This window comes from Aeromonas sp. R10-2 (genome assembly GCF_040908445.1).
Classification (GTDB): Bacteria; Pseudomonadota; Gammaproteobacteria; order Enterobacterales; family Aeromonadaceae; genus Aeromonas; species Aeromonas veronii.
The window spans coordinates 1-57671 of sequence record NZ_JBFODS010000062.1 but is presented as its reverse complement, the minus strand read 5'-3'; the positions used below and the strand labels follow the sequence as shown (position 1 = coordinate 57671).

General features: G+C 59.7%; 42 protein-coding genes and 1 pseudogene. 26 read left to right on the top strand and 17 right to left on the bottom strand.

The features are described from left to right. Window positions 1-1072 precede the first annotated feature (1072 nt). From pfkA to elyC, 3 genes are all read right to left on the bottom strand, one after another. On the bottom strand, window positions 1073-2044 hold the full coding sequence (gene pfkA, locus AB5Y97_RS12805; protein ID WP_005336840.1) for a 6-phosphofructokinase: 972 nt from the start codon (window positions 2042-2044) through the stop codon (window positions 1073-1075). A gap of 149 nt (window positions 2045-2193) precedes the next feature. Further along, a complete protein-coding gene (gene tpiA / locus AB5Y97_RS12800) occupies window positions 2194-2949 on the bottom strand; it encodes a triose-phosphate isomerase (protein ID WP_047440675.1) in 756 nt (251 codons plus the stop codon). A gap of 135 nt (window positions 2950-3084) precedes the next feature. Beyond that, window positions 3085-3855, bottom strand: coding sequence for an envelope biogenesis factor ElyC (gene elyC, locus AB5Y97_RS12795; protein ID WP_201946409.1), 771 nt, complete (start codon window positions 3853-3855; stop codon window positions 3085-3087). 101 nt (window positions 3856-3956) lie between these two features. Here elyC and cmoM point away from each other — a divergent pair, with 101 nt between their 5' ends. The 6 genes from cmoM to AB5Y97_RS12765 all read left to right on the top strand — a co-directional run bounded on the left by cmoM (window position 3957) and on the right by AB5Y97_RS12765 (window position 12627). After that, the gene (gene cmoM / locus AB5Y97_RS12790; RefSeq protein ID WP_031227571.1) at window positions 3957-4733 is read left to right on the top strand and encodes a tRNA uridine 5-oxyacetic acid(34) methyltransferase CmoM; all 777 of its coding nucleotides are present in this window, start codon (window positions 3957-3959) and stop codon (window positions 4731-4733) included. A 100-nt stretch (window positions 4734-4833) separates the two neighbouring features. Further along, the gene (mukF, locus tag AB5Y97_RS12785; RefSeq protein WP_042080843.1) at window positions 4834-6168 is read left to right on the top strand and encodes a chromosome partition protein MukF; all 1335 of its coding nucleotides are present in this window, start codon (window positions 4834-4836) and stop codon (window positions 6166-6168) included. Further along, window positions 6149-6868 (top strand): chromosome partition protein MukE, encoded by a 720-nt coding sequence (gene mukE, locus AB5Y97_RS12780; RefSeq protein WP_005345759.1) that lies wholly within the window; start codon window positions 6149-6151, stop codon window positions 6866-6868. The genes mukF and mukE overlap by 20 nt, the downstream gene beginning before the upstream one ends. Window positions 6869-6871: 3 nt before the next feature. Beyond that, window positions 6872-11299 (top strand): chromosome partition protein MukB, encoded by a 4428-nt coding sequence (gene mukB, locus AB5Y97_RS12775; protein WP_157160721.1) that lies wholly within the window; start codon window positions 6872-6874, stop codon window positions 11297-11299. Window positions 11300-11554: 255 nt separating this feature from the next. Continuing rightward, on the top strand, window positions 11555-11941 hold the full coding sequence (locus AB5Y97_RS12770) for a septal ring lytic transglycosylase RlpA family protein (RefSeq protein WP_201946412.1): 387 nt from the start codon (window positions 11555-11557) through the stop codon (window positions 11939-11941). 158 nt (window positions 11942-12099) lie between these two features. Then, on the top strand, window positions 12100-12627 hold the full coding sequence (locus tag AB5Y97_RS12765) for a hypothetical protein (RefSeq protein ID WP_230599627.1): 528 nt from the start codon (window positions 12100-12102) through the stop codon (window positions 12625-12627). Between the two features lie 36 nt (window positions 12628-12663). Here the strand turns inward: AB5Y97_RS12765 and AB5Y97_RS12760 are convergent, their stop codons facing one another. From AB5Y97_RS12760 to AB5Y97_RS12750, 3 genes are all read right to left on the bottom strand, one after another. Continuing rightward, window positions 12664-13290, bottom strand: a complete 627-nt coding sequence (locus tag AB5Y97_RS12760; RefSeq protein WP_368158103.1) for a heme-binding beta-barrel domain-containing protein — start codon at window positions 13288-13290, stop codon at window positions 12664-12666. Window positions 13291-13588: 298 nt separating this feature from the next. Further along, the gene (locus tag AB5Y97_RS12755) at window positions 13589-13792 is read right to left on the bottom strand and encodes a hypothetical protein (protein WP_167556490.1); all 204 of its coding nucleotides are present in this window, start codon (window positions 13790-13792) and stop codon (window positions 13589-13591) included. A gap of 479 nt (window positions 13793-14271) precedes the next feature. Further along, complete coding sequence (locus AB5Y97_RS12750; RefSeq protein WP_201946414.1) at window positions 14272-15513, bottom strand: triacylglycerol lipase; 1242 nt, start codon at window positions 15511-15513, stop codon at window positions 14272-14274. Window positions 15514-15725: 212 nt separating this feature from the next. Here AB5Y97_RS12750 and AB5Y97_RS12745 point away from each other — a divergent pair, with 212 nt between their 5' ends. Then, window positions 15726-16730 carry a Wadjet anti-phage system protein JetD domain-containing protein gene (locus AB5Y97_RS12745; protein WP_201946415.1) on the top strand — a complete coding sequence of 335 codons (1005 nt, stop codon included), beginning with the start codon at window positions 15726-15728 and terminating at the stop codon, window positions 16728-16730. 41 nt (window positions 16731-16771) lie between these two features. On the opposite strand, the gene AB5Y97_RS12740 is transcribed toward AB5Y97_RS12745, so the two are convergent. Continuing rightward, the gene (locus AB5Y97_RS12740; protein WP_201946417.1) at window positions 16772-17365 is read right to left on the bottom strand and encodes a hypothetical protein; all 594 of its coding nucleotides are present in this window, start codon (window positions 17363-17365) and stop codon (window positions 16772-16774) included. A gap of 607 nt (window positions 17366-17972) precedes the next feature. Between AB5Y97_RS12740 and ygeW the strand changes: the two genes are divergently transcribed. From ygeW to arcC, 5 genes are all read left to right on the top strand, one after another. Further along, entirely contained in the window at window positions 17973-19160 is a 1188-nt protein-coding gene (gene ygeW / locus AB5Y97_RS12735; protein WP_201946419.1) for a knotted carbamoyltransferase YgeW, read from the top strand. Between the two features lie 137 nt (window positions 19161-19297). Beyond that, window positions 19298-20497 (top strand): diaminopropionate ammonia-lyase, encoded by a 1200-nt coding sequence (gene dpaL, locus AB5Y97_RS12730; RefSeq protein WP_139494859.1) that lies wholly within the window; start codon window positions 19298-19300, stop codon window positions 20495-20497. Between the two features lie 125 nt (window positions 20498-20622). Further along, a complete protein-coding gene (locus AB5Y97_RS12725; RefSeq protein WP_101530615.1) occupies window positions 20623-21840 on the top strand; it encodes a YgeY family selenium metabolism-linked hydrolase in 1218 nt (405 codons plus the stop codon). A 114-nt stretch (window positions 21841-21954) separates the two neighbouring features. Further along, the gene (hydA, locus tag AB5Y97_RS12720) at window positions 21955-23379 is read left to right on the top strand and encodes a dihydropyrimidinase (protein ID WP_201946421.1); all 1425 of its coding nucleotides are present in this window, start codon (window positions 21955-21957) and stop codon (window positions 23377-23379) included. 95 nt (window positions 23380-23474) lie between these two features. Continuing rightward, window positions 23475-24407: a carbamate kinase gene (gene arcC / locus AB5Y97_RS12715; protein ID WP_236294558.1), complete on the top strand. Its 933-nt coding sequence runs from the start codon at window positions 23475-23477 to the stop codon at window positions 24405-24407. 152 nt (window positions 24408-24559) lie between these two features. On the opposite strand, the gene AB5Y97_RS12710 is transcribed toward arcC, so the two are convergent. The 4 genes from AB5Y97_RS12710 to AB5Y97_RS12695 form a co-directional block, all read right to left on the bottom strand. Next, window positions 24560-25783: an MFS transporter gene (locus tag AB5Y97_RS12710; protein WP_201946424.1), complete on the bottom strand. Its 1224-nt coding sequence runs from the start codon at window positions 25781-25783 to the stop codon at window positions 24560-24562. Between the two features lie 55 nt (window positions 25784-25838). Next, window positions 25839-26609, bottom strand: coding sequence for an ABC transporter ATP-binding protein (locus AB5Y97_RS12705; protein ID WP_201946426.1), 771 nt, complete (start codon window positions 26607-26609; stop codon window positions 25839-25841). Further along, window positions 26602-27654 carry an iron ABC transporter permease gene (locus AB5Y97_RS12700; RefSeq protein WP_201946427.1) on the bottom strand — a complete coding sequence of 351 codons (1053 nt, stop codon included), beginning with the start codon at window positions 27652-27654 and terminating at the stop codon, window positions 26602-26604. The genes AB5Y97_RS12705 and AB5Y97_RS12700 overlap by 8 nt, the downstream gene beginning before the upstream one ends. A gap of 100 nt (window positions 27655-27754) precedes the next feature. Continuing rightward, the gene (locus tag AB5Y97_RS12695) at window positions 27755-28876 is read right to left on the bottom strand and encodes an ABC transporter substrate-binding protein (protein ID WP_201946429.1); all 1122 of its coding nucleotides are present in this window, start codon (window positions 28874-28876) and stop codon (window positions 27755-27757) included. A gap of 263 nt (window positions 28877-29139) precedes the next feature. Here AB5Y97_RS12695 and AB5Y97_RS12690 point away from each other — a divergent pair, with 263 nt between their 5' ends. Next, the gene (locus AB5Y97_RS12690; RefSeq protein ID WP_201946431.1) at window positions 29140-30063 is read left to right on the top strand and encodes a DMT family transporter; all 924 of its coding nucleotides are present in this window, start codon (window positions 29140-29142) and stop codon (window positions 30061-30063) included. A 70-nt stretch (window positions 30064-30133) separates the two neighbouring features. Here AB5Y97_RS12690 and yqeB read toward each other — a convergent pair whose 3' ends face one another. Further along, window positions 30134-31726 (bottom strand): selenium-dependent molybdenum cofactor biosynthesis protein YqeB, encoded by a 1593-nt coding sequence (gene yqeB / locus AB5Y97_RS12685; RefSeq protein WP_368158097.1) that lies wholly within the window; start codon window positions 31724-31726, stop codon window positions 30134-30136. 27 nt (window positions 31727-31753) lie between these two features. Continuing rightward, window positions 31754-32602, bottom strand: a complete 849-nt coding sequence (gene yqeC, locus AB5Y97_RS12680) for a selenium cofactor biosynthesis protein YqeC (protein ID WP_368158095.1) — start codon at window positions 32600-32602, stop codon at window positions 31754-31756. A 1-nt stretch (window position 32603) separates the two neighbouring features. On the opposite strand from yqeC, the gene mocA reads away from it, so the two are divergent. The 11 genes from mocA (at window position 32604) to xdhC (ending at window position 50528) form a co-directional block, all read left to right on the top strand. Beyond that, window positions 32604-33251 carry a molybdenum cofactor cytidylyltransferase gene (mocA, locus tag AB5Y97_RS12675; RefSeq protein WP_265177249.1) on the top strand — a complete coding sequence of 216 codons (648 nt, stop codon included), beginning with the start codon at window positions 32604-32606 and terminating at the stop codon, window positions 33249-33251. 320 nt (window positions 33252-33571) lie between these two features. Next, on the top strand, window positions 33572-36682 hold the full coding sequence (gene ygfK / locus AB5Y97_RS12670) for a putative selenate reductase subunit YgfK (RefSeq protein ID WP_368158093.1): 3111 nt from the start codon (window positions 33572-33574) through the stop codon (window positions 36680-36682). Window positions 36683-36712: 30 nt separating this feature from the next. Further along, entirely contained in the window at window positions 36713-38041 is a 1329-nt protein-coding gene (gene ssnA / locus AB5Y97_RS12665) for a putative aminohydrolase SsnA (protein WP_201946441.1), read from the top strand. An 81-nt stretch (window positions 38042-38122) separates the two neighbouring features. Further along, entirely contained in the window at window positions 38123-38899 is a 777-nt protein-coding gene (ygfM, locus tag AB5Y97_RS12660) for a molybdopterin-dependent oxidoreductase FAD-binding subunit (RefSeq protein ID WP_201946443.1), read from the top strand. Continuing rightward, entirely contained in the window at window positions 38896-41793 is a 2898-nt protein-coding gene (locus AB5Y97_RS12655; RefSeq protein ID WP_201946445.1) for a molybdopterin-dependent oxidoreductase Mo/Fe-S-binding subunit, read from the top strand. Before ygfM ends, AB5Y97_RS12655 begins: the two co-directional genes overlap by 4 nt. Before the next feature lie 95 nt (window positions 41794-41888). Next, window positions 41889-43412 carry a nucleobase:cation symporter-2 family protein gene (locus AB5Y97_RS12650; RefSeq protein WP_193859223.1) on the top strand — a complete coding sequence of 508 codons (1524 nt, stop codon included), beginning with the start codon at window positions 41889-41891 and terminating at the stop codon, window positions 43410-43412. Between the two features lie 51 nt (window positions 43413-43463). Further along, window positions 43464-44780, top strand: a complete 1317-nt coding sequence (gene guaD, locus AB5Y97_RS12645; protein ID WP_201946446.1) for a guanine deaminase — start codon at window positions 43464-43466, stop codon at window positions 44778-44780. Between the two features lie 396 nt (window positions 44781-45176). Then, a complete protein-coding gene (locus AB5Y97_RS12640; RefSeq protein WP_234920545.1) occupies window positions 45177-46478 on the top strand; it encodes an NCS2 family permease in 1302 nt (433 codons plus the stop codon). 378 nt (window positions 46479-46856) lie between these two features. Further along, a complete protein-coding gene (xdhA, locus tag AB5Y97_RS12635) occupies window positions 46857-49175 on the top strand; it encodes a xanthine dehydrogenase molybdenum-binding subunit XdhA (RefSeq protein ID WP_201946448.1) in 2319 nt (772 codons plus the stop codon). Continuing rightward, the gene (gene xdhB / locus AB5Y97_RS12630) at window positions 49168-50046 is read left to right on the top strand and encodes a xanthine dehydrogenase FAD-binding subunit XdhB (protein WP_201946450.1); all 879 of its coding nucleotides are present in this window, start codon (window positions 49168-49170) and stop codon (window positions 50044-50046) included. The genes xdhA and xdhB overlap by 8 nt, the downstream gene beginning before the upstream one ends. Continuing rightward, window positions 50043-50528: a xanthine dehydrogenase iron sulfur-binding subunit XdhC gene (gene xdhC / locus AB5Y97_RS12625; RefSeq protein WP_021230037.1), complete on the top strand. Its 486-nt coding sequence runs from the start codon at window positions 50043-50045 to the stop codon at window positions 50526-50528. The genes xdhB and xdhC overlap by 4 nt, the downstream gene beginning before the upstream one ends. 115 nt (window positions 50529-50643) lie before the next feature. Here xdhC and AB5Y97_RS12620 read toward each other — a convergent pair whose 3' ends face one another. Then, the gene (locus tag AB5Y97_RS12620; protein WP_026035120.1) at window positions 50644-51183 is read right to left on the bottom strand and encodes a glycine zipper 2TM domain-containing protein; all 540 of its coding nucleotides are present in this window, start codon (window positions 51181-51183) and stop codon (window positions 50644-50646) included. 501 nt (window positions 51184-51684) lie between these two features. On the opposite strand from AB5Y97_RS12620, the gene AB5Y97_RS12615 reads away from it, so the two are divergent. Then, on the top strand, window positions 51685-51873 hold the full coding sequence (locus tag AB5Y97_RS12615; RefSeq protein WP_005352208.1) for a hypothetical protein: 189 nt from the start codon (window positions 51685-51687) through the stop codon (window positions 51871-51873). Window positions 51874-51935: 62 nt separating this feature from the next. On the opposite strand, the gene AB5Y97_RS12610 is transcribed toward AB5Y97_RS12615, so the two are convergent. Beyond that, complete coding sequence (locus tag AB5Y97_RS12610; protein WP_201946452.1) at window positions 51936-53462, bottom strand: YfcC family protein; 1527 nt, start codon at window positions 53460-53462, stop codon at window positions 51936-51938. A gap of 666 nt (window positions 53463-54128) precedes the next feature. Here AB5Y97_RS12610 and AB5Y97_RS12605 point away from each other — a divergent pair. Further along, complete coding sequence (locus AB5Y97_RS12605; protein WP_201946453.1) at window positions 54129-55751, top strand: acyl-CoA synthetase; 1623 nt, start codon at window positions 54129-54131, stop codon at window positions 55749-55751. A gap of 86 nt (window positions 55752-55837) precedes the next feature. On the opposite strand, the gene AB5Y97_RS12600 is transcribed toward AB5Y97_RS12605, so the two are convergent. Together AB5Y97_RS12600 and AB5Y97_RS12595 are read right to left on the bottom strand one after the other, a co-directional pair. Beyond that, window positions 55838-57127 (bottom strand): sensor domain-containing diguanylate cyclase, encoded by a 1290-nt coding sequence (locus tag AB5Y97_RS12600; protein WP_201946455.1) that lies wholly within the window; start codon window positions 57125-57127, stop codon window positions 55838-55840. Between the two features lie 109 nt (window positions 57128-57236). After that, window positions 57237-57671, bottom strand: a pseudogene (locus tag AB5Y97_RS12595) (IS30-like element ISAs2 family transposase); the annotation flags it as partial.

Genomic DNA, 57671 nt, shown 5'->3' with positions numbered 1-57671 from the left:
AACTCTTTCATTTTTCTCTCCCTAAGTTGTTGGTTGATGTAGTCAAGATACCATAACAAGGGGGTAAAACAAGGTGTAAATTGATAAAACAACTGCTTTGTTTGTTCTGTTGGTTGAGATGGCTATTTTTGTCATATTGAGCTGATTTTATCACCTGTCATGACATGTCAGGCATTCAAGATTCTGTTTTTATGGTTATTTTATTTAAATTCAATTAGTTGGTGAGCTGTTGGTTGGTTTGGTGAAAGGTTTTGTATGGAACTCAAATGGCATTTTATAAGTTTTCACCCTCGTAATAGTGTCATTGAAGCCATAAAAAGTGCGCAAGGCAATGATTTGACGATTCCTGACGTAGATAGCCCATCCAAAAGAAGTCTATGGAGAGAGTCTGGTTGCCAGCCCTTGTCACACCATCACTTTATCAGTCCAGAGTCTCTGCATTTTTACAGCAATACACTGGGTTCATAGGGAGGAGAGCGGTGCATCGGGGGGATACAGAGTAGCAGCTGGCTGTTTTATCAGCGCCAATTTCCCCGTTGGCCTCGGAATAGACATGATCGCAGCAAGAGTGAGGTGCGCAATAGGCCAGAGGCGTATTCTCTGGCTGGGCTGGGCTGGGCTGGGCTGGGCTGGGCTGGGCTGGGCTGGGCGCGAGTAGCGATTTGCGTAGCCGGTGCATCTGCGTGAGTCATGTGAGTGCAATACGAGAACTGCGCCGGAGCATGATTGGGGAAGATATCTGAATCCCTTCTGCAAGATTGAGATATAAAAAGCGGCGTATGACGAGGAGGCTGAACAAGCTCGTTTCAGGGTCGACAGAGCACAGGTCAACGCAATCCGGTTCGCAGTGATAAAACATCCACGACAATACCGGAACTCTGTTCGTAGGCTGAAGCAGGTTGCTGTGAGGAGAGGAAGGCTGGTGATCAGTCAGATGGCGCAAGGGTTGGTAATCAGGCAACCCGTATGGTGAGGGCCACACAGCGTGCCGATGCCCCCGTTTTTGTAAGATATTAAAAAACCCTCCGATGGAGGGTTTTTGTCATCAACAACCGGTTAAAAGCCGCGTGGCTTAGAACAGGGTGGTGGAGAGGTTGTACAGCTCCTGATCGAACGGACGCTTCATGTTTTCGATGCAGTCGATAATGTCGTGGTGTACCAGCTCGTTGCGCTGGATACCGACGCAGCGACCACCGTGACCAGCCAGCAGTTGTTCAACGGCGTAAGCACCCATACGGCTGGACATGATGCGGTCACGGGCAGTCGGGGCACCGCCACGCTGGATGTGGCCGAGGATGGTGGCGCGAGTTTCACGACCGGTCAGGGCTTCGATGTCTTTAGCCAGTGCGTTCACGTCGGTTACGTGCTCGCAGATGGTGATGATGGCGTGCTTCTTGCCCTTGGCTTCGCCTTCCTTAATCTGCTTGAGCAGCTTCTCTTTGTCGAAAGCCACTTCCGGTACGATCACATATTCGGCACCACCGGCAACGGCGGCGGACATGGCCAGATCGCCACAGTGGCGACCCATGATCTCGACCACGGAGATACGGTGGTGGGAGCTGCAGGTGTCGCGCAGACGGTCGATTGCGTCAACCACCACGTTCAGGGCGGTATCAAAGCCGATGGTGAAGTCGGTACCGGCGATATCGTTGTCGATGGTGCCCGGCAGGCCGATGCAGGGGAAACCCTCTTCAGTCAGCTTCTTGGCACCCATGTAGGAGCCGTCACCACCGATGACGACCAGCGCATCGATACCGTGTTTTTTCAGGTTTTCGATCGCTTCGGCGCGCACTGCGGGGTCTTTGAAAGCAGGGAAACGGGCGGAGCCGAGGAAAGTACCACCACGGTTCACCACGTCGGAAACGCTGTGACGCTCCAGCTTGACGATGCGATCCTGGTGCAGACCGAGGTAGCCATCATAAATACCGTAAACTTCCAGGCCATGATGCAAACCGGCGCGAACCACGGCGCGAATGGCTGCGTTCATACCCGGTGCGTCGCCACCACTGGTCAAAACACCAATACGTTTGATTTGTTTGGTCATGAGTGCCTCTGGATCTGAGTTGTCAAATACGAATGTTTAAATAGACAAGCCACTTTTACTATATCGGCTTTCATATGGGATGCGGGGGCCACCATAGGAAAAGCGATACAAGAGAGGGGACGAGCCCCTCTCTTTGCCGTAATCAGCGATTACTTGGCAGCGCCAGCGATGATCTGGGAGAAGTCGTCCACTTTCAGGGACGCACCACCGACCAGGCCACCGTCGATGTCCGGCTGACCGAACAGGTCGGCTGCAGTGGCGCCAGTGACGGAACCGCCGTACAGGATCTGTACTTTGGCAGCAACGGCGGCATCAAAACCGGCCAGGTACTGACGGATGTGAGCGTGAACGGACTGAGCGATCTCCGGAGTGGCAGTCTTGCCAGTACCGATGGCCCATACCGGCTCGTAAGCGATAACGGCGTTGTTGAAGGAGGCGATGCCGCAACGGTCGATAACGGCTTTCAGCTGGGTTTCAACCACGTTCTTGGTCACGCCGGCTTCGAACTGCTCCAGAGTTTCACCGATGCACAGAACCGGGATCAGGCCGCCTTTCTGGATCGCTTCGTACTTGGCAGCAACCACGTCGTCAGTCTCTGCGTGCAGGGTACGACGCTCGCTGTGGCCGACCAGAGAGTAGGTGCAACCGAAGGCTTTCAGCATGGAGGGGGCGTTTTCGCCGGTGAAGGCACCAGACTCGTGTACGTCGGCGTTCTGGGCACCGTACGCAATCTTGCTGCCAGCGGTCAGTTGCTCAACCAGACCCAAAAAGATAACCGGCGGGCAGACGGCGACTTGTACAGAAGGATGAGCGGCAGCAGCCGGGGTCAGTCCTTTGATCAGAGCTTCTACAGAAGCCTTGGTGCCGTTCAGTTTCCAGTTACCCATTACCAGGTGCTGTCTCATCTTGTATATCTCCTAGGCATTTGATTGCGCGACATTATATGAATTGAACCGAGCCCAAGATAGCTGACCCGGCGGCAAATGACGTAATTTTTTTTCGCTTTCCTGATCCAAATCAGGAATGAAACGCTTGATCGCTCATTCGTTAACCTGCCCCCGCAAACGAGCCCACCATACCCCAATCCATTCGTGGATGGCAGCTTCGGAATACATCAAATAACGCCCTTTGGGCAAATAACTGTAGAGCGGCTGGGGTACCTGGCTCTGCTTGGCGGTGTAATCGGTGGGGGCCGGCACGGCGTTGAGCCCCTGACCCTGATAGAGGGCCATGGCGCGCGGCAGGTGGGTGGCAGAACTGACCAGCGCCACCTCTTTTCCTTTCAGATGGCGGCTGATACTGACCGCCTCATCATGAGTGTCTTTGTTGTTTTCAAACAACGCCATTCGCGAACGGGGTATGCCGAGGCTCTCGGCCATCCGGGCGTTGACCTCGGCATTGGAGAGGGCATCCCCCGATACATAGCCGGAGAAAACCAGCTCGGCGTCGGGATAGGCCTCGGCAAGGCGAACCCCTTCGAGGGTGCGGGCCAGGGCGATATTGTTCTGCCAACTGCGCATCGGCACCGCCGGGTCGCTGACATGGCCATTGCCAAGCACCACGATGGCGTCGATGTTGGGATGCTTGCTCACCTCGAACGGCGGGAAGGTCTGCTCCAGGCCGCGGGCCAGTTCATAGCTCATTGGCCGCATCCCCATCAGCGCCACAATGAGCAGCGAGAGAGTGGCCAGCAGCTTGCCGGTTTTCTGAAAACGGGTGAACCAGAGCAGCAGCAGGGCGATCAGCAGCAGGGAGAGGGAGAAGGGGAGCGGCATCAACAGTTGACCAAGCCACTTTTTGAGCACAAACACGGCAGACACTTCCTTGAGTTTTCAGCAAATTCGGGATGTGACAGAATACCTCTCTTTTTTGGGATGGCCACAACCCTGTGGCGCTAATGTTGAGTTTCTCCTTGAAGCACGATCAGAGTTTTGACGGGCGCGCCGACAAGTTCGCCCGCAACATTTACGACTCCACCAAGGGGCGCATCCGCACCACCATTGTCTGGAGCGACATCGAAGCCTGCCTGGCCCGCCTTGGCAACCGACCGCTGCGCATCCTCGATGCAGGGGGCGGTTTTGGCTATTTCGCCCAGAAGCTGGCGGCCATGGGCCATCAGGTGGAGCTGTGCGATCTGTCAGCAGAAATGCTGGAACTGGCCCGCAGCCAGATCGCCGAGAAGGGGCTGGAAGACAAAATTCGTCTCATCCATTGCCCCATTCAGGATCTGAAGCAACACGTGACCGGTACCTTTGATCTGGTGCTCTGCCATGCGGTGCTGGAGTGGCTCGCCGAGCCGCGCCAGACCTTGCTGGGTCTGTTCCCTTTCGTCAATGCCGGGGGCATACTGTCGCTGCTTTTTTACAACCGTCATGGCTTGCTGTTCCAGAGCCTGGTGGTGGGCAATTTTGACTATGTGCGCCTTGGCCTTCGCAAGAAGCGCCAGACCGCGCTTACGCCCACCAATCCCCAGTTGCCGGAACAGGTCTATGACTGGATTGGTCGCGGGGGGCTGCGCATCATCGGCAAGACCGGGGTGCGGGTGATCCACGACTATATGCGTCACAAGCAGGATCAGGTGGAGAAGTTCGACGATCTGCTGGCCATGGAGCAGCAATATTGCCGTCAGGAGCCTTTTGTCGCCCTCGGTCGCTATATCCATGTGATGGCCCAGAAGCCGGCCAGCTGATTGCTCGCTGTTCACGTCGATGTGAACCATGTTTTCGATGCTACCGGATGTAGCCGCGCGCACGATTTTGCGCCCAATACAACAACGAGATGACAACATCATGATGAGTACATCCCGTACCCTGCCAGAGCGTTCTTTGCCGGAGCTAGTAGGGTGGGTCAGGCAGGAGGGGTTGGCGTTGAGCCTGCCGACCGATCGGCTGGCCTTTCTGATTGCAATCAAGACGCTATCCGAAGATGAGTCGGACCTGTCGGAAGCGGCGCTGCACGATGCCTTTGGCTATGTCAGCAGCGCCTTCGGCCAGATGGACGAGACCCTCACCGGTCGCGCCAACAACGCCATCAACGATCTCATTCGCCAGCAGCTGCTGTCGCGCTTCAACACCGACATGGTGGCGGGGGAGAGCCTCTACCGCCTGTCGCGCCTGGGGGTGAGCATCGTCGACTTCTTTATGGATCAGCGTCAGGTTGACTCCATCAAGCTCTCCATTCTGCTCGAACACCTGGCTGCCGAGCTCGACACCGCCCGCAAGGCGGCGCTCGAGACCAACACCCGCGAGCAGTGGGATGCCGAGGTGCTGCCGCGCCTCACCTTCTCGCTGGAAGAGACCCTGGGGCGAATTGATCTCACCCAGCGTGCCATGGATGAGCAGCAGAATCAGGTCAAGAGCGAGATCGCGGCCCTGCTGACCCAGAACTGGGTCGATGCCATTCACAGCTGCGAAAAACTGCTGCACGAGACCGGCCAGACCCTGCGCGAGCTGCAGGATACCCTGGACGCTGCCGGCCACCGCCTGCAGGCAGGGCTACTCAACATTCAGGAAGCGGCGCAGGGGCGCGATGATCTGTTCCACGTCGAGGAGCTGACTCACGCCTTGCAGGGGCGTCTTGACGTCATCACCAGCTGGGGTCAGCAGTGCATCGAGCTCTGGTCCCGCTACGACAGACACGTCCACAAATTTATCCGCAACGCCATCGACATGGACAAGAACCGTGCCTTCAGCCAGCGGCTGCGCGAGTCCATCCGCAATTTCGAGCAGCACAACTGGCAGCTGCGGGTGGCCGAAGAGCCCCGTCTGCTGGAGCTGCGCGACGAAACCATCGCCATCCACGACGAGGAGGTGACCGGTGAGGTGCCCCTCGAGATGGAGTACGTCGAGATGGTGGATATCAACCAGGAGCTGGCCGAGCGAATAGAGCGCTATCTGGCCCGCTACCCCGAGCAGGGGCAGCATCTGGATCTGGCCGATGTGCTGCGGGAATACCTGCTGGATTACCCGGCTCATGCCCACTTCGATGTGGCGCGTCTTCTGATCGACCAGGCCGTGCGCCTGGGCCATGCTAGCGGCGAGCGCGAACTGCATCGCCAACCCGCATGGAAACCCATTAACCAAGCTGGATCCAAGGTTCAGGCCTATGTCATTGATCAATACTGAGTTTCCCTTGCCGCTGCGGCTCGCAGAGGCGATTGCCAACCCCTTGTTTCCGCGCATCGACACCGCCTTGCGCTCCGGTCGCCACATCAGTGCCGACGAGTTCGAGCAGCATTCGGCGCTGGTCGAATATCACAGCGAGCTGGAGATCTTCTACGGCCGCTATCAGGTGGAGCTGATCAAGGCGCCGGAAGGCTTCTTCTACCTGCGTCCGCGCCCGAGCTCCGACATCGGCACCACTGTGCTCTCCGAGCTCGATATGCTGGTGGGCAAGGTGCTCTGCTACCTCTATCTGAGCCCGGATCGTCTGGCTTCTGAAGGGGTATTCGCCATGGCCGAGCTGCAAGAAGAGGTGCTGAGTCTCGCCGACGAGAAGCAGCTGCTGCGGATGGTCAACAGCCGCTCCGGCGGTACCGATCTCGACAAAAAGAAGCTGCTCGAAAAGATCCGCACCTCCATGCGTCGCCTGCGCCGTCTTGGCATGATCACCGCCCTTGGCAATGGGGATAAATTCCGTGTCAACGAATCGGTGTTCCGTTTCGCCGCTGACGTGCGTTCCGATGAAGATCCGCGTGCCGTTCAACTGCGGATGATCCAGGAGGGTGAAGCTATCTTCCACGACGACGAAATGCCGAGCAGCGACTCGCTCTTTGATGACATCGAGGCGGATCTCGATGAAGAACAACTGGATCTGGAGGTATAACCGGTGCGAGGCAAGTTCAAATCCCTGACCATGGTCAACTGGAACGGCTTCTTTGCCCGGACCTTCGATCTCGACCAGCTGGTCACCACCCTTTCCGGCGGCAACGGTGCGGGCAAGTCCACCACCATGGCGGCCTTTATCGCAGCGCTCATCCCCGATCAGTCACTGCTTCACTTCCGCAATACCACGGAAGCGGGATCGAGCAGCGCCTCCCGTGACAAGGGGCTCTACGGCAAACTGCAGCGCGGCCACTGCTATTCACTTTTGGAAGTGATGAACAGCCGCGAGCAGCGGATCTGGGTTGGCGTGCACCTCGAGCAGGTGGCCAACCGCGACAACAAGGTCAACATCACCCCGTTTGCGCTGGTGGATGTGCCGGAAAATCTGGCTCCGACCGATCTGCTGCTGGAGAAGCTTGATGGCGGCAAGGGGCGGGTACGCGCCTTTACCGATCTGAAAGGGGCGGCCGCCGAGCTGGGGGCGCTGAAAGTCGCCAAATTCAATACGGTGACCGACTATCACAACTTCATGTTCGAGTTCGGCATCACCCCGAAGAAGCTGCGTGACCAGAAGGATCGCGGCAAGTTTTATCGCCTGATCGAGGCATCCCTCTACGGCGGCATCTCCTCGTCCATCAGCCGTTCCCTGCGCGAATACCTGCTGCCGGAGAACTCCGGGGTGCGCAAGGCGTTTGCAGACATGGAGGCGGCCATCTATGAAAACCGCCGCACGCTGGAGGCCATCAAGGAGACCCAGGGTCAGCGGGATCTGTTCAAGAACCTGATCACCGAAACCACCCACTATGTGGCAGCGGACTATGTGCGCAACGCCGCCGAGAAGAGCCGCCTCTCCGAGCTGGCCCTCAAGGCTCGCCAGGAGCTGGCCGACAAGCGCCGCATTCTGGCCGAAGAGAAGCAGCGCGCCATCTATCTGGTGGATGAGGTGGAGCAGCTCACCAACCGCGAAAAACTGCTGACCGACGAGCTGGAGTCTGCCTCCGAGCATCTGGCCAAGGTGATGGCGGCGGTTTCTCTGCAGAAGAAGATCGAGATGTATCGCGCCGATCTGGCGGATCTCTCTGACAAACTCGAGCAGCAGCAAGCGGTGGTGGAGGAGATCCACGGCCAGTTGCTGGAGGTGGAAGAGCGCAAGGAGCTGGCGCAGGCAGAAGTCGACAGCCTCAAGACCCAGCTGGCCGACTACCAGCAGGCGCTCGATATCCAGCAGACCCGCGCCATCCAGTACCGTCAGGCGGTGCAGGCCCTCGATGCTGCCCGCGAGCAGTGCGAGTTGCCGGGGCTGACCGCCGAACAGGCGAGCGACACCCTGCACCAGTTCCGCGCCGCCGAGCAGAGCCTCACCAGCCGGGTGCTGGGGGCTGAACAGCAATTGGCGCTGGCCAAGGCGGCGGTGGCCGAGCACGAAGCGGCGCTGGCGCTGCTGCTCAGCATCGCTCCGGAGACAGTACGCGAGGCCGCCTGGCCTACCGCGCAGGCGCTGCTCAAGCGTCACATCGAAGACAAGGCTCGCATTGCCCAGGGGCAGGGGCTGCGCGCCGCGCTGGCTCGCCTCGAGAAAGAGAGCGAAAGCCAGAAGAGTCTCTTCAAGCTGCGCGATGAGCTGCAGCAGGCCTCTGGCCAGTTGATTGCCAGCAGCGATGAGCTGGAGATCTTCCTCGAAGCCCAGCGTACCCGTCAGGAGGAGCTCTCCGAGCAGCAAGCCGAGGTGAATCAGCGCCGTGCCAGCCTCGAACATCAGGGCACCCAGTTGGGTCGCGATATTGCGGAGCTCACCAAGCTGGCTCCGCGCTGGCTGAAATCGTTCGAGAAGCTCGAGCAACTGCGTGAGCAGAGCGGTTTGCCGCTCGCCACCGCCGAAGAGCTTTCGGCCGGTATGCAAACCGTGCTCGACAAGGAGCGCGAGTTCGAGCAGGAGAGCAACCGCATCGCGGCGCATAAACAGGCGCTGGAGCTGCAAATTCGCAACCTGCAGTTGGGGGCTGGCGAGGCGGATCCCCGTCTTGCCCGCATCGCCGAGCAGGTGGGGGGCGTGCTGCTCTCCGACGTCTATGACGACATCTCCATCGACGATGCCCCTTACTACTCCGCGCTCTACGGCCCGGCTCGCAGCGCTCTGGTAGTGCTCGACCTTGAAGGCGCCATCGAGCGGCTGAAAAAGCTGGAGGATTGCCCGGAAGATATCTACCTGATTCAGGGCAACCCCGACTCCTTTGACGAGGATCTGGTGGAGGCGGACGAGCTGGGAGACGCCGTGCTGGTGCGCACCAGCAAGCGTCAGGTGCGCTTCTCCCGCTACCCCGAGCTGCCGCTGTTTGGTCGCGCCGCGCGGGAAAAACGGATCGAGCAGCTCGACCTTGAGCGTGAAGGGCTGATCGAGGGTTATGCCAAGGCCGCTTTCGAGCAGCAGAAGTACCACCGTCTCTACGGTCACTTCCGCGACTTTATCGGTCAGCATCTGGATATCGCCTTCCGCCCCGACCCGGAAGCCGAAGTGCAGGCCAAACAGGCCGAGCTGCGCGCGCTGCAAGGTGCCATCGGTGAGTGCGACAAGCAGCTGAGTGATGCCAAAGCGGCCGCCGCCCAGCTGACCCGCCATATCCAGCTGGTGCAGGGGATGCTGCCCTTTGCCCACCTGTTTGCCGAAACTGAACTGGCGGCCCGCCTCGAGGCGGCTCATGCCGATGTGGAAGCGCTGAAACAGGCCGAAGCCTTTATCGCCAAACACGGCAAGTCGCTGGAAAAGCTGGAAACCATGGTGCAAGTGCTGCGTCAGGATCCGCAGGATCTTGCGGCGCTGCAGGCAGCTTACGATGAGGTGAGCGACCTGCTGGCCGAGCAGAAGCGCCGTTGCTACGCCCTCGATCAGTTGGTGGCCCGTCTGCCGCACTTTGCCTATCAGGATGCGCAAGATCTGCTGGGCAAGGCCTCCGAGATGAGCGAGCGACTCAAAGAGAAGCTGAAAGCGGCTGAGCTGGCGGCCCGCACCGCTGGTGAGCAGCACAAGCAGATTGCCCAGCGCCACACCGAGGCGTTGCAACTGCGTACCGCGCTTAACTCCAGCGTCGAAGCCAAGCGCCAGACCCTGACCGAGTTTGAGCAGGAGCTGGCGGCCATGGGCCTGACCCTCTCTGACGATATGGAGGAAAAGGCGCGCGCCCACAAGAAAGAGATTGAAGAGCTGCTGATCCGCACCCGTTCCCGTCGCACCAGCGCCGAGGCCCAGTTGCAGGTGACCAAGCGCGAGATCGAATCCCTCGGTGGCCGTCTCAAGCTGGAAGGGAAGGATTACTACAGCGCCCGTAAATCCCTGGTGGGTCACAAGGCGAGCTGGTCGCGGGTGGTGCGGCTGGCGCGGGAGACCGATGTCGAGAAGCGCCTCAACAAGCGTGAGCTGGCGTACCTTGACAGCGACGAGTTGCGTTCAATGTCGGACAAGGCCCTCGGCGCCCTGCGGGTGGCGGTGGCCCACGACGAGGCCCTGCGCGATGCGCTGCGTCTCTCCGAGGGCAACCGCAGCACCGAGCAGAAGGTCGCCTTCTACGTGCAGGTCTACCGTTACCTCAAGGATCGTATCCGCAACGACATCATCCGCTCCGATGATCCGGTTGAGGCGATCGAGGAGATGGAGATCGAGCTGGCCCGTCTGGCTGACGAGCTCAAGCAGCGGGAAACCCACCTGTCGCTCTCCTCCCACGAAGTGGCGGCCAAGATCACCAACATCATCCGCCGCGAGCAGAACCGCATCCGGGTGCTCAACCAGGGCTTGCAGAACATCGCCTTCGGTCTGGTGCGCGGGGTGCGCCTCAACGTCAATATCCGCGAGGCCCACACCCGTCTGCTGACGGCGCTGGCCGATCAAACCGCCATGCACAACGATCTGTTCGCCGACAAGGAGCTCAGCTTCTCCGAGGCGATGGCCAAGCTGTTCCAGCGCCTCAATCCGCAGATCGAGCAGGGGGATCGCAGCTATCAGGTAATGGGCGACGTGTTGCTCGACTATCGCAACTATCTGGAGCTGGAGATCGAGGTGCAGCGCGGGGCCGATGGCTGGCTGCGTGCCGAGAGCGGTGCGCTCTCCACCGGCGAGGCGATCGGTACCGGTCAGGCCATCCTGCTGATGGTGCTGATCAGCTGGGAGGAGGAGTCCCGCCGTCTGCGCGGCAAGGATATCGCCCCCTGCCGTCTGTTGTTCCTCGACGAAGCGGCCCGTCTGGATGGCAAATCCATCGCCACCCTGTTCGAGCTGTGCGAGCGGCAGGATATGCAGCTGCTTATCGCGGCGCCCGAGAACATCAGCCCCGAGAAGGGCACCACCTACAAGCTCATCCGCAAGGTACAGGGCAAGCACGAGCATGTGCATGTGGTAGGCCTGCGCGGCTTCGGCTTTGCCGATGACAAGCTGATTGCCTGAGAAGTCTCTGGCCCATCCCGTCACGGGATGACCGGTAACTAGTTGAAAGGGAGGCATTTGCCTCCCTTTTTACATGGAAGATATGGCAAAGTAGCCGCACCGTCGCTGCTGCCTGACAACAAGGCGAGTAACATGGCGAGTGCCTTGGAGCTATGGCAAGGTGAGAGGTTGCTTGCAAACATGCCGCGAGCATCACGGACTGCATCGAAGAGTAAAAATAACGCAGAGCGAAAAGAAGAGAGGAGAGGGGGAAAGGTGCAACATATCCAGAAAGGGCTGCTGTTATCTCTTTGCCTGCTGCTGGCGGCCTGTAGCAGCCGTTATGACGAGAGTCACGGCGGTAGCTGGCGCGGCTATAGCGAGACCGGTTACGCCAGCTATTATGCCGACCGTTATCATGGCAAAAAGACCGCCAGCGGCGAGATCTATCGCAACAACCTCAATAGCGCCGCCCATATGGAATTGCCCTTTGGCTCCATGGTGCGGGTCACCAACCTCGCCAACGGCAAGAGCGTAGTGGTCAAGGTCAATGACCGTGGCGCCTTTAAAAGCGGGCGTATTATCGATCTCTCCAAATCTGCCTTTAGCGCCATCGGCAATATTCGCGACGGGATTATCAAAGTAAAAATAGAGGTGCTCTAGGCTGGGTGAACCCGTTTATACACGAAAATGGATGTTGATGAATGATATTGGAAGGCTGACATCGACCAGTCAGCCTTTCGGTAGATAAAGATATAACATTGACATGGATCAATATTTAATTCAGCTAAAAATGGATTTGTTATCAATGGAAAAAATCGATGATCGTGATTGATATTTATTTTAGCTTATCTCGCCTGTTCGGCCTTACTATGGGGCAAACGGAGGGATTAGTGATGATTATCTATGGTAAATATGGTGGTGCAGCGCTGAGAGCTGTTCATCTGATGGTGCAGAATAATTATGGGCATGCCACCGCCTGGGATATGGCTATTGCTGAAGCATTTGGTGGTGATATCAGTACAGGAAAATTCAAAAATAATCCAAAGGTAACTTTTTTGACTCTTTGCAGTCTTGGTTGTATCAGTTGCATCATGCCAGTTCATTATGTAGCTGCGACCAAAACCAGAGCATATGTGTTGGCTGCCATTGATTTATTGTCACACAAGGATATTACCAAACCGATTAATCCCGAGCAGTTATGGCTGGAGGTGATCTCGGCCTGTAAGAGCGGCAAGGTTGTGAAGCATAACAATCAGATGGATGTCATTCTGACACTCTGGTATGCCGGTGTGCTCAATCCCGAGTGGGATAGGGATGCCATCAGGATAGACTATCGACGAATATAAAAAAGCCAAGGTAATGAATACCTTGGCTATGAAACATCAATTGGTGCTGGTCAGGGATGCACTATCGGAGTGTGCGAATGGCTTGCCATACACCATCAGGTTGGTGGTTTGACTGTATTTGAGGAGATCTTTCTCTGAGAAGTCCAGAGTCATCGAGAAATCCGTGGTGGAATCATTAATGGTCATATAATTGCTTTCCGCAATACCACGCTTGCCCGTCTTGAACTCGATTTTGTTACCCGCTTTGCCTTCAGTGACCACACAGACTGCACGGGGTATACAATATGAGTTGTAAACAAGCTGATTAGTCTTGTCATAAATCAGATAGCCGCGTTGGTCATGAAATTTCCCATTATCGCTTTTTCTGAATACTTCCTGTTTGTAATACATGGCTACCAGATATTGTTCGCTAGCATTTTTTGCATCGGCTGCCGGTTCAAAGGTAATGACTTCGTAAAAGGGTTCAACTGCTGGCCCCCCTTTGCCAACTTTGCTGCCCTCCTGGCCGGGTGCTACATCTACACCACCAGCATCGGTGCTTTTCCATGTGCCAGCCAACTGAGCTAATGGACCAAAATCCAGACCATTGATAATAGTGCTGGACTCTGCGTGAGCGAGCGTGGCACAGGTAATTAATGCTATGGGTAAGATAACTTTATTCATTGTGATAACTCCATCACTAATAATGACTTGCGAATAAATATGTTCAGCAAAGTAATTGTTATAACGGACCAAGGATGTGGTCAATGATATTGAGTGATGGTGGTTAGTTTTTGTGAGTTATGATTTGTTTTTTCGGGGCTAAATAAATTGAATTTGATATAAGACAATATTGTATTTTTTCATCGCGCTTCCTCAGATATATCGTGGTAGCGAGAAAGGAACATTGACATGATGCGATGATTATTATGTCAACGGCGTGAATATTTCACTCAGCCCCATCAATTGAAGGCGATAGTCACTAACTCTGCGGCACCCTGACCCCTTTATCGAGATAGAGGCTGCTGTAGTGGGCGCGGTGGGTGACAAACATCACCTGATGGCGGCTGCCGTCGGAGAGGATAATAAAATCCCCCGCCTGAGCGGGGCTTTGCAAGGTGATCTCCTGCTCGGGGGCGGTCAGGCGGTCGACATCATCTTTGAAGGTGAGGGTGTAAGAGAACATATGGCGCTCCACTGCTGGCTCATATCAAACACTCCGTTGAAGGTAGTTGCTGGCAAGGGGGCGCGCGGCGCCCGATTGGCGCTGTTAGACCAAATATCAGCGATGAGAACGTGCGTGGCTTCAGTCGGGTTGTTCTGCTGAGGTGCGCTTGAGGCGTTTACATCAAGTCCATCGGTATCAAAAGCGATGGGAGAGGGGCAAAAAGGGATGAAAAAACCGCCAGCTGGCGGTTTTTCTTATGCGATGGGCCCTACTTCAGGGCCTTCTTCAGCTTCTTGATCTTGCCTTCATGCTTGGCAATTTTCTCAAGACGAGCGGCGATCTTCTTCTTGATCTCTTTCTTGCTTGCTTTGGCCATCGGTGGCGCTCCTTTGCAGTGGGGACACATGAGGTGTCAGTGTGGGTCTTCCCTTTGACGTCCCAGAGTGCCAAAGGGCTCCTTTGTGAACCAGCACTCTGTTGCTTTAATAGCCAGCTCGCTATAACTGCAAGGGGTCGAGCCAGCGCAGCAGTTGCTGGCCCACTTGCGGGCTGGCGAGCAGGGCCATATGGCTGGTGCGATAGACAATCAGGGTATGGGCAGGAAGAAAAGCCAGCAGATGGCGCGCTTCGTTGTGCTGGCCGAGGGCGCTGCGTAGCGGCACCAGTCCATCGCCAATCAGCCGGTCTGCCAGCAGGCTGCGCTTGGCGGCAGTGGTCGCGGCAATGGCATAGCAGTTGACGCCGCCGGGCAAGGGGAGTGGGACGCGGGGATCGCGCAAGGGCGCGGCGGGGTCGGGTTGGGCCACTTCATCGTTCACCTTGCCGTGGCGCAGATCCTTGATGCCAGCACTGCGCAGCCGAGCCAGTCTGACGAAGGGCTCGCTGTAGGCGGTGGCGGGCAGCAACTGCTCCAGCCAGTGACCTGCATGTTCGAGCGGCGCGCCGTGGTGTGGTGTGCCGAGAAAGATAAGGTTGGCAAGGTGCGCAAGCCAGGTAAGCCCGGCCTGGTTGGCATGGTGGCAGGCGCTGCGTGCAACCAGTCCCCCCATGCTGTAGCCCATTATCGTTATCTCTTTGAGCTCTCCCGGCCAGTGGGCGAGCAACTGCTCCAACAACATGGCCAGTTGCTGCCCGTTTTGTGCGATGGGCAGGCCCGAGTTGTAGCGCAGGTAAAGAGGCTGATAGCCAAGCGCGTTGGCAAGTTGCTCCCCGTGATTGACCGGTTTGCCTTGATGCTCGGTCTGCCACTGCAGATCGTTCATGCAGAGGCCATGGATCATCAGCAGCACCCGTCCCTCGCGGGGTAGATCCTCCGGCATCGCTTGCCAATCGAGGGGCTTGCCCTGATAGCGCAGGGTCATGGGGGTGGCGAGGGCATTGTGGTGCTCGACCAGCTTGTCCCCCAACACGCCGTTGAGCGTGGCGATCAGGGCCGCGCGTTTCGGGGTTTCGGGGATCTGGTGGGGCGGCGGTGGGGCTGGCAGGCGGCTGAGCAGATGGTTGATGCCGCTGCTTAGGTTGTTGGCGGTGCCATGTACCCCCTTGTAGACCAGCCCGGTGATCCCGGCTGTTTTTCCCTCATCCCGTCCCTTGAGCCCCATACCGCTCAGTACCGCCTGATGTACCGCTTCGGTGATCTCTACCGCGGCGGGCAGCGCCAGAGTCAGCAGTTGCGCCAGCTCGCGGATATCCGAAAGATGCCAGGAAGAGGATGGCGAGGGGTCTGTGGCGTCGGTCATGGCAAGCCCTTGTGAAAGCGGGTATCGCGTTGTCGTGCCGCGAAGAGCGCAGCGTATCTCTATATCAAACCAGCTTGCGCCCTTTGTGGCGGGTTTACCAGTAACGGGCCATGCATGGCGGGGCTGATAAGAACCGCTTGCGAAGCCGGTCACGGTAATGACAGGGAAAATCACCTCTACTTTGTCATATGAAGCCACATGGAGAGGTGAGGATGTCGCTGTTTGATGAGGTGCGGGTACAGGATTTGTGTGCACGGTTGCTCGATAGCCAGAACGAGAAGGGCTGCTCCCTTGATAGTCGGTATGGCCGCGAGTTGAAGGATCTGTTGCAGGCAGTGGCCGGGATCAAGCCGGTTGGCCGAGGTGCTCATTATGCGTTGACCGACGCGGGGCGGACTTATCTGACCGGACAACTGGCACGGGCAGAGCACCCCGAACCGAACAAGGGTGAGCTGCTGCAACGAATGGGAGTGAGTTTGCCTGCACGGTTCAATCAGGCCTGCTTTTATGCCCTCTGGCATGGGGATAGCAAGCATCCGCGATCAGCACCCCTTGCAGCGCCACAGCTTGCGAACTTGTCGCTAACTCAAGATGAGGTGATCCGCATACGCACCCTCGAACCGCTCTCACTGGTCGATCAGCAGGGTCAGCAGCACGATATGACGGCAATGATGGCGCTGCTGGGGGAATTGGCGTTGCCGGAGCGGACTCTGGGCACGCTGGCTGCCATCGGCTGGCAAGGGGATCGGGTCATTACGGTGGAGAACAAGGGGGCCTTTGTCGACTACTCGCTGCAACCTGGGCGACTGCTGCTCTTTGCCCCCGGTCGCAATACCACCCTGGCCAAGCAGCTTATCCCGCTGCTGCCTGCGGGCGTGCAGTGGGCCCATTTTGGCGATCTCGATCAACGGGGTATCGATATTGCCATCGAGCTGGCGCGTGAGCTAAATCGACCGGCCATGCTCTGGCTTCCCTGTGAGCTGCAACCTTATCTGGAGCACTATGCCCGTCCAGTACGCACCTTTGCGACGGACAGTGGCAAGGTGCCCTGGCGTGTGACGACGCAGGCTGATCAGGTTGATGGTCATGGCGCGTCGGCAGGCGTTCTCTGGCTTGAGAAACTGATCACAGAGGGGACTTGGCTGGAGCAGGAGGTATTGATTCTGGCCCCTCACTGGCGGAGCTGGTCATTGGACGCGATGGGCAATCAGGTGTGAAACGGGGAGCCCGCGCTCCCCGTCATTTCGTGGTCAGCTGTTTACTTGGCGTTGATGGGCCCCTTGGTGCCGGCATCATTATCGACCCAGCCATCTTCACCCTTGATGCGGCGATCCCCCTGAATGGTGTAGATGACCATGCCATCCTTGAACACCAGCGCGCCATCGGATTTCTTGGCATTGACCTTCTTGTCGTTGACCCACACCTGATCCTTGCCATCGATGCGGATGTTGGCCACGGTGGCGCCAGTTTGGGGGAAGGTGGCGATCCAGTTGCCCGCATAGGGGCTGCCGCTGGTTGCCGCAGCCGGAGCATTGCCAACACCGGCAGCCGCGTTCTCAGCCTTGGTTTTGTTGATATCGCAGCCATTAAGCTCGCTCACCTGAGTGCAGCCCGAGCGCTCCAGCTTCTGCTCATAGCTCAGATTCAGACCGCCCTCCGCGGCCGGGGCGGCCGCGCCAAATCCCGCCTTAGCATTTTCCGCTTTGGTTTTGTGAATGTCACAACCCTGCGCCTCGGTGACCTGGGTACAACCAGATCGCTCCAGCTGCTCGGCATATTTGGTACTGATGGCGTGGGCAGGGGTGATACCGAGCAGGGTCAGGGTGATGAGCAGAGCAGCATTCCTGGACATAGATAATCCCTCAAAGATGTAAGTCATGCAGGTTCCTCCGCGCAGTTGTGGCAGTGAACGTCGGCCTCTTCTGTGCATCCGAGACAGATGCGCAGCTGGCGTATTCACGTTAGCACCTTGGGCCAACCGCGCCCAGCGATGTGGCCGGAAGATAAGGCGAGAGGTGATACGGGAGTGCAGGGGAGGCGAGATGGCCGAGACATTTCTGCAGAAGAGGTCGTAACAAAAGAGCAAGTCGCTGCACGGCATTATCATAATGATAACGACAGCCCCGCTGATATCATTTCAGCCCTTGAAACTGACCTTTGATGATAATTCTCACCGATGCCGAGATATCGCCTCTGATTATTATCACCTTGCTATTTTATGGCCTGGCTGATCTGCTCACATTTTTATGGATTAAATCGATGAAATAGCCACTGATTTTGTGGGTGGCATCACACACTTTCGCCATTTATTAATATCTACCGGCATTTTATTGGTTTGGCATGGTTATTGATTGCCTCATATCGACGCTAACCGACGCGCTCACCCACAACCGGGATGCTGGTGACATCGTGAGTGAAAGGGGAGCTATCCATATCTCATCCAATGATTGGGGCGAACGATGAAAGCAGTTAACGAATTAATCAAAGAGATCAGGGCACTCAAATCCAACCTGCATGAAAAAGATTTTCTGCTGACCTGGGAGCAAACCCCTCAGGAGCTGGAGCTGGTATTGAAACTGGCCGAATCCCTCAAGACCCTGCGCGCCGAAAATATCTGCACCAAACTGTTTAACAGCGGGCTCGGTATCTCGGTTTTCCGCGATAACTCCACCCGAACCCGCTTCTCTTACGCCTCTGCGCTGAACCTGCTCGGTCTGGCCCAGCAGGATCTGGATGAGGGCAAATCCCAGATCGCCCATGGCGAAACCGTCCGTGAAACCGCCAATATGATTTCCTTCTGCGCCGATGCCATCGGGATCCGTGACGACATGTTCCTCGGTGCCGGTAACGCCTATATGCGCGAAGTGGGCGCCGCACTGGATGAAGGGTTCGAGAAGGGCGTGCTGCCCCAGCGTCCGGCGCTGGTCAACCTGCAGTGCGACATTGATCACCCGACCCAGTCCATGGCTGATCTCGCCTGGTTGCAGGAGCATTTTGGCAGCCTGGAGAGCCTCAAGGGCAAGAAGATTGCGATGACCTGGGCTTACTCCCCGAGCTACGGCAAGCCGCTCTCCGTGCCCCAGGGCATCATAGGTCTGATGACCCGTTTCGGTATGGACGTGACCCTGGCCCATCCGGAAGGGTATGACCTGATCCCGGACGTGATCGAAGTGGCCAAGGAGAATGCCAAGGCCTCCGGTGGCAGCTTCCGTCAGGTCACCTCCATGGAAGAGGCGTTCAAAGATGCCGATATCGTCTATCCCAAGTCCTGGGCTCCCTACAAGGTGATGGAGCAGCGCACCGAGTTGCTGCGCGCCAATGACCACGCCGGCCTCAAAGAGCTGGAGAAACATTGCCTTGAGCAGAACGCCAAGCACAAGGATTGGCACTGCACCGAGGAGATGATGACGCTCACCAAGGGGGGCGAGGCGCTCTATATGCACTGCCTGCCCGCCGATATTTCCGGCGTCTCCTGCAAAGAGGGCGAAGTAACCGAAGGGGTATTCGAGAAATACCGTATCGCCACTTACAAAGAGGCGAGCTGGAAGCCCTATATTATCGCCGCCATGATCATGGCCCGTAAATTCTCCGCCCCGGCAGAAACCCTGGAGAATCTGATTAAAGAGGCGCAAAAGCGGGTGAAATAAATAACGGCAGGGCAGGGTGAATATTCATCCTGCCCACGCTGTCTAATCAATTATTTCGAGTTTTCTCCCCGTGGCATCTGAATAACGGATCTCCCGGCGAGGCAGCTCTTTGTCAGGTAACGCCTAGTGAGGTAAGCATGTCCCAATTTTCGCTGAAGATGGATATTGCCGATAACCGCTTTTTTACCGCCGAGCCATCTCCGCTGTTTTCTCGCGCCGAAGCACAAAAGGCTCGCGCTTTTCATAAAAAACTGGCCGGTTATGAGCCAACCCCCTTGTGTGATTTGAAAGATCTGGCCGCCTATATCGGGGTAAAAAATATTCTGGTCAAGGATGAGTCAAAGCGCTTTGGTCTCAATGCCTTCAAGATGCTGGGTGGCGTCTACGCCATTGCCAACCTGCTCTGTGAAAAGTACGGGGTGGCCATCGAGGATTTCTCCTTCGATCTCATCAAACGCACCATCAAGGAGCCGATGACCTTCGCCACCACCACAGATGGCAACCACGGTCGTGGCGTTGCCTGGGCCGCCAAACAGGTGGGTCAGCATGCGGTGGTCTACATGCCCAAGGGCTCTGCCCAGGAGCGGGTTGACCACATTCTCAATCTCGGTGCTGAGTGCATCGTCACCGACATGAATTACGACGACACCGTGCGCCTGACCATGAAGATGGCCGAAGAGCGCGGCTGGCACATCGTGCAGGACACCGCTTGGGAGGGTTACACCAAGATCCCGACCTGGATCATGCAGGGTTACTCCACCCTGGCCGACGAAGCGGTCGAGCAGATGCAGGGTATGGGTATCAAGCAGCCGACTCATGTGCTGCTGCAAGCCGGGGTCGGGGCGCTGGCGGGCGGGGTGCTCGGTTATCTGGTGGACTGCTTCGGGGCGAAAAATCTGCACAGCATAGTGGTCGAGCCGGATCAGGCCGACTGCATCTATCGATCCGGCGTGGCGGGGGAGATGGTCAACGTGGGTGGCGATATGCGCACCATCATGGCCGGTCTCGCCTGTGGCGAACCCAACCCCCTCGGTTGGCCGCTGCTCAGAAGCTGCACCACCCAGTTCATCTCCTGTCACGACAAGGTGTCGGCATTAGGGATGAGAGTGCTCGGTAACCCTCTTGGCAATGACCCTCGCATCATCTCCGGTGAGTCCGGCTCGGTCGGTACCGGCGTGCTGGCGGCAGTGCGTCACCACCCGGATCGCGCGGCGCTGATGGAACGTCTCGGGCTAAGTCGCGACTCCGTGGTGCTGATCATCAACACCGAAGGGGACACCGATGTGACCCACTACCGGGAAGTGGTGTGGGAAGGCAAGCATCCTGCCTGCGACTAACTCTCCCGCCAGAGCAGAGACACGAATTGGAGAACTGATCGCACCTCGCCAACGGGGTGCGGTAACGGGCACAGGGCGCTGTCGACGAACAGGCCGCGCACTCTCAGTTGTTATGGAGAATCACAATGAGCAAGCAAATTCCGTTTGAAATGGTGTTGGAGAAGGCCTACCAGTACAAGGCCGAGATGAGTCAGTTCCTGCGCGACATGATCGCCATCCCAAGCGAGAGCTGCGATGAAGAGCGCGTCGTGCTGCGCATCAAGCAGGAGATGGAGAAGGTTGGCTTTGACAAGGTCGAGATTGACCCCATGGGGAACGTGCTGGGCTATATCGGCCACGGCCCGCACCTGATCGCCATGGATGCCCACATCGATACCGTGGGCGTCGGCAACATGGCCAACTGGAAGTTCGACCCCTATGAGGGGATGGAAGATCACGAGATCATCGGTGGCCGCGGCGCATCTGACCAAGAAGGCGGCATGGCCTCCATGGTCTATGCGGGCAAGATCATCAAGGATCTGGGGTTGGAAGATCAGTACACCCTGCTGGTGACCGGTACCGTGCAGGAGGAGGATTGCGATGGCCTCTGCTGGCAGTACATCATCGAGCAGAGCAAGATCCGCCCCGAGTTCGTGGTTAGTACCGAACCCACCGACTGCCAGATCTACCGTGGCCAGCGTGGCCGCATGGAGATCCGTGTGGAAGTGCAGGGGGTGAGCTGCCACGGCTCTGCGCCGGAGCGCGGTGACAACGCCATCTTCAAGATGGGCCCCATCCTCGGCGAGCTGCAGGAGCTGAGCCACAACCTAGGCAACGACGACTTCCTCGGCAAGGGCACCCTGACCGTCTCAGAGATCTTCTTCACTTCGCCAAGCCGCTGCGCCGTGGCAGACAGCTGCGCCGTCTCCATCGACCGTCGTCTCACCTGGGGCGAGACCTGGCAAGGTGCGCTCGACGAGATCCGAGCCCTGCCTGCGGTGCAAGCCGCCGGTGCCGAGGTCTCCATGTATCAGTACGACCGTCCGGCCTACACCGGTCTGGTTTACCCGACCGAGTGCTACTTCCCGACCTGGAAGGTGGAGGAGGATCACATCACCGTCAAAACCCTCTCCAAGGCTTATCGCGAGCTGTTCAACAAGGAGCCGGTGGTAGACAAGTGGACCTTCTCTACCAACGGGGTCTCCATCATGGGTCGACACGGTATTCCGGTGATCGGTTTTGGCCCGGGTAAAGAGCCGGAGGCCCACGCCCCGAACGAGAAAACCTGGAAAGAGCATCTGGTCAAGTGCGCCGCTATGTACGCCGTGATCCCCATGCTCTATCTGGCCGAGCTGGACAAGTAAGGGGTCTGCCGGGTGGTGACTGCCATCGCCGCCCGGCTGTCGCAAGTGTGGCAAGTGCCCCGTCTCCATTGAGGCGGGGCTTTGCTGTTTGAAGTGATGTTCGAGGTGGTGGGAATGAAACGGCTGATCAAGAACGGTGTGCTGGTCGATGCGAAGGGGGAATATCGTCAGGATCTGCTGATCGAGAACGGGGTGATCCGCGCGCACGCCGCCGCTATCCAGCCCGATGGCGAAACCGAGGTGATCGATGCCAGCGGCTGCTACGTGATGCCCGGTGGCATCGACGTCCACACCCACTTCAACATCGATGTGGGGATTGCCCGCAGTTGCGATGACTTCTTCAGCGGTACCCGTGCCGCCGCCAGTGGCGGCACCACCACCATCATCGACCACATGGGATTTGGACCGGCGGGGTGCAATCTGCATCACCAGCTGGCCCGCTATCACGATTACGCCGCCGATCAGGCGGTGATCGACTACAGCTTTCACGGCGTGATCCAGCATGTGGATGACGCCATCCTCCACGAGATGGCCGCCATGGTGCAGGAGGAGGGGATCAGCAGCTTCAAGCTCTACCTCACCTACCAGTACAAGCTGGGGGATCACGACGTGCTGCGCGCCCTGGCCCGCCTCAAGGAGGTGGGGGCGCTTGCCACAGTCCATCCCGAGAACGATGCCGCCATCGCGGCGCGCCGGGCGGCCCTGCTGGCCGCCGGTCACCATGAGCCCTGGTATCACCCGCAAAGCCGCCCGCTGGAGTGCGAGGCGGAGGCCATCGCCCGGATGATCAATCTGGCGGGGCTCGCTGGCAATGCGCCGCTCTATATCGTCCACCTCTCCAACGGACTGGGGCTGGAGTATCTGAAATTGGCGCGCCGTCAGGGCCAACCGGTCTGGGTGGAGACCTGCCCGCAATATCTGCTTTTGGATGATTCCTGCTACTACCGGGAGAACGGAGTCGACTATCTGCTCAGCCCGCCGCTGCGCTCGCGCCGCGAGCAGGACAAGCTGTGGGTCGGCATCGCAGCTGGCGATATCGACACGGTGGCGACCGATCACTGCAACTTCTCCCACGCCCAGCGCATGACCCTCTCGGGGGGCGATTTCAGCCGCTGCCCCAACGGCTTGCCGGGCGTCGAGAACCGGATGCTGCTGCTCTTTGCCCACGGGGTATTGGGCGGGCGCATCTCGCCGTCACGCTTCGTGGCCCTCACCAGTGCCAATTCGGCCAAGTTGTTCGGTCTCTGGCCGCGCAAGGGCAATCTGCAACCGGGTGCCGATGCCGATCTGGTGCTGATGGATCCCCGTGGCGAGACACAAATCCACCACGCCGCCCTGCACGACAATGGCGACTACAGCCCCTACGAGGGGATGCATTGTCCCGGCCAGATCAGGATGACCCTCAGTCGCGGCGAGATAGTCGCTCGCGATGGCGAGTTTCTGGGGCGGCGTGGTCATGGCCGCTTTCTGGCCAGAGCACCCTTTGATCCGGCGTTGGCGCCGGAGCTGCACTCGCCTTGCCCCTTGGTGGCAGGCTGACAATCCGTTCGAAACACGCAGATCAGCAAGCTTATGTGAACAACGAAAGGTGGGCCGGTATTGCGCCGGCTTGTCCCATCACTGGAGATAACAAGATGAAACAGAGAATCGTACTGGCCCTGGGGGGCAATGCGCTGGGTAACAACCTGCCCGAGCAGATGAAGGCGGTTCAGAGCACGGCGGGTACCATTGCCGACCTGATCGCCCAGGGGCACGAGGTGGTGGTGACCCACGGCAACGGGCCGCAGGTGGGGATGATCCAGCAGGCGTTCGAAGTGGCGGCCCGCCATGACCCCAAGGCGCCGCATCTGCCCATGTCTGTCTGTGTGGCCCTGAGTCAGGGTTATATCGGTTATGACCTGCAAAATGCCCTGCGCGAAGCCCTGCTGGAGCGCGGCATCCACAAGCCGGTCGCCACTTTGGTGACCCAGGTGGAGGTGGATAAAAACGATCCCGCCTTCCTTGATCCGAGCAAGCCCATCGGCGGCTTCTTCAGCAAGGAGGAGGCCGAGGCATTGATGGCCAGGGGCGAGCGGCTCAAAGAGGATGCCGGTCGCGGCTATCGCCGGGTAGTGGCCTCCCCCAAACCCGTCGACATCATCGAGAAAGAGACCGTCTCTGCCATGCTGGCCGCCGGTCAGGTGGTGATCACCGTCGGTGGCGGCGGCATTCCGGTGCTGCGCGAGGGCAATCACCTGCGCGGTGCCAGCGCGGTGATCGACAAGGATTGGGCCAGTGCCAAGCTGGCGGAGCTCATCGACGCCGACATGCTGATCATCCTTACCGCAGTGGAGAAGGTGGCCATCAACTTCGGCAAGCCCGAGGTGCAGTGGCTCGATACCCTGAGCGTGGCCGATGCCAACAGCTTTATCGCCCAGGGGCAGTTTGCCAAGGGCTCCATGCTGCCCAAGGTGGAGGCGGCGCTCTCGTTCGCCACCTCCTTGCCGGGGCGAAAATCCCTGATCACCTTGTTGGAGAAGGCCGCCGAGGGGATCGCTGGCAAGACCGGTACCGTGATCAGCCTGTAATCATGCGTACTGACCCACAGGGGCATCCGGCCCCTGACAGAGTGTGGAGCCTAGGCTCCACACTCTGTTTTATTGGGATGGCGGTGACGGATCATCACTGTCGATCGTGCTCTGCAGGCCAGAGGAACCGCTCTGTGGGAGTGGTAATGGGGCTAGTTGGAGTGGCTGCCGGGTTTTGTGGATGGCAGAAACCTGTAGAGGCCGATACCGGCGAGCAAACCAATCATCGCCAGCAGCAGCCAGATGACTGTGGCGGGGCGGCTGCCTGCATCCCCCAACATAAAACCGATGAGCAGGTTGCCAAAGAGCGCCATGCAGCCGCCAGCGCTGGCATAGAAGCCGTAGTAGCTGCCGAGCTGCTCGGGAGGGGCGTAGCGGGGCAGTTGGGCGGCAAAGAGCGGGAAGCAGAGGATGGAACCCAAGGAAAGCAGGGCCACCTGTGTCAACACGCCTGCCGTCGGCCAAGGTGCCAGCAGCGGTAGAGCCAGGTAGCTCAAGCCCATCATCCCGATACCCAACCCCATGGCGAGCGGCATTCCCAGGCGCCTCTCTACCAGACGGGAGGCAGGTAGCTGGAGCAGGACGCCGATCACCGCCGAGAGGGTAAAGACGCCGCCGAGCAGGTGGGTGGCGTCCGGCAGGCTCTGGATATGGGCGGGCAGGGCGAGATAGAGCTGGTGGAACAGGATCTGGTAGCTGCCCGCCAGCAGGGTAAACACGATAAATGAGCGCTGGCGCACTATCTCTCTCCATTGGCGCAAAATGGCGCCACGCGGACTCTGGTGGCTCACCGGGCGTTTGGGCAGCACCCGGTATTGCAGCACGCCGAGCAGGGCGAACAGACTAGCCGCCAACAAGCCGGTCAGGGTATAGCTCTGCTGGGTCAGAGTCAGGCCGACCAGGGGCCCGAGCAGCATGCCCGCCTCGCTGGCGAGATTGTGCAGGGCAAAGGCGCGCTGACGCTGGCTCGGGTTGTGGCATTCGCTGGCAAGGTACGCCTGGGCGCAAGGGGTGAACAGCGCCCCCGCAAAGCCGGTGAGGGCGGCGGCCAGCAGCAGGATGGGCAGGGACTCGGCCCAGCCCAGCAGCACAAAACCGACCGAGCGCACCAGGCAGCCCCAGACGATGGCGGGGTGATAGCCGATGCGATCCCCAAGGGTACCCCCCAAGAGAAAGAGCCCCTGCTGGCTGAAGACCCGCATCCCCATGACGAGGCCACAGGCCCAACCGGCGAGACCCAGTCCGCTACCCATGTGCTGGGCGAGGAAGGGCATCATCATGTAGAAACCGAGGTTGAAGGCCAGCCCGTTAGTGATAAGCAGGCGGGCCGCCGGGCTCATGCCCTGCCAGTCCCGCCAGTAGGAGGCGCCGTTCATCTTCGCCTCCCGTTAGTATGTCGGGAGGGGGCCGCCGGGGTTGTGCTGCGCTCAGTCATGAGGCCTTTCGCACGGTTCTGAGGAAGGGGATGCCGCTCTGATCATGGCTTATCTCCACCGGTACGTGGTAAAGGCGCTCTATGAGGGCCGCGTCGAGCACCCGGGCGGGGGGGCCGAAGGCCTGCAGATCGCCCCCTGCCAGCACGATCAGCTGATCGGCAAACTGGGCGGCGAGGTTGAGATCGTGCAACACCACCAGGGTGATCCACTGCTGCTCGCGGGTCTGCTGACACAGATGCTCCATCAGTTGCATCTGGTGGTGCAGATCCAGGGCGCTTACTGGCTCGTCCAGCATCATGATGCGGGGATCGCGCAGCAGCACCTGGGCAAACAGCACCATCTGCCGCTGGCCGCCGCTTAAGGAGTAGAGGGGGCGATCCGCCAGATGGGCGATGCCGAGCGCCTGCAGGGCGCGACCCGCCGCCAGGATGTCCTCGTCCGCCAGACGCATGGAGAGGCTGTCGAGGCGCCCCAGTACCACCACTTCGATGACGCTCAAGTCTAGCTCCAGCTGGATGTTCTGGGGCATGTAGCCAAACTGCTGGCGCCACCTGGCCTGCGTCATCTGGCGGGCACTCTGGCCCCCCAGGCGGATATCGCCGCCATCCGGGGTCAGTTCACCAAAGAGGGTGCGCATCAAGGAGGTCTTGCCGGTCCCGTTCGGGCCGATGATCACGTGGACTTGACCCGGATGCAGGGTGAGGTTGAGCTCTCGCAGCAGGGTTTGCTGGCCGAGGGAGAGGGTGAGTCGGGATATTTCAAGCACGTTTACGCCCCCTGCCGAGGATCAACCAGATGAAGAAGGGCACGCCAATCAAAGCGGTGACGATGCCGATGGGAAAGAGGGCCCCCGGAATGATGGACTTGGAGAGCACCGAGGCCGCCGAGAGCATGCAGGCGCCGCACAGGGCCGAGAGCGGGATAAGAAAGCGCTGATCCTCCCCCACCAACATGCGAGCGATATGGGGCGCCACCAGGCCAACGAAGCCGATGACACCGACGAAACTGGTGGCGGTGGCGGTGAGCAGGGCGACCAGGAGCAGGGTCTTCATGCGCAACCTGTCCACGTTGACCCCGAGGCTGCGGGCGCGGGCTTCCCCGAGGCGAAGGCTGGTGAGGGCCCAGGCATCCCGGTAGATGAGCAGGGTGCAGATCAGGGTGACGGCGGCGGTGATGATCAGGGAGTCCCAGGTGGTGCGCATCAGGCTGCCAAACAGCCAGAACAGGATCTGCTGGTTGAGCTCGGGGGAGGAGAGAAACTGCAGCAGGGAGAGCAGGGATTGGAACAGGAACAGCAGGGCGATGCCCGCCAGGATCAGGGTCTGGCTGCTGACATGGCGCATCATGGCCAGGCCAAATAAAAGGCTCGCGGCAAACATGCAGAGGATGAAGGCGCCAGCCGGAATGGCAATCAGAGGAGGGAGTCCAAGACCGCCGGTATAGAGCGCCAGTGCGGCACCGAGCCCCGCTGCCGCCGCGAGCCCCAGGGTGTAGGGGCTGGCCAGCGGATTGTCCAGCAGGGTCTGCATCTGGACGCCGCCAAGGCCCAGCGCAGCACCGACCACCAGCGCCATCAGGGCGATGGGCAGGCGCATGTCATGGACTATGGTGCGGGTCATGGGATCGGCCTGGGCGGGGGCGAGCAGGGCATCGACCACTTCGCCAAGTGGCAGCAGAGAGGGGCCGGTGGCGATGTCGAGCACCAGGGTAATGCACAGTACCAGGGTGAGCAGCAGGAGCCAGTGCCCGCGACGGCGCTCCCGTTGCCGCTGGCGGGCGAGGGTCTGCTGCAGGGCAGCTAAATCATTCATGATGACAATCCTGAAACGGGCGCCATGAGAGGCGCCCACAAGGGTGAAAAGAGGGATGAAAAGGGCTCTGCCTAGACAGGCAAAGCCCGAACGACCGGATTCAGTTTGCGTCACCCTGCTTGATGCCCAGCATAAAGGTGCCCTGGGGACGGATGGGCAGATAGCGCTGGTAGAAGCCCTGATAGGTGGCCAGGGGATCGAGATCCTGGAACAGATCCGGGTAGAGGGCCTTGGCCATGAACTCGATGAGAGCTGCATCCATGATGCTGCGGGTGGCGCCGTGATAGACCGCATAGAGGCGACCCTGCTGCACTGCGGGCAACTCGCTCCAGCCCGGGCGGGCGGCAAAGCCTTGCAGACGCTGGCGCACCGTCTCGGCTGACACATCCTGGCCAACCTGCATCGCCTCTGCGCTGCTCACGCTCTCGTAGCCCGCCATCAGGATGACCTCGGGTTTGCTCGCCAGCAGTTGCTCAGGATGGATGGGGCCCCAGCGCTCGACGAAGGGAGCCGCGACGTTGTCACCCCCGGCCAGCAGGGCCATCGCGCCCCACATGTCCTTGCCATAGGTGTAGCTGTACTCGGCCGGGCCCTTGTCACCCAGCTCGATATAGACCCGAGGGGGCTGGCGCTTCGCGTTGGCAACGCGGGAGGTGATGATGTCAATCTTGGTCTTGTATTCGTCGGCCATCTGTTGGGCACGAGCTTCCTGACCTGTCACCTTGCCCAGCAGCAAGGTGCTCGCCATGTGGCGCTCTAGGGTCTGGGCGTTGTAGTCGATGACCACCACCGGGATCCCGGCCTGTTCGAAGCGTGGCAGATCCGGGCCGAGAGCCTCATATTGCCACTTCGCCAGGATCAGCAAATCGGGCTTGACCGCCAGGGTCTTCTCGATGGAGAAGCTCTGATCCTGCACATTGCCAAGGTCAGGCACCTTGGCCAGTTGCGGCAGGCTGGCGACATAGAGCGACCAGATGGCAGGGCGGGACTTGACGAACCAGCCACGGGACATGCCCACCAGCCGATCGGCGCCGCCTTCACCAGCCACGGCCAGATAATCCTCGGGATAGAAACCGAGCACGATACGGCTGGCCGGTAGGCTGAGGGAGACCTTGCGGCCCATCACATCTTCTACTTCAACCGGGGGATTTGCCTGCGCCATCCAGCTCATCAGGGCGAGCTGACCGAGCAGCAGCAACTTTGCCAGGGGGTGACGAAACATCTTGTGAAAACCTTGAACGGATTTTGGGGTGCGAAGTATTAGCATTTGCGTTTAGTGATGGCAATCGATTTTACCAAGGGTCAGATAAGGGACGTATATAGCGTGTTGGTCGTTCGAGGCCCACCTTGGCAAGGTTCTTCGCCAACGCCGCTCTTCAGGGGGGAGGGTAGGTTTGGGCTGTCGGCCCCCACAAGAGTAAGATGGTTCATTTCGGGGCTGGTTAGCCCGGCATGCAGGCGCACAGGCGCCAAAAAGGCAGAGTAATGAGCACAAAGATCAATATGGCGGCGCTGGGGGGGCTTGTTCTGCTCACCGCCATCTGGAGTTACAGCTGGATCGTGATGAAGCAGGTAATGCTCTACGCGGGGGCGTTCGAGTTCACCGCCCTGCGCTGCCTGTGCGGTTCATTGGTGTTGTTGTTGGTGCTGGCCCTGCGCGGGCGCCGTTATCTCAAACCCACCCCGTTTCGCTATACATTAGCCATCGCCCTGTTCCAGACCTGCGGCATGGTGGGGTTGGCCCAGTGGGCGTTGATCAGCGGCGGGGCGGGCAAGGTGGCCATTTTGAGTTACACTATGCCGTTTTGGGTGGTGATCTTCGCGGCGCTCTTTCTCGGCGAGCGGATGCGCAAGCTGCACTATCTGGCGGTCGGAGTGGCGGCCTGCGGGCTGCTGCTGGTGATCCAGCCCTGGTTGCTGCATCTTGAATCCCTCAAGAGTGCCCTCTTGGCGATCCTCTCCGGCATCTGCTGGGGGATCAGCGCCATCATCGCCAAGCGGATGTATGCCCGCCATCCCGGGGTGGATCTGATGTCCCTCACCACCTGGCAGATGATCTACGCCACCCTGGTGATGACACTGGTGGCCGCGCTGGTACCGGAGCGCCCCATCGACTGGCAACCCTACGTGATGGGGGCGCTGGCCTATAGCGCTATTTTTGCCACCGCCATTGCCTGGAGTCTCTGGCTGTTTGTGTTGAAAAAATTGCCTGCGGGGATTGCCAGCCTCAGCACCCTGGCGGTGCCGGTGAGCGGTGTGCTGCTCTCCTGGTGGCTGCTCGGCGAAAATCCGGGGCCGGTGGAGGGGAGCGGTATCGCCGTTATCGTGCTGGCATTGTTGGTGATCAGTCGCAAGGGCAAACGCTCCGTGGTGTCGGTGGCGGGGGAGACCCGTATCAAGCACGGCTGAGCCGATTGCTGGCAACGAAATAAAAGGGCCCGCCATCATGGCGGGCCCTTCTGGTTTTAAGAACACTCTCTTATCTGCGCTGGGCCAGATGCATCATGGCTTCCAATACGGCGCCGCCGATAGCGCGAGCCTTGTCAGAGACGGTGGTGGCATCGGCGCGCTCGCCGCGCGGATCGATATCGCCAATCTTGAAGCCGACCGGCACCTCGATGCCATCGCTGAGCAGCCCCCGCACCATGCCCGAGAGCGGCGCTATGATGGGGGCGTCCCCCACATGGGCGATCACATCCCCCTCCTGCACCAGATCGCCGAGCTTGATCAGGCTTTTCATCACCCCGGGGGCGGGGGCGCGTACCACCCGGCGGGCGGAGTGCCCCTCGATCACCCCGGGAATGCCGGTATTGGGCTGGGCGGGGCCCTGATAGATGACCCGGCCCAGATGGTGGCCGCGGTTGGTCTCGATCACCGCATCGCAGTCGCGCCCCGCCTCAAACCCCGGGCCAAGGGCCACCGTGATGGGTGCCATCTCCTTGTGGGTGCCGAGGTTCTGTTTGGCCAAAATGGCATCCACCAGATAGCGCGGTTTGAGCTCGGAGAGGGTGGCGCAGTCGGGGTCAACCAGCAGCGGAATGATGTCCCGATCCAGCTGCTCGAACGCCTGCTCGACGCTCTCGACCCGCTTGGCGCGCACTCCCTCGACACTGGTTTCACCATCGAACATCCCTTGGGCGAAAGCGACGGTGCGACGGATCACCGTGGGTTTGTCGAGATCCAGCATCACCACTTTGAAGCCCGCATTGTGCAGCCGCAGCGCGACGCCGGTGGCGATATCGCCGGAGCCGCGCATTACCACCAGTTGATCCCGCTTGAGGCGCACATCGTCCTGCATCAGGCCGCCTGCCTTGCCGTTTTTCACCTGCAGCAGTTCGGCGAGGATGCTGATGGCGATCTCCTCGGGCGTCTCGGCACCGATGTTGTAGCCGATGGGGGCGTGCAAACGCTGCAACTGCTCCTGACTCACTCCTTGCTGGCGCAGGGCCTGGGTGAAGGTCTGCACCTTGCGCTTGCTGGCGAGCAGCCCCAGATAGGCGAGGGGACGGCTGATCAGTCGCTCCAGCGCCTCCTTGTCCTGATGATTGGTGGCGATGATGACGAAGTTGGCGGGCTCGATGGCCAGTTTCTCAATCACCGCGCTGATGGTATCGGCCTGTTTGAGATGGGTGCCGGCGGGGAAGTGTTCGGGGTTGAGGCTCCCTTCAAAGCAGTCGCCGACATGGATATCAAAACCCAGCGGCGCGGCGGCATGGGCCAGCGCCCGGTTGACGTGACCGGCGCCGATCAGTACCAGACGGGGGCGCAGGCCGTAGACATCGATATAGACCGACATGGCGCCGCCACAATCCGACCCCACCGCATGCTCGCCGTTGCGGGCCATCCGGCCATGGAAGATGCGCGGCTTGCGCTCGGCAATGGCTGCCACCGCCTCTTCGATCACCAGCCGTTCAATCATGCCGCCACCGATGGTACCGAGGATCTGGCCATCGGCCATCACCAGCATCTGGGCCTGATGGCGCGGGGTGGAGCCCCGGCTCTCGATGATCTGGGCCATGGCAAAGGGAGTGTTCTCCTGTTCCAGTCGGGCTGCGTGTGCAAACAGATTCATAAGGTACCTCTTCTTATCCTTAAACCATCATGGGCGAGGCGGCTGTGCCTCATCCTGAGCGAAGTAACCGAGTGCGAGGCGAATGGGCTGTGGCTCGCGAACCGCCCCCTGCCAGATGGCATGGATCTCGGGGTGGCGGCTATGCAGCTTTATCAATTCATCGAGCCACGACGCCTCATTTTGATAATCCCCATTGATAAACCAGATCCGGCGCGCCCTGGCCGGGGTGCCCTTGAACACCCCCTGAGGGTGGGAGAGCAGCTTGTGAAACAGCGCCCAGTCGAGCGGGTCACCGGCCTCTATCCCGCACAGGGCCTGGAATTCGGTCCAGCGGTGGATCTGCTGCGGGTCGGCCTTGGCCCCCACCATGGCGCCGCCCGTCAGGGCGATCACCCAATCACTGCTCTGGGGAATGCAAGGTTCGTGCAAAGCGGGCACTTTCAATAACTTGTGATTGGCGCCATCCGCTTCGACCAGGATGAGATCGAAGCGCTGCTGCCCCTTGATGAGATCAATCTGCTGGGGTGTGGGGCCCGCCACCTTGCCGCTGGCCTGATCGATATGGCTGAACAGGGCGACCAGAGTCGGCTCATCGGGCAGTTGCTGACAGCGGGTCAGCTGGCGGACGGGGTCGGCTTCCAGGATCAATTCCCGATAGTGTGACGGGGCTGGCAGAAACATCCGGGTGGTGGTGGTAATTAGCACCCTTTTACCCTGTTTATAAAAATATTCCGCCAGCCAGAACAGGGTGCTGGTTTTTCCACCGGCCCCGCAGAGGCTAATTAAGGTGGTATGGCTATCAATATTTTGGGTGAGCGGGTTTAATAGCGAATCTATATCTGGAAATGCGACAGCAACAGCGTGTGGGTGCGACATAATGACGACCAAAATAAATATCGAAGGGAGTGGAAAACAACGTTGCCAGGAACAAGTGCAGTGTGACTGTATAATAACGGCGGCGGGTTTATCTTCCCGAATGGGTACCTGGAAAATGATGCTACCTTATTGCCAGGGGACAATGCTTGATGCAAGTCTCAAAAATGCCCTGGCCTTTTGTCAGCGGGTTATTCTGGTGGTGGGCCATCGTGGCGAGGAGCTTCAACAACGCTACCTTGAGCGGCCGGATATTGTTGTCGTCCACAACCCCGACTATCGGCAGGGGCTGGGCAGCTCCATCCGCTCTGCCCTGGCGGCCAGTGACGCTGACTACCTCTTTATCAGCCACGGGGATCTCCCCTGTATCCCGCGCGATGTCTATCATCAGCTCTGGCTGGCACGGGGCTGTGAGGTACTCTTCCCCACCTGGCAGGGGGAGGCGGGCCATCCGGTGTTGCTGCCCAAATCCCTTGCCCGCGAGCTGGCAGCGGCCCCGGTGCAGCCGTCGGTACGGCGCTGGTTGCAAGGGCATCCCCACCGTATGGTGCCAGTCGACAGCCCCGCCATTCTGTTTGATGTGGATACCCCGGAGCGCTATCAGGCGCTGCTGGGCGGTGCGCTGGAAAAGGAGATCGAGCGTGCGAAATAACCCTGTTTTAAAAAGATAACGGGGAGATAAATGGCGTATCAAAGTGATATTTCTCGCACTTGAACTGATAGGGCGAGTTCTTTTTAATCAGCACATCAAGTAAATTTCAGAGTGATTGATAACTACTCGCAATACCCATAATGGTGGCATCGCAAAATATCCTCATTAATTGGAGCTGTCTCACGCTTTCACCCTAAAAAATAGTTTTGTGGCTGGTGTGGCCTGATAGTTGCTCCTCTCCTTGCCAAGGGGTAATGCCCGTGCGGGATACCCCATTTATTCATGCTGCCAATGGGCAGAACAGCTGCAAGGAGATTGCCATGGGCGATATTATGCGACCCGTTCCGTTCAAGAACCTGCTGACCCGTATTTTCGCGGAATATAAAGAGAGTCAGAGCATTTTCGGTATTCCCGCCGCGCAATTCTATCGCAAGCAGGACGAGCGCAAGATCAAGGTGTTCGGTGAAACCTGCGAGACCCCCATTGGCCCGGCAGCTGGCCCCCATACCCAGTTGGCCCAGAACATCGTCACTTCCTGGCTGACCGGCGGGCGCTTTATCGAGCTCAAGACGGTGCAGATCCTGGACCGTCTCGAACTGGAAAAGCCCTGCATCGATGCCGAAGACGAGTGCTTCAACACCGAGTGGTCTACCGAGTTCACCCTGCCCAAGGCGTTCGACGAGTATCTGAAAGCCTGGTTTGCCCTCTATCTGCTGGAGGAGGTATTCGATCCGCGTCTTGAGGGGGAGGCCAAGTCCTTTATCTTCAACATGAGCGTGGGTTACAACCTCGACGGCATCAAACAGCCACCGATGCAGCAGTTTATCCACAGTCTGATGGATGCCAGCAGCACTCCGAAATTTGCCGAGTACCAGCAGGTGCTGCGCGAGCTGGTGGCCGACGAGCAGTTTATCGCCGAGCTGGGACTGGGGGCGCGCCGCGATCGCCTGCAACAGCTGGTGGATCGTATCCCGGCCAATCTGGTTCACGGCGTCACTCTCTCCACCATGCACGGCTGCCCGCCGAACGAAATTGAGGCCATCTGCCGCTACATGCTGGAAGAGAAGGGGCTCAACACCTTCGTCAAACTGAACCCGACCCTGCTGGGCTACCCGCGGGTGCGCGAGATACTCGATACCTGTGGCTTTGATTACATTGGTCTGAGCGAAGCGTCGTTCGATCACGACCTCAAGCTGGAGCAGGCCAAGGCGATGCTGACCCGTTTGATGGCGCTGGGGGCCGAGAAGGGGCTCACCTTCGGGGTCAAGCTGACCAACACCCTGGGCACCATCAACCGCAAAGGGGCGCTGCCGGGGGATGAGATGTATATGTCCGGCCGGGCGCTGTTCCCGCTCTCCATCAACGTGGCGGCGGTGCTGTCCCGCGCCTTCGATGGCAAGCTGCCTATCTCCTACTCGGGCGGCGCCAGCAAGTTCAACATCGCGGAGATCTTCGAGACCGGTATTCGTCCCATCACCATGGCCACCGACCTGCTGAAACCGGGTGGCTACCTGCGCCAGATTGAGTGCCTCAAAGAGATCGACGCCTCTGACAGCTGGGGCATGAGTCAGGTGGATGTGGCCAAGCTGGAAGCGCTTGCCGCCAAGGCGCTCACCATGGATTACACCCAGAAGGAGTGGAAGTCCGACGATCGCATCGAAGTGGGCGGCGGTCTGCCGCTGACCGACTGCTACGTAGCTCCCTGCGTCACCGCCTGCGCCGTGCATCAGGATATCCCCGAGTACATTCGCCTGATGGGCGAGGGGGAGTATGTGGCAGCCCTTGAGCTGATTTATCAGCGCAACGCCTTGCCTGCCATCACCGGCCATATCTGCGATCACCAGTGCCAGTACAACTGCACCCGTCTCGACTACGACAGCGCGCTAAATATCCGCGAGCTGAAAAAAGTGGCACTGGAGCGCGGCTGGGAAGGGTACAAGGCCCGCTGGCACAAACCGGCAGGCAGTGGTGACAAGCATCCGGTTGCGGTTATTGGTGCTGGCCCGGCCGGTCTCTCCGCCGGTTATTTCCTGGCCCGCGCAGGCCACCCGGTCACCGTGTTCGAGCGCGAAGCGGATGCCGGTGGCGTGGTCAAACACATTATCCCCGAGTTCCGCATTCCGGCCGAGCTTATCCAGCACGATATCGACTTTGTCGCCGCCCACGGGGTCAAATTCGAGTTTGGCTGCGATCCGGCGCTCACCGTCGACAAGCTGCACGCCCAGGGCTTTACCTATGTCTTCGTCGGCATCGGCGCCGACAAGAATGGCGGCATGCGTCTCGAAGGGGGTCATGATCGGGTCTACAAATCCTTCAACTTCCTGCGCAGCTTCAATCAGGGCAAACCGCTGCCACTCGGCCGCCATGTGGCGGTGATCGGCGCCGGTAACACCGCCATGGACTGCGCCCGCGCCGCCCTCAAGGTGCCGGGTGTCAGCGATGTCACCGTTATCTACCGCCGCAGCGAAAAAGAGATGCCCGCCTATCGCGAGGAGTATCTGGAAGCGGTGGAGGATGGGGTGCGTTTTTGCTTCCTCACCAATCCGGAGCGCTTTGACCAAGATGGCAAGCTCACCGTGCGGATGATGGCGCTGGGGGATCCTGACGAACAGGGCCGCTGCCGTCCGGTGCCCACCGAGCAGACCGAAGTGATGCAGATGGATGCGCTGATCACCGCCATCGGCGAGCAGCCTGATTGCGAAGTATTGAAAGCGATGGGCATTCCTCTGGGCAGCGATGGCTGGCCCGAGGTGGATGGCCAGACTGGCGAAACCAGCCGTCGCAACGTCTTCCTCATCGGTGACGTGCAGAGTGGCCCGTCCTCCATCGTCGGTGCCATCGGTGGTGCCCGCCGCGCCGCGGATCTGGTGCTCTCTCGCGAGCATATCGCCAGCCAGCAGAGTGCAGTGACCATTCAGCCGTCGGGCAAGGATGAGATCTACCGCCGCAAGGGGAGCATCGCCGTCACCATGGTTGACAAGAGCGAGCGCGATGCCTTCGTGGCGCAAGAGGCGCACCGTTGCCTCGAGTGCAACTACCTCTGCAGCAAGTGCGTGGATGTCTGCCCCAACCGGGCCAACGTCGCCATCGCGGTGCCGGGCTTCAAGGATCAGTTCCAGACCCTGCACCTGGATGCCTACTGCAACGAATGTGGCAACTGTGCCCAGTTCTGCCCGTGGCAGGGCAAGCCCTATCAGGACAAGGTCACCATCTTCAGCCTGCCCGAGGACTTCGACAACAGCCGCAACCCCGGTTTCTATCTGGCTGACGGTGGCGAACTGCGGGTGCGTCAGGATGGCGAGACCTATCGCCTGACCATAGATGCCCAGAGCCGGATCAAGGATGCGCCTGCGGCTCTCGGCGACATGTGCCGCATCATCAGCCATGTCCACGCCCATCACCACTACCTGCTGGGGGCCGTCGAGGCCTGAGCGAATAACGAATAAGCGAAGGAGCAAACCATGTTTATTCTGAAGAACGTCACCGCCGTCCAGCTGGAGCCGACCCGGGTACTGGAAGGGGTGGATATCGCTATCGAAGGCACCCTTATCAAAGCGGTAGGGCCCAATCTGCGGGCCCTCTACCCGGAGGCCAACTATCGGGAGATGGGGGGCAAGCTGGTGATGCCGGGCATCGTCTGTGCCCACAACCACTTCTACTCCGGCCTGTCGCGGGGGATCATGGCCAATATCGCCCCTTGCCCGGATTTTATCTCCACCCTGAAAAACCTCTGGTGGCGGCTCGATCGGGCGCTCGATGAAGAGTCCCTCTACTACAGCGGTCTAATCTGTTCGCTGGAAGCGATCAAGAGCGGCTGCAGCGCGGTGATCGACCACCACGCGTCGCCCAACTTCATCAAGGGTTCCCTGAATGTATTGCGCAAAGGGTTTGTGGAGGCGGGTCTGCGCGGCATGACCTGCTTCGAGACCACGGATCGCAACGGCGGCCTCGCCGAATTGCAGGCCGGGGTGGAGGAGAACATCCTGTTTGCGCAGGCCATTGATGCCGCCAAGGCCAAGGGGAGCGAGCCCTATCTGGTGGAGGCCCATATCGGTGCCCACGCCCCCTTCACCGTGCCCGACGAGGGGCTGGCCATGCTGCGCGAAGCGGTGCAGGTCACCGGTCGCGGCCTGCATATCCATGTGGCGGAAGACCGCTACGACATGGCTCACGGTCACCACCACTATGGCAAGGAGCCCATCGCCCGGCTGGACGAGTTTGGCCTTATCGACAGCAAGTCGCTTGTCGCCCACGGTATCTACCTGAGCCCGGCCGACATCGAGCTGCTCAACAGCCGCGATGCCTTCCTGGTGCACAACGCCCGCTCCAACATGAACAACCACGTGGGCTACAACATGCATCTGCCGGAGTATCGCAATCTGGCGCTTGGCACCGATGGCATCGGCTCCGACATGCTTGAAGAGCTCAAGTTCGCCTACTTCAAACACAAGGATGCCGGCGGCGCCCTGTGGCCAGACAGCTTTGCCCGCTTCCTCTGGAACGGCAACACCCTGCTGGAGCGCAACTTCGGCGCCAAATTTGGCCGCCTGGAGCCAGGCTACAAGGCCGACCTCACCATCTGCGACTACGACGCGCCGACCCCGCTGGCGCCGCGCAACCTCGGTGGCCATCTCGCCTTTGGTATGGGATCGAACAGCGTCAACAGCGTGATGGTGGAGGGGCGCATGGTCTATCAGGACCGCGAGTTCCCGTTCGATGTCGCGCCCATTTATGAGCAGGCCAGCAAGGTGGCGAGCCGCCTGTGGCAACGGATGGATCAGCTGGCCTAAGGCCACCTTCCACAGTTTTGGACCGGATTGCCCGCCCTGTGGATCTCCCCCGGCGGCGGGCAGCAAGAGTAAGGACGACACATGATTGAGCAATTCTTCCGACCCGAGCAACTGGGTCAGGCTTTGGAACTCAAGGCCAGCTTCGGCAACGACGCCGTCTACATGGGGGGCGGCAGCAAGCTTAACGCCGCCCCGACCCGCACCGACAAGAAGGTCGCTATCTCACTGGACAAGCTGGGGCTTGACCAGATTGAGCAACAGCACGGCCAGCTCCATATCGGCGCCACCGTCACCCTGCAGACCCTGAAAGATGATCCCCGTACCCCGGCCGCCCTGTGCGACGCGCTGGGGTTTATCTACTCCCGCCATCTGCGCAATCAGGCCACCATTGGCGGCGAACTTGCCTGCCAGCAACAGGACTCCCCCTTGCTGCCGGTACTGCTGGTACTCGAAGCCGTGGTGGTGCTGGAGAACAACCTGCTGCAACCCATCGACGCCTATCTGGCGGGGCAGCGCAATGCCCTGGTGCTCGGAGTTGTGCTGCCGGAGCCTGAACTGCGCTGCGCCACCCGCCGCATCAGCCGCAACGCCGATGGCTTGGCGGTAATGACCGCCGCGGTAGCCCTCGACAGCATTGGCGAGATGCGGGTGGCCGTCGCTGGCGTTACCCCGCAGCCGATGCGGCTGCGGGATCTGGAGCGCCGCGATCTGCACGATGCTGCGCTGGAGGCCGCCGTGAGCGAGCTGATTGCGCCCCGTGAGGATCTGGCGGGCAGCATAAGTTACAAGCGGTATATCACCGGTGTAGTGGTGGCGGATCTGCTGGTGGACTGCCAGCAGCAGGAGGTACAGGCATGATGGAACTCAACTTTACCCTGAACGGTGCTCTGCGTACCGTCATCTGCAAGGCCGGTGACAATGCCCAGCGGGTGCTGTTCAACCAGTGCCGGATGCACTCGGTGCGCAACAGTGACGACGGCTTTGGCTTCGCCGGCTCCGACGCCATTCTCTTCAACGGCAAGGTGATCAATGCCTCCCTGCTGATCGCCGCCCAGCTGGATGGATCCGACGTGCGCACCGCCGAGTCGCTGGGTAGCTGGAACCAGCTCAGTCTGGTGCAGCAGGCGATGGTGGACGTGGGTGTGGTGCAGTCCGGCTACAACGATCCGGCCGCCGCGCTCATCGTCACCGACCTGCTTGATCGCCACCCCGAGCCCACCCGTGATCAAATCGACGATGCCCTCTCGGGCCTCTTTCACCGCGATGGCGGTTATCAGCAGTTCTATCAGGCCATCGAGCTTGCCTGTTCACGGATGAAGGATCCCGATTACCTGTGCCAGATCGCCCCCGAGTTTCGCGACGATTTGCGCCATATCGGTAAGAGCTGCCCAAAAGTGGACGCCGCCAAGATGGTGCAGGCCAAGCCCTGCTACGTGGAGGATCGGGTTACTGAAGATGCGCTGATCATCAAGATGCTGCGCAGTCCCCATCCCCATGCTGTGATCACCAAACTCGACGTGAGCCGCGCGCAAGCGCTGCCGGGCGTCGTGCATGTCATCACCCACCTCAACTGCCCGGATGTGTTTTACACCCCGGGTGGCCAGAGTGCTCCCGAGCCGTCACCGCTCGATCGCCGCATGTTCAGCCGCAAGGTGCGCCACGTAGGTGACCGGGTGGCCGCCGTGGTGGCCGAGAGCGAAGCCATCGCATTGGCAGCCCTGAAACTCATCGAGGTTGAGTATCAGGTGCTGCCAGCGGTCATGAATATCGATGAGGCGATGGCCCCCAATGCACCGCTGGTCCACGACGAGCCCATTGTCTACATGGCCGGTGCGCCGGCGGATCTCGAGCAGCAGAACGCCTGCTCGGTACGCCGTGGCGACGAGCACATGATCATCAACTTCCCCATCGGCTCCCGCCCGCACGAGAACCTGGCCGCCAGCGTCCATGGCCAGATCGGTGATGTGGCCAAAGGCTTTGCCGAGGCGGACGAGATAGTCGAACGCACCTACGAATCGACCCAGGCCCAGCAGTGCCCGACCGAGCCGCACATCTGCTTCACCTACATGGATGGGGATCGTCTGGTTATTCACGCATCCACTCAGGTGCCGTGGCACGTGCGCCGTCAGGTGGCGCGCATTGTCGGCATGAAGCAGCACCAGGTGCATGTGATCAAGGAGCGGGTAGGGGGCGGCTTTGGCTCCAAGCAGGATATCCTGCTGGAAGAGGTGTGCGCCTGGGCGACCAAGGTCACCGGCCGTCCGGTCACCTTCCGCTACACCCGTGAAGAGGAGTTCATCAGCAACACCTCCCGCCACGTGGCCAAGGTGAAGGTGAAAGTGGGGGCCAAAAAAGATGGCACCATCACCGCCATCGACATGGATTTTCGCGCCAACACCGGCCCTTACGGCAACCACTCATTGACGGTGCCGAGCAACGGCCCGGCGCTCTCTTTGCCGCTCTACCCGTGCGACAACGTGCGCTTTACCGTCAACACCTACTACAGCAACATTTGCCCGACCGGCGCCTATCAGGGTTACGGCGCGCCCAAGGGCAACTTCGCCCTGACCATGGCCATTGCCGAACTGGCCGAGCGACTCGGCATCGATCAGCTCGACATGGTGGAGCACAACCGGGTGCACGAAGGGGACATCCTCAAGGTGCTGGGCGCCATCGGCGAGGGCAAGATGCCCACTTCTGTGCCCCACGCTGCCAGTTGCGCCCTCGAACCCATCCTCAAACAGGGTCGAGAGCTTATCGCTTGGGACAGTCCCAAACCCGCCGACGGGGATTGGCGCATCGGCCGCGGCGTCGCCATCATCATGCAAAAATCTGGGATCCCCGATATCGATCAGGCCAACTGCATGGTCAAACTGGAATCGGACGGTACCTTTATCGTCCACTCCGGTGGCGCCGATATCGGTACCGGCCTCGATACCGTGGTGGCCAAGCTGACCGCCGAGGTGCTCGGTTGCCCGCTCAGCGATGTGCATGTGATCTCTGGCGACACCGACCATGCCCTGTTCGACAAGGGGGCCTACGCCTCGTCAGGCACCTGCTTCTCTGGCAATGCGGCCAAGATGGCGGCCGAGAACCTCAAGGCGAAGATCCTGTTCCACGGCGCCGCCATGCTGGGCGAGCCGGTGGAGGATGTGGAGCTGGTTCACCCGGGCATAGTACGCGGCAAGCAGGGGGAGGTGAGCCTCGCCAAGCTGGCCCACAAGGCCGAGACCGGTACCGGCTTTGGCATTCTGGTGGGCACCGCCAGCTACATTACTTCGGAGCTTGCCTTCCCGTACGGGGCCAACTTCGCCGAGGTGGCGGTCAACGTCAGAACCGGCGAGATCCGGCTCGACAAGTTCTACGCACTGCTCGACTGTGGTACCCCCATCAACCCGGAGCTGGCGCTCGGCCAGATCTACGGGGCGACCATGCGGGCCATCGGCCACAGCATGAGCGAGGAGATCTGCTACGACAGCAAGGGCATCCCGCTCACCCGGGATCTGAAGAGCTATGGCGCGCCCAAGATTGGCGATATTCCGCGCGATTTTCGGGCCTTCCTGGTGCCGAGTGATGACAAGGTCGGCCCTTACGGCGCCAAGTCCATCTCGGAGATCGGGGTCAACGGCGCCGCACCTGCCATCGCCACCGCCATCCATGACGCCTGCGGTGTCTGGCTGCGCAAGTGGCACTTCACGCCGGAGCAGATCCTGTGCGAACTGGGCAAGCTGGAGCAAAAAGTGTCGGCATAACAAAAGAAAAGGTGAGGGGCGGGCGCCAGCTCGCCCCCAGCGCCTGACGGCGGAATGAGTACTCCGCCTACATTCTGTGTGATGGGACAAACACGATGTCTAAAACAACACGCAAGCACTCGGATCTCATTTACGAGCTGGAAGACAAACCCCCGTTTTATCAAACCCTGATGGGTGCAGTGACCCATCTGCTGGCCATTTTTGTTCCTATGGTAACCCCGGCGCTGATCGTCGGCGGCGCCCTGGGCCTCTCCACCGAGATCACCGCCTATCTGGTCTCCATGGCGATGATCGCCTCCGGTATCGGCACCTGGCTGCAGGTGAACCGTTATGGCCCCATCGGGTCTGGGTTGCTCTCCATCCAGTCGGTCAACTTCTCCTTCGTCACCGTGATGATCGCCCTCGGCGGCGCCATGAAAAAAGATGGCATCCACGAGGAGCTGATCGTCTCGACCCTGCTCGGGGTCTCCTTTGTCGGCGCCTTTCTGGTGATGGGCTCCTCCTTTGTGCTGCCCTACCTCAAGCGGGTGATCACCCCGACCGTGAGCGGGGTGGTGGTACTGATGATTGGCCTGAGCCTTATCAAGGTGGGGATCATCGACTTTGGCGGCGGCTTCTCCGCCATGAGCAGCGGCACCTTTGGCAAATATGAGCACATCGGGCTGGGGCTGCTGGTGCTCTGCGTTATCGTCGCCTTTAACTGCAGCCGAAGCCCGCTGCTGCGGATGAGCGGGATTGCCATCGGTCTGATGGTGGGTTATGCGGTGGCCCTGATGCTCGGTATGGTGGATTTCTCCGCCCTTGAGAACCTGCCGCTTATTACGGTACCGATCCCGTTCAAGTACGGTTTCTCCTTCGATTTTCACGCCTTTATGTTGGCGGGCACCATCTATCTGTTGAGCGTGCTGGAGGCGGTGGGGGACATCACAGCCACCGCCATGGTCTCCCACCGGGATATTCAGGGGCCTGAATTTCAAAAACGGCTCTCCGGCGGTGTTCTGGCGGACGGGTTGGTCTCGGTCATTGCCTCGGCCCTCGGTTCCCTGCCGCTCACCACCTTTGCCCAGAACAACGGGGTCATCCAGATGACCGGAGTGGCGTCACGCCATGTGGGCAAGTTTATCGCCGTCATTCTGGTGCTGCTGGGGCTCTTCCCGGTGGTGGGGCGCTTCTTTACCACCATACCGTCACCTGTGATGGGGGGCGCCATGGTCATCATGTTCTCCATGATCGCCATCGCCGGTGGTCGCATCATCATCAGCCACGGTTTCGATCGGCGGGAGACCCTGATTGTCGCCACTTCGCTGGGGCTGGGGCTCGGTGTTTCCTATGACCCGAACGTCTTCAAGGTGTTGCCGGCGGGTATCTACATGCTGGTGGAGAACCCCATCTGCGCCGGCGGCATCACCGCCATCATCATGAACCTGGTGCTGCCACAGAGCCGCAAACGCAAGGCGGCCATCAGGGATGCAGAGGCGGTTGAAGTGATCCAGCTGAGCGACAAGCCGGATGTGATCTTTACCACCCGCAGTGCCGGCCAGCCATTGGCCAGCAAGGATGAGGGCTCACCAGAGCCAGTGCCCGGGCAGGCGGTGGCGCCACAAGTGGAACGGATCTGACGGTTAAACCGGCAAAAACGTCAACAGAACAAGAAAAACAGGGAAACGGTTATGAAAAACGACAACTCTGTCAAAGCGGTACGCGGCAGCTTCTTCGATATCACCCGGGTGGTGGATCAGCCCGAGGAGATTGAGTCCAACGCCCGCCTTATCGAGGATGGTCTGCTGATCATTCGCAACGGTTGCATCGACTGGTTCGGTGAGTGGGAGGAGGGGAAAGATCGCATTCCGGCCGAAGTGCGGGTGCGCGATTATCGCGGCAAGATGATAGTGCCGGGCTTTGTCGATACCCACATTCACTATCCCCAGAGCGAGATGGTAGGGGCCTATGGCGAACAGCTGCTGGAGTGGCTCAACCGCCACACCTTTCCGGCCGAGCGGCGCTACAACGATCTCGAATATGCCCGCGAGATGTCCACCTTCTTTATCAAACAGCTGCTGCGAAACGGTACCACCACGGCGCTGGTGTTCGGCACAGTGCACCCCGAGTCGGTGGATGCCCTGTTCGAGGCGGCCAGCCGCATCAATATGCGGATGATCGCTGGCAAAGTGATGATGGATCGCAATGCACCCGACTATCTGCTCGATACCGCCGAGAGCAGCTATGTGCAGAGCAAGCAGCTTATCGAGCGCTGGCACGGCAACGGTCGACTGCTCTATGCCATCACACCACGATTTGCACCCACCTCGACACCCGAGCAGCTGGCGATGGCGCGGAGACTGCGCGAAGAGTTTCCCACCACCTATCTGCACACCCATCTGTGCGAGAACAAGGACGAGATCGCCTGGGTCAAATCCCTCTTCCCGGCGCACAAGGGCTATCTCGATGTCTATCACCAGCATGGCCTGACCGGCCACAACTGCGTCTTTGCCCACTGCGTCCATCTGGAAGAGCAGGAGTGGGATTGCCTGAAGGAGACCGGATCCACCATCGCGTTTTGTCCCACCTCGAATCTTTATCTCGGCAGTGGCCTCTTCAAGCTGCACCAGGCGTGGCGCAAGCAGGTGAAGGTGGGGATGGGCACCGACATAGGCGCCGGCACCACCTTCAACATGCTGCAGACCCTCAACGAGGCCTACAAGGTGATGCAGTTGCAGGGCGAGCGGCTCTCGGCCTATCAGGCCTTCTATCTGGCGACCCTGGGCGGCGCCCATTCGCTGGGGCTTGACGAGAAGATCGGCAGCTTTGCGGTGGGCAAGGAGGCGGACTTCGTGGTGCTCGACCCGGTCGCCACCCCGCTGCAGCAGCTGCGTTATGACAACTCCACCACCCTGCGGGACAAGCTCTTTGTGCTGTTGACCCTGGGGGATGACAGATCCATCTACCGCACCTATGTGGATGGCCAACTGGTGCATGAACGGGGGTAGTGGCTGGAGTGGGCTGCCGCGGCGCAGCCCCAACGAATACGGCGGATGGCGTGCTCCACATGGCGCCAGTCTTGCCGCACGACAGGGGATCTCCCCGCATAGAACGTGAAATGGCCCGGTTTTTTTGACCAGCAAGGCAAACGTTTGAGTCAAGGCCGCCTGCCCTGGTCTGTCTGTCGCATCCTCTGCCGCCATCGCCTGTTTCTCATCAGACTGGCGCTCGGCAGACCCGCAGATCCTGTCGCCATTTCGTCATGGAACATTCAGGCGCGTGTGAAGGAGTTGGGTATGACCCAAGCAAACAGCAGGACAAACAGCGTGGAACAGCTGGCCAATGATGACGCCAGCCAGAGCGCAGCAAAGCAACAGCCGCTCACGGCTCTTGATCGCTACTTTATGATCAGCGAGCGGGGCAGCAACGTCAGACAGGAGGTGCTGGCGGGCCTCACCACATTCCTTGCCATGGTCTACTCGGTGATAGTGGTGCCGAGCATGCTCGGCAAGGCGGGCTTTCCCCCCGGCGCCGTCTTTGTCGCCACCTGTCTGGTGGCGGGGTTCGGTTCGCTCTTGATGGGGCTCTGGGCCAAGTTGCCGATGGCCATCGGTTGCGCTATTTCCCTCACGGCGTTTACTGCATTCAGTCTGGTGCTGGGGCAGCAGATCCCCATTCCGGTGGCGTTGGGCGCCGTCTTCCTGATGGGGGTGCTGTTTACCGCCATCTCGGTGACCGGGGTGCGTAGCTGGATCCTCGACAACCTGCCGATGGGAATTGCCCATGGTACCGGCATCGGGATTGGTCTCTTCTTGCTGCTTATCGCCGCCAACGGGGTGGGGCTGGTGATCAAGAACCCGCTTGAGGGGCTGCCGGTGGCGCTGGGGGCCTTTACCTCAATGCCGGTCATCATGTCCCTGATCGGCCTTGCGGTGATCTTCGGGCTGGAGAAGCTGAGAGTACCGGGGGGGATCCTGCTGGTGATCATCGCCATCTCTATCTTCGGCCTTATCTTCGATCCGGCGGTGAAGTATCAGGGATTGTTCGCCCTGCCGAGCCTCTCGGACGATCAAGGCAAGTCCCTCATCTTCAGTCTGGATATCATGGGGGCCCTCTCGCCGCTGGTGTTGCCCAGCGTACTGGCGCTGGTAATGACGGCGGTATTTGATGCCACCGGCACCATCCGGGCGGTAGCAGGGCAGGCCAACCTGCTCGATAAGGATGGTCACATCATCAACAGCGGCAAGGCGCTCAGTGCCGACTCGGTCAGCAGCATTTTCTCCAGTCTGGTGGGGGCGGCACCGGCTGCCGTCTATATCGAATCGGCCGCGGGCACGGCGGCGGGGGGCAAAACCGGCCTGACCGCGACTGTGGTCGGTGGCCTTTTCCTGCTGATGTTGTTCCTCTCGCCGCTCTCCTATCTGGTGCCCGCCTATGCCACCGCACCAGCCCTGATGTATGTAGGGCTCCTGATGCTGAGCAACGTCACCAAGCTCGATTTCAATGACTTTGTCGGGGCCATGTCCGGGTTGGTGTGCGCCGTCTTTATTGTGCTCACCTGCAATATCGTCACTGGCATCATGCTTGGCTTCAGCTCGCTGGTGATCGGCCGCATCTGCTCGAAGGAGTGGCACAAGCTCAACGTCGGCACCGTGGTCATCGCCCTGGCACTGGTGCTCTTTTATGCTGGGGGGTGGGCTATTTAGGGATAACCCGCCCGTTTGGGGCCGCACTGGCGGCCCCATTTTTATGCCTGTTATTTTTAGCCCGCTCATGCTGACTATCACGTCTCGGCCGTCTCCGCAGTTGGGGGGGGGGCATCGCGATACCATTTTGATAAATCCTCCTACCAGATTGATAGGCTCCTACCTTTGCTCTCCTCGCTCTGCCGCTTTTTTCACCGCAAATGTGCCCCGTTTGCTCAGGGGCTGCCCTTGGCTTGTTGCTGCGAGCCAACAAAAGAGGGCTAGATGGGATCCCCTTCACACTTCTCCCCATTGTCCTGACGATGGCGGGAAACAGGCGCATATCTTGCTGTTTTTTATGCCGGTTCCAGATTTTTCCATTCGAAAAAGGACTTGCATATGTCCATAGGATTACCGCTCAAGCGGGTAGATGCCGAGGCCAAGGTGACCGGCAGCGCCCGCTATACCGATGACAACATCATGCTCGGGATGCGCCACGCCAAGTACGTGCGGAGCAATATTGCCCACGGCAAGGTGCTCGCCATCGATGCGACAGAGGCGCTGGCCTTGCACGGGGTCGAAGCCGTGTTTACCCATGAAGATGTCCCCATCACCTGTTTTCGTACCGCCGGTCACGCCTGGTCTCTCGATGAGGCGAAACGTGATGTGAAAGACCGCCGTCTGCTCACAGACCATGTACGCCACTTTGGCGATGGGGTCGCCATAGTCGTAGCCCGCGATCCGCTGGTGGCCGAGAAGGCTGCCGCGCTGGTCAAGGTGACTTACGAGCCGCTGCCGGTGATGACGGATGCCGAAAGCGCGCTGGCCGACGATGCCTATCCCATCCACCCGAGCGGCAATCTGCTGCGCCAAAGTCAGCTTCGCGCCAATGACCCGGAGCAGGCCATTGCGGCGGCAGATCTGCAGTTTCAGGGGCACTACCGGACGCCGGTGGTGCAGCACTGCCATCTGGAGACGGTGACCTGCTACGCCTACATGGATCAACCGGACCACATCATCGTCGTCAGCAGCACCCAGATCCCCCAGATTGTGCGTAGCCGGGTGGCCAAGTCCCTCGGCCTGCCCTGGTCGAGCGTGCGGGTGATCAAGCCCTATATGGGCGGCGGCTTTGGCAACAAGCAGGATGTGCTGGAAGAGCCAATGGCGGCATTTTTGAGCTACAAGCTCGGCGGCGTGCCGGTCAAGGTGACCTTGAGCCGGGAGGAGTGCTTCTTTGCCTCTCGCACCCGCCATGGCTTTGCCATCGATGGCAAGATAGGCCTCAACCGCAACGGCACCCTCAAGGGCTATCAGCTTGACGTGCTCTCCAACACCGGCGGCTATGCCTCCCACGGCCACTCCATCGCCAGCGCCGGTGGCAACAAGATCAGCTACCTCTATCCGCGCAGCGCCTTCGGTTATGACGCCAAGACCTTCTACAGCAACCTGCCCACCGCCGGTGCCATGCGCGGTTACGGCGCGCCGCAGGCGATTTTTGCCCTCGAGTGCATGCTGGACGATGCTTGCGCTGAACTCGGGTTAGACCCGCTCGATGTGCGGATCGCCAACGTGGCGCGCGAGGGGGATGTCAATCAGGTCAACCAGAAGACCATCTACAGCGCCGGGTTGCCGGACTGCCTGCTGCGTGGTCGCGAGATGTTCGAGTGGGATCGACTCAAGGCCGAGTGTCTGGGGCAGGATCCGGCGAGCCGGGTGCGGCGCGGCATCGGGGTGGCGTGCTTTAGCTACGGCTCGAACACCTATCCGGTGGGGGTCGAAATTGCCGGCGCCCGCATGCTGCTCAATCAGGATGGCACCGTAAATCTGCAGATCGGCGCCACCGAGATAGGGCAGGGGTCGGACACCGTCTTTGCCCAGATGGCGGCCCAGACGTTGGGCATTCCGTTTGAGCAGATCCGGGTCATCTCGACTCAGGATACCGACATTACTGCTTATGATCCTGGCTCGTTCGCCTCGCGTCAGAGCTATGTGGCGGCCCCCGCCATCCATCAGGCGGCGCTGCAGTTGCGGGCCCGCATTTTGTCGCTGGCGGCCCAACTCTGCCATCAGGATGTAGGATCGCTGACCCTGATCGACGGCTACGTGGTGCTGGCCGGTGCGCCGGACAAGGTGCTGATCAGCGTCGCCGAGGTGTCGGTCAACGCCTACTACCACCTCACCATCGGTGGCCAGATCACCTCCGAGGTCTCCCACAAGACCACCACCAACCCACCCAGTTTCGGCTGTACCTTTGTCGATCTCAGCGTTGATATCGATCTCTGCAAGGTGACCATCAATCGCATCATCAACCTGCACGATGCCGGCAAGATCCTCAACCCGAAGCTGGCGGAGGGGCAAGTGCACGGCGGCATGGGGATGGGGATCGGCTGGTCCCTGTTCGAGGAGATGATCATCGACGCCAAAACCGGCGTGGTGCGCAACCCCAACTTGCTCGATTACAAGTTCCCCACCATGCTGGACTTGCCCGAGCTCGAATGCGACTTCGTGCAGACCTATGAACCCCAGTCGGTTTATGGCCACAAATCTCTGGGGGAACCGCCTATCATCTCGCCGGGCCCCGCCATCCGTAACGCCATTCGCATGGCGACCGGGGTCGCCATCAACGAGCTGCCCATCACCCCCAAAACCCTGTTCCGGGAGTTTGTCGCGGCGGGTTTGATTGGCGAGGGATCAGGGGAGGAGCAACACCATGTTTGATATTGCCCGTTACTACAAGGCGCACAGCGTGGCCGAGGCGGTCGCCCTGCGTCAGGCCGACCCTGAGGCGCGTCTCTTGGCTGGTGGCACCGATGTGATGATCCAGCTGCATCACCTCAACGCCGCCTATCGCCATATCGTTGATATTCACGACTTGCCCGAACTCAAAGGGGTGTGCGAGTTGCCTGATGGGTCGATCCGCATCGGCTCCGGCACCACCTTTACCGAGATCATCGAGAACGAACTGGTGCAGTGCCGCCTGCCGATGCTGGCCGAGGCGGCCGCCACCATCGCCGGCCCGCAGATCCGCAACGTCGCCACCTATGGCGGCAATATTTGCAACGGCGCCACCAGTGCTGACTCGGCGGCGCCTACCGTCGCGCTCGAGGCCGAGCTTGAGATTGCTGGCCCTAACGGTACGCGCCGCATCCCCATCGCCGGTTTTCACACCGGCCCCGGCAAGGTGGCGCTGCAACCGGCGGAAATTCTGGTGGCGTTTCACTTTGCGCCGGACTCGCACCCCCATGTGGGCTCCCACTACTTCAAATACGCCATGCGGGGTGCCATGGATATCGCCACCATCGGCTGCGCCGCCTACTGTCAGATTGAGGATGGTCACTTCAAGCGCCTGCGGCTGGCCTATGGCGTGGCGGCCCCGACGCCGGTGCGCACGCCTCACGCGGAAGCGGCGGCCGAAGGGCAACCCCTGACTCGCGCCACACTGACCGCCATTGCCGAGGCGGTGGTAGCCGATGTGGCGCCGCGTTCCTCCTGGCGGGCGGAGAAGGAGTTTCGCCTGCACCTTATCAAAACCCTGGCGCAGCGGGTGGTCGCCTGCGCAGTCGAACGTGCCGGAGGCAAGATCCTATGATGCAACCGCAAAGCTGTCCCGCCGTGGAGATCCAGTGCGAGATCAACGGCAAGCCGTACTCCTATGCAGTGCCGCCCACCATGTCGCTGCTCCACTTCCTGCGCGGGCAGGGGCTTATCAGTGTGAAAGAGGGGTGCAGTGTCGGTGAGTGCGGCGCCTGTACCGTGCGGGTGAATGGCACCGCTATCGACAGCTGCCTCTATCTGGCGGTGTGGGCCGATGGCAAATCCATTCGTACCGTGGAGGGGGAACGCAAAGGTAACGAGCTCTCTGATGTGCAGCAGGCCTTTATCGACGAGGGGGCGGTGCAGTGCGGTTTTTGCACCCCGGGCCTCGTGATGGCGAGTGCGGCTCTGCTCGACAAGACCGAACGCCGTCCGCTGACCGATGCGGAGATCCGCCGCGGGCTGTCGGGCAACCTCTGCCGCTGTACCGGGTATCAGAACGTGGTGCGGGCGGTGAAGAAGTGCTGCAAGGGGTGATAGTTCGGGTGCCGTGAGTGGTACGTGCTGTTGTGTGAGAAAGGAAACAAGCCGCCCAAAAACACAGGCCCGCCTCGAAAGAGGCGGGCCTGCTGCTGAGTGGGGCCAGGAGACATCACACTTTTGGCTGGTCGATCACCAATTTGCCATCCTTGACCGGAATGGTTGCACCGGGGGCTTGCTTCATGCGGATCACCCCCTCCTGACCTGCGAGGCGATAGGTCACGTCATAACCAATGGTGTTGACGCTCGTATCCTGCACGGTTTTGCAGCGCTGCTCGGTGGTGGTGTAGGTATCCCCCGCCTGCATATTGCCCTGCACCTGATTGCCGGCGTAGCCACCCGCGACCGCCCCTGCAGCAGTGGCCACCTTCTTGCCGCTGCCGCCGCCAAACTGGTGGCCAACCACGCCACCCAGCGCCGCGCCCACCACGGTGCCGAGGATCTTGTGCTCATCTTGTACCGGCTTGCGGTGAGTCACGGTGACGTTGCGACACTCCTGGCGGGGAGTCTTGATGGTCTCGGTGATCGGCTTGCTGGCAATCACCTCGGCAAAGGTGGGTTGTGGTGTAAAGAGCGAGCCACTGGCCGCCGCCGAGAGTGCCAGGGCCGAGGCGATGCCAATACCGATACCTGCCATCATGGATCTGTTCATCTTGTTGTTCTCCTGCATACCCATACGGGCTGTTCCAATATGGCGCCATCTTGTCATAACCGGTTGGCCGGACAAGGCGAGTGGGGTGGGGCTGCGACAGGCACTGGCAAGGTCAAAAAACAGCCACCATGAAAAAGTGTCTGGCTTTGGCGACAAAGGACTAAAAGTGACCAGTTTCCGGCGTATGGTGGACTCTGCCAGTGTGATAAGGAGCAATTCGAGTCGCAATTTGCAAGGCGGGCGGTGAGCAGAATGCCAGAGTGGCAAAGTGCTGACGGGGGCAGGTCAAGGGAGATCTTGAACAAGGGCTCTGTTCGTTGAGATGGCCACGCAAGTGGTTGATAAATGGCTCCAGCCCCATCGGATGTTGGCCGATAAGAGATCACGGCAAGCATTTTGCTTTGATTGGGTGAAGCAGAGGGTGAACGGGTCGGCAGACAACGGCGTAAGACCTGAAATGAAGAGGTTCACCCGAGATCACCGGATCAACGAGGGGGAGATATGTCAATGTTACCCAGCTGGATCACCCCGGCCATCCAGGCCAACATCATCACGGTGCAGCAGGCCGAACGTCTGCTCTCATCCCTCTACCGGCCCCTGGCCGAGCAGGGAGAGGAGCTTCCCGCCGATATCGTCGACATCAGCCTCAAACTCTACTGCTTCCGCCAGCAGGGGCGGGTGCGCCACTAAGGCTGACAAAAGAACATCCCGCGCCAGGCACGGGGTGTTGTCACTCATGTATCACAGGCCCATCAGGCCAACATCACTTGCGCCACCAGCATCAGGGCGCCAAATCCCAGCACAAAGCCCACCATGGGCAGCACGAACTTGACCCACTTGTTGAACTGTATGCCGAGCATCTGCAGAGTGACCAGCACCAGTCCGGTGGGGGCCAGGAACAGCATGGCGTATTGCCCCCAGTTGTAGGCCGACACCACGATATAGCGGGGGATCATCACGGTATCTGCCAGCGGCGCCATGATGGGCATGGAGAGCACTGCGAGCCCGGAGGAGGAGGGCACCACCAGCCCCAGCAGGGTGAACACCAGCATCTGCGCCACCGCGAACACGGCACCATGCATGCCGGAGACCAGATCGGAGGCGTAGGCCAGAATGGTGTCTGAGATCATCCCCTGATCCAGCACCAGATTGACCCCCCGTGCCAGCCCGATGATGAGCGAAACGGCCACCAGCTCCGACGCCCCCTGAGTAAAGGCCTCGACAGCCTCTTTCTCTTTGAGACCCGAGATAAAAATGATGATGATGGCGATGGTCAGGAAGGAGGCCGCCATCTGCGGGAACCACCAACCGGCCATGGAGACGCCCCACACCATCAGCGGGAAGGCGAGGATAAACAGGGTCAGAATGATCTTGCGGCGCAGGGTGAAGGGCACCCCTTCGTCCATAGAGCCCTCTTTGAGAAAACGGGCGCGAAAACTCTCTCTGTCCTCATAGGTGTAGGAGAAGGCAGGGTTGGCCTTGATCTTCTTGCAGTACCAGTAGAGATAACTGATCACCACCAGGGTGCCCACCAGACAGCCAATGGCGCGAAAGATCAGCCCCTCGGTAAAGGGAATGCCGGCGGCATTGGAGGCGATCACCACCGAGAAGGGATTGATGGTGGAGAAGGTGGTTCCCATGGAGGCGGCGAGGAAGATGGCTCCCACGCAGACGATGGAGTCATAGCCGAGCGCCAGAAAGATGGGCACCAGTATGGGGTAGAAGGCGACCGCCTCTTCCTCCAGTCCGCAGGTGGTGCCTCCCAGCGCCATCACGAAGCAGACCAGCGCCACAAACAGGAACTCGTTGCCCCGGGTCTTGCGCGACAACGCCACCAGCCCTGCACTGAAGGCACCTGTCTTGTTGATGACGCCGATCAGCCCCCCGAGCACCAGAATAAAGACGATGATATCCGCCCCCTCTATGGTGCCCTTGACCATGCTGACCGCCACGTCACCGAACCCCTTGGGCGCTTGCTCCAATCGGGCATAGGTGCCGGGAATGGCAATGGGCTTGCGGATGGTGCCGTTGGTAAATTGCTCTACCGCAATATTGATATTGAGTTTTGCCAGGGCATCCTGGGTTGCGGGAAGTCGGCTTATTTCCCCCTGTGGGCTATTGACCATCAGGCTTTCACTGGCTGGATTATAAGAGAGTTTGGCATAGGCACCCGCCGGAATTATCCAGGTCAGCGCAATGGCCAGCAACATAATAAGAAACAGAATGGTAAATGCAGTAGGGAATTGTCTGCGTGGTGTGGTATTCGGCACGGCACACATAAAATGCTCCTTGATAAAGCAGGTTTGGGCTCGGCGGAATATCGGGTCGATAGGGTTTCTGCGTCATACATCCAAGGTACGCAAATTCACTGTGTATTGCGTAGTGATTGGCGAGAAATCTGGCCTGATATTGGACATCCGGTAGATTGTTTCACGTTGTAACCGTAACCCGTGCGCGGCTGGATGAACATGGTGCCATGCTCGCTTTATGGGATGGCTCACAGAATTTATTTTCCATGGATTTAACAGCTGATATGAAATAAAAGTTATTATGCAATAACTATTTCAGTTTTCGATTGACGTGGGTTGCCTTAAATAAATGCCATGAAAATAGTGCGCGCCGAGATGAATGGAGTGGCATATAAAGCAGTTTTGACGGAATAATATTCCACTATCGTCATTTTTCGTTTTTCGCCAAAAACAGCCTGTGAAAAAAATGGCACGCTTTCTAGTAACGAAATATTTTTTGCAACGAAAACAGGGGGCCCCTATTGGCAGCAGGCTGCCCCTGTCTAAGACGTTTTGCTAATACCTGCCGCCGTAGGCTCACTGTTAGGCTGTCATCCCCATAAGAGACCAGTGATGGGCAGGATGCCCATGTCGCTTCTTGGCCTCTGAATCATCCCGGAACAGCCCGTTTTGTGCCACTTGTGAGGAAGGAATCCGATGACAGTGCAGAACATCTATGAGCGTGATCTTGCCAAAACCGCCGCCAATTTTGAGGCCCTGACCCCCATCAGCTTTCTGGGGCGGGCGGAGCGGGTCTATCCCGACTACCCGGCGCTGATCCACGGCCCGCTACGCCAGAGCTGGGGCGAGACTGCCCGCCGTTGCCGCCAGCTGGCCTCGGCCCTGCGGCTTCGCGGTATCGGGGAGGGGGATACCGTCTCCATCGTTGCGCCCAATATCCCGGCGATGTTTGAAGCGCACTTTGGAGTGCCCATGAGCGGCGCCGTGCTCAACACCATTAATACCCGGCTCGATGCCGAGTCGATGGCCTTTATCTTCCAGCATGCCCAGAGCAAGGTGGTGCTGGTAGACAGGGAGTTTGGCCCTGTGGTGCGCAAGGCGCTGGATCTGCTGGAGCGCCAACCGCTGGTCATCGCCATCGACGATCCCCTCTACCGGGAAGGGGCGCTTGTCAGTGACCTGACCTATGAGGCTTTTATTGCCACTGGTAACGGCGATGAACCCGGCTGGCTGCCACAAGATGAGTGGCAGGCCATCTCCCTTAACTACACCTCCGGCACTACCGGCAATCCCAAGGGGGTGGTCTATCACCATCGCGGCGCCCACCTCAACGCCATCAACAACGTGCTCTCCTGGGAGCTGCCCAAACATCCCGTCTATCTCTGGACCTTGCCGATGTTTCACTGCAACGGCTGGTGCTTCCCCTGGACGCTGGCGGCCACCGCCGGGGTGAGCGTCTGCCTGCGCCATGTGCAGGGCGCCGCCATTTATGAGGCGCTGCACGAGCACAAGGTGAGCCACTTCTGCGCGGCGCCCATCGTGCTCAATATGCTCAACAATGCCGAACCAGCGCTCAAGCAGGGGCTGGATCACCCCATCAAGGTGATGACCGCCGGCGCTGCGCCCCCCGCCACCGTGATCGCCGGGATGGAGGCGATGGGGATCGCCGTGACCCACGTATATGGCCTCACCGAAACCTATGGCCCCTGCGTGTTGTGCGAACCGCAAAGAAGTTGGCAAGGTCAGGATGCCACGGCGCTCTCCCGCCTCAAGGCACGGCAGGGTGTTGCGTCGCCCCTGCAGGGGGAGATGAGGGTCATCAATCCGGTCAGTGGCGAGCCGGTGGCCAAAGATGGCAAAACCATGGGGGAGATAGTGCTGCGGGGCAATGTGGTGATGAAGGGCTATCTGAAAAATCCGGCGGCCAGCGCCGAGGCGATGGCGGAGGGGTGGTTTCGCAGTGGCGATCTGGCGGTGTGGCACCCGGATGGTTATGTGGAGATCAAGGACAGATCCAAGGACATCATCATCTCCGGCGGAGAGAACATCTCCAGTCTGGAGGTAGAAGATGTGCTCTATCGCCATCCCGATGTGGACGAAGCGGCGGTGATCGCCATGCCCGATGAGAAGTGGGGGGAGGTGCCCTGCGCCTTCGTGAAATTGAAAGAGGGGCGAGAGACTACCCAGGCGGAGCTGATCGCCTTTTGTCGTGAGCAGATGGCCCACTTCAAGGCCCCCAAACGCATCATCTTCACCCCGCTGCCGAAGACCTCGACCGGCAAGGTGCAAAAATTCGTGCTGCGCAAACAGCTGGGGTAGCAGCCTGTTCGTAAGGAGCCAGCACAGCCATTCATAGGAGGGAGATACAAGGGGTCTGGAGGGCTGCTGGCCCTCCCGTTGTGTGGCTAGGGAGCCTTGCAAGCGACGCAGTTGCGGCCGCTCTGTTTGGCCTGATAGAGCATCTGATCGGCGCGGGCGTAGAGGCTCTCCATCAGCTCCCCTTCGCCATTTTCCACCAGTCCGGCGCTGATGGTGATGACCAGCTTATCTCCATCTGGCAGGGGCAGCGGGCTTTGCATCACCTGCAGGCGCAGCCGCTCGGCCAGGGATGCGGCGGCCGAGAGGGTGGTGTTGGGCAGCAAGATGGCAAACTCGTCACCGCCGATGCGGGCCAGCACATCTTCGCTGCGCAGCACTGATTGCATTACTCTGCCCAGATGCACCAGCGCGCTATCCCCAAGGGGGTGACCGAAGCGATCGTTGATGCACTTGAACTGATCCACATCTAGCACCATCAGCACCGAGGTGAGGTGGTGGCGCATGTCCAGACTGAGGTTCTTCTCGCACAACTCGAAAAAGAAACGGCGGTTGTAGAGACCGGTGAGGCCATCGCGCACCGACTGCTGGTGCAGCTGCTCCTTGAGCTGGTGCAGTTCGGTAATGTCGGAGGAGATACCGATCAGGGTGGGGGTGCCATCCCCCAACAGAAAGGGCACCTTGACCGACCAGTAGTAGTGCTGATTGCCTTCGGGATCGGTCAGCATCTCTTCCCCGGCTTGCAGCTTGCCGGTTTCGAATACCCGGTTGTCCAGTCGCCACAGCTGGCAGGCGCTGGCAGCCGGGATCACCTCATCATCGCGCCGATTGATGATCTGCTCGGCAGGAATGCCCAGCAGATCGGCGACCTTTTGGTTGACGTAGAGAAAGCGGTGCAGGCTGTCCTTCATATAGATATGGGCATCCACGTTGGCGAGGATGATTTCCAGCAGCTGATGCTGCTCCGCCATGCGGGCCTCAATCAGCTTGTGTTCGGTGATATCGGTGGAGATGCCGCACAGGCCGATCAGGTTGCCATCCTTGTCATGGATGGGCTTTTTAACGGTCCAGTAGCAGCGCTTTTCCCCGGTGGATTTGAGGTAGTTGATCTCCTCCTGAGCGATGGTGAGTTGCTGCTCCAGTACCAACCGGTCGTTGCGTTGAATGGTGTCGGAGAATTCGAGATCAAAAAAGGCCCGATCATCCTGCCCCTGCAACTCGGCGAGGGTGCAGCCAAAGAGATCCAGCACCGCCTGATTGGCATAGGTGTAACGGCCCGCCAGATCCTTGGTAAACATGTAGGCGTCCGTCTCGTTGAAGATGGCTTTGAGGTGATCCAGCTCATGCTGTAACTGGATAGAGAAGGGTTCATCCTTCATGGGGCTAGCCATCCTTGGGTCGCTACGATGGGTCGGTTGAACAAGACGCGCAACAGAGATCAACAGTTTTAAATAAAGCGCGAATTCAACTTCGAAGTGCGACACTCGCCTATGCCGCCTGACGGTACTCTTCGAATACCTTGACAGGCTGCCTGAATCCGAGACATTTCCGAGGTCGTAGGTTGAGCCACTGCTCCGCTCTCCTGACATCCTCGTCCGTGACCTCTCTCAGGTCTGTTCCCTTTGGGATAAACTGCCTCAACAGCCCATTGCTGTTCTCGTTCAGACCGCGCTCCCACGAAGAGTAAGGGTGCGCAAAGTAAGTCTCGGCACCCAGCGCTTCCTCTATCGCCTTGTGTTCGGCAAACTCGCCGCCGTTGTCAAAGGTGATGGTATGCACCTGCTCGATGTAGGGCGTTAACATCTCGATTATCGCATCCCGCACCACCCCAGCCTGTTTGCTCGCGACCCGCTTGACCAGATAGAGCCGGCTCTTGCGCTCCACCAGGGTGACCAGTGCACCTGTGCCTTGCTTGCCCAGCAC

What these genes read in the sequence shown, in the direction of transcription:
- AB5Y97_RS12650 (WP_193859223.1), top strand. Translation starts at nt 41,889, where the DNA reads ATGTCTAAAACAACACGCAAGCACTCGGATCTCATTTACGAGCTGGAA.
- dpaL (WP_139494859.1), top strand. Translation starts at nt 19,298, where the DNA reads ATGTCCCAATTTTCGCTGAAGATGGATATTGCCGATAACCGCTTTTTT.
- xdhA (WP_201946448.1), top strand. Translation starts at nt 46,857, where the DNA reads ATGTCCATAGGATTACCGCTCAAGCGGGTAGATGCCGAGGCCAAGGTG.
- AB5Y97_RS12695 (WP_201946429.1), bottom strand. Translation starts at nt 28,876, where the DNA reads ATGTTTCGTCACCCCCTGGCAAAGTTGCTGCTGCTCGGTCAGCTCGCC.
- AB5Y97_RS12765 (WP_230599627.1), top strand. Translation starts at nt 12,100, where the DNA reads ATGATCGTGATTGATATTTATTTTAGCTTATCTCGCCTGTTCGGCCTT.
- mocA (WP_265177249.1), top strand. Translation starts at nt 32,604, where the DNA reads ATGACGACCAAAATAAATATCGAAGGGAGTGGAAAACAACGTTGCCAG.
- AB5Y97_RS12755 (WP_167556490.1), bottom strand. Translation starts at nt 13,792, where the DNA reads ATGTTCTCTTACACCCTCACCTTCAAAGATGATGTCGACCGCCTGACC.
- ssnA (WP_201946441.1), top strand. Translation starts at nt 36,713, where the DNA reads ATGTTTATTCTGAAGAACGTCACCGCCGTCCAGCTGGAGCCGACCCGG.
- AB5Y97_RS12620 (WP_026035120.1), bottom strand. Translation starts at nt 51,183, where the DNA reads ATGAACAGATCCATGATGGCAGGTATCGGTATTGGCATCGCCTCGGCC.
- AB5Y97_RS12700 (WP_201946427.1), bottom strand. Translation starts at nt 27,654, where the DNA reads ATGAATGATTTAGCTGCCCTGCAGCAGACCCTCGCCCGCCAGCGGCAA.
- pfkA (WP_005336840.1), bottom strand. Translation starts at nt 2,044, where the DNA reads ATGACCAAACAAATCAAACGTATTGGTGTTTTGACCAGTGGTGGCGAC.
- AB5Y97_RS12600 (WP_201946455.1), bottom strand. Translation starts at nt 57,127, where the DNA reads ATGAAGGATGAACCCTTCTCTATCCAGTTACAGCATGAGCTGGATCAC.
- yqeB (WP_368158097.1), bottom strand. Translation starts at nt 31,726, where the DNA reads ATGAATCTGTTTGCACACGCAGCCCGACTGGAACAGGAGAACACTCCC.
- ygfK (WP_368158093.1), top strand. Translation starts at nt 33,572, where the DNA reads ATGGGCGATATTATGCGACCCGTTCCGTTCAAGAACCTGCTGACCCGT.
- ygeW (WP_201946419.1), top strand. Translation starts at nt 17,973, where the DNA reads ATGAAAGCAGTTAACGAATTAATCAAAGAGATCAGGGCACTCAAATCC.
- AB5Y97_RS12745 (WP_201946415.1), top strand. Translation starts at nt 15,726, where the DNA reads ATGTCGCTGTTTGATGAGGTGCGGGTACAGGATTTGTGTGCACGGTTG.
- AB5Y97_RS12655 (WP_201946445.1), top strand. Translation starts at nt 38,896, where the DNA reads ATGATGGAACTCAACTTTACCCTGAACGGTGCTCTGCGTACCGTCATC.
- tpiA (WP_047440675.1), bottom strand. Translation starts at nt 2,949, where the DNA reads ATGAGACAGCACCTGGTAATGGGTAACTGGAAACTGAACGGCACCAAG.
- yqeC (WP_368158095.1), bottom strand. Translation starts at nt 32,602, where the DNA reads ATGTCGCACCCACACGCTGTTGCTGTCGCATTTCCAGATATAGATTCG.
- AB5Y97_RS12740 (WP_201946417.1), bottom strand. Translation starts at nt 17,365, where the DNA reads ATGTCCAGGAATGCTGCTCTGCTCATCACCCTGACCCTGCTCGGTATC.
- AB5Y97_RS12710 (WP_201946424.1), bottom strand. Translation starts at nt 25,783, where the DNA reads ATGAACGGCGCCTCCTACTGGCGGGACTGGCAGGGCATGAGCCCGGCG.
- guaD (WP_201946446.1), top strand. Translation starts at nt 43,464, where the DNA reads ATGAAAAACGACAACTCTGTCAAAGCGGTACGCGGCAGCTTCTTCGAT.
- AB5Y97_RS12725 (WP_101530615.1), top strand. Translation starts at nt 20,623, where the DNA reads ATGAGCAAGCAAATTCCGTTTGAAATGGTGTTGGAGAAGGCCTACCAG.
- xdhB (WP_201946450.1), top strand. Translation starts at nt 49,168, where the DNA reads ATGTTTGATATTGCCCGTTACTACAAGGCGCACAGCGTGGCCGAGGCG.
- AB5Y97_RS12750 (WP_201946414.1), bottom strand. Translation starts at nt 15,513, where the DNA reads ATGACCGACGCCACAGACCCCTCGCCATCCTCTTCCTGGCATCTTTCG.
- AB5Y97_RS12760 (WP_368158103.1), bottom strand. Translation starts at nt 13,290, where the DNA reads ATGAATAAAGTTATCTTACCCATAGCATTAATTACCTGTGCCACGCTC.
- hydA (WP_201946421.1), top strand. Translation starts at nt 21,955, where the DNA reads ATGAAACGGCTGATCAAGAACGGTGTGCTGGTCGATGCGAAGGGGGAA.
- AB5Y97_RS12690 (WP_201946431.1), top strand. Translation starts at nt 29,140, where the DNA reads ATGAGCACAAAGATCAATATGGCGGCGCTGGGGGGGCTTGTTCTGCTC.
- mukF (WP_042080843.1), top strand. Translation starts at nt 4,834, where the DNA reads ATGATGAGTACATCCCGTACCCTGCCAGAGCGTTCTTTGCCGGAGCTA.
- AB5Y97_RS12605 (WP_201946453.1), top strand. Translation starts at nt 54,129, where the DNA reads ATGACAGTGCAGAACATCTATGAGCGTGATCTTGCCAAAACCGCCGCC.
- ygfM (WP_201946443.1), top strand. Translation starts at nt 38,123, where the DNA reads ATGATTGAGCAATTCTTCCGACCCGAGCAACTGGGTCAGGCTTTGGAA.
- AB5Y97_RS12610 (WP_201946452.1), bottom strand. Translation starts at nt 53,462, where the DNA reads ATGTGTGCCGTGCCGAATACCACACCACGCAGACAATTCCCTACTGCA.
- mukE (WP_005345759.1), top strand. Translation starts at nt 6,149, where the DNA reads ATGTCATTGATCAATACTGAGTTTCCCTTGCCGCTGCGGCTCGCAGAG.
- AB5Y97_RS12615 (WP_005352208.1), top strand. Translation starts at nt 51,685, where the DNA reads ATGTCAATGTTACCCAGCTGGATCACCCCGGCCATCCAGGCCAACATC.
- AB5Y97_RS12640 (WP_234920545.1), top strand. Translation starts at nt 45,177, where the DNA reads ATGATCAGCGAGCGGGGCAGCAACGTCAGACAGGAGGTGCTGGCGGGC.
- arcC (WP_236294558.1), top strand. Translation starts at nt 23,475, where the DNA reads ATGAAACAGAGAATCGTACTGGCCCTGGGGGGCAATGCGCTGGGTAAC.
- xdhC (WP_021230037.1), top strand. Translation starts at nt 50,043, where the DNA reads ATGATGCAACCGCAAAGCTGTCCCGCCGTGGAGATCCAGTGCGAGATC.